This window comes from Micromonospora sp. NPDC000316, assembly GCF_042898885.1.
Classification (GTDB): domain Bacteria; phylum Actinomycetota; class Actinomycetes; order Mycobacteriales; family Micromonosporaceae; genus Micromonospora.
The window spans coordinates 236663-293184 of sequence record NZ_JBIAZG010000006.1 but is presented as its reverse complement, the minus strand read 5'-3'; the positions used below and the strand labels follow the sequence as shown (position 1 = coordinate 293184).

Genomic DNA, 56522 nt, shown 5'->3' with positions numbered 1-56522 from the left:
CCACATCCGGTGAGCCCGGCCCGGGGCCGTTCCGCGAGTGGATGTCACCGCATCGCACTCGCCACGTTGTCACCACGTGTCGGTCGTCCGACGCGACCCCTGTCTGGAGGACCACCCCATGGGCCGTTATCTGTTGAGGCGGCTGCTCCAACTCGTGCCCGTCTTCATCGGGACGACGTTCCTGATCTACTGGCTCGTCTGGGCCGTTCCGGGCGACCCGTTCGCCGGCAAGTGCGGTGAGCGCCGCTGCCCGGATCAGTACATCGCCTTCATGACCGAGAAGTACAACCTGGACCAGAACGTCTTCGTCCAGTACGGCAGCTACATGAAGAACCTGCTGCAGGGCGATTTCGGTCAGACCTTCTCGCAGCGCGAGATCAGCGACATCATCCTCACGTCGTACCCGAACACCCTCAAGCTGGCCCTTGTCGCGCTCGCCATCGAGGCCGTGATCGGCCTGGGCGCCGGCGTGCTGACCGGTCTGCGGCGTAACGGTTTCCTCGACAACCTCGTCCTCGTCTCGACCCTCTTCCTGATCGCGCTGCCGGTGTTCGTCGTCGGCTTCGTGCTGCAGTGGCTGCTGGGCGTGCAGTGGGGCATCGTCAAGCCGACCGTCTCCTCCGAGATGCGGCTCTCCGAACTGATCGTCCCGGGCTTCGTGCTCGGTAGTGCGTCCGTGGCGTACATCGCTCGGTTGGCTCGAACGAGCATCGCGGAGAACCGCCGTGCCGACTACGTGCGGACCGCCATCGCCAAGGGCCTGCCGATGCGTCGTGTGGTGGGTGTGCACCTGCTGCGCAACTCGCTCATCCCGGTGGTCACCCTGCTCGGCACCGACCTCGGTGCCCTGATGGGCGGTGCGATCGTCACCGAGGGAATCTTCGGCATCAACGGGATCGGCCGCGCGGTGTACCGCGCGATCGTGACCAAGGAGAGTGCCACCGTAGTGGGCATCGTGGTCGTCCTGGTGCTGGTCTATCTCGTGATGAACCTGCTGGTTGACCTGATCTACGCCGCCCTGGACCCGAGGATCCGTTATGAGTGACCCGAGTACCGCATCGATCGTCAGCACCCCTGCCGCTCAGCCGACCGACTCCGTCGACCCCGCGGGGCAGCCGCAGAGCAACGAGAAGCCGCGCGGCCTGCTCGGTGACGCCTGGCGCGACCTTCGGCGCAAGCCCCTGTTCTGGATTTCGGCCACGCTGATCGTGATCTTCCTGCTGATGGCGGTCTTCCCGGCGCTGTTCGCACCGGGCGAAGCGGTGAACGGATCGCTGTCCCGCAGCCTCGAGAAGGCGTCCGGTGATGCCTGGTTCGGTTACGACCTCCAGGGCCGGGACGTCTACGCGCGCGTCATCTACGGCGCGAGTGCCTCCATCCAGGTCGCCGTGCTCGCTGTCATCGGCACCCTGCTCGTCGGTGGGACCATGGGCGTCATCGCCGGCTACCGCGGTGGTTGGGTGGACGCGCTGCTGAGCCGGATCGCCGACGTCTTCTTCGGGCTTCCCTTCGTGCTCGGTGCGATCGTCATCCTCACCACGTTCAACGGCTCGGGCACCAGCAACACCAAGTTCGAGATCACTGGCCTGGTGACCATCTCCCTGATCGTGCTGAGCTGGCCGGTCGTGATGCGCCTGATGCGTTCCTCGGTGCTCGCCACCAAGGAGGCCGACTACATCGTCGCGGCCCGCGCCCTGGGTGCCGGCACCGGTCGGATCATCATCAAGCACCTGCTGCCGAACTGCCTGGCCCCGCTTCTGGTCTACGGCACGATCATGGTCGGCTCGTTCATCGGCGCCGAGGCAACCCTGTCGTTCCTGGGCGTCGGCCTGAAGTCGCCAGTGGTGTCCTGGGGCATCATGATCAGCGACGGGAAGGATTTCCTCCGGGTCGCGCCGGGGCTCGTGTTCTTCCCCGCCGCGTTCCTCGTCACCGCAGTTCTGAGCTTCGTGATGCTCGGTGAGGCGGTCCGCGAGGCCCTCGATCCGAAACTCCGCTAGGGGAGATCCAGTTGTCCGACATTCTCGTGTCCGAGCAGTCCGCGCCGGGATCCGGCGGGTCCGGACGTCCCTCCGGTCGGCTGCTCGAGGTCGACGACCTGCGGGTGGAGTTCCGTACCCGGGACGGCGTCGCAAAGGTCATCAACGGGGTCACGTACCACGTCAACGCGGGGGAGACCCTCGCCGTGTTGGGCGAGTCCGGCTCCGGTAAGAGCGTCACGGCGCAGACCATCATGGGCATCCTCGACACCCCGCCCGGCTTCGTCACAGGTGGACAGGTCCGCTTCCACGGCAAGGACATGCTCGCCATGTCCGCCGAGGAGCGCCGCCGCATCCGCGGCGAGGGCATCGCGATGATCTTCCAGGACGCGCTCTCCGCGCTGAACCCCGTCTTCACCGTCGGGTTCCAGATCGCCGAGCAGTTCCGGGTCCGGCGTGGCATGGGTCGCGCGGAGGCCAAGAAGCGCGCGATCGACATGCTCGACCAGGTCAAGATCCCGAACGCCAAGGGTCGGTTCAACAACTACCCGCACCAGTTCTCGGGCGGTATGCGGCAGCGCGCGATGATCGCAATGTCGCTGGCGCTCGACCCGGAGGTGCTGATCGCGGACGAGCCGACCACCGCGCTCGACGTGACAGTGCAGGCCCAGATCATGGACCTGCTCGCCGAACTGCAGCGTGAGCGGCAGATGGGCATGATCCTGATCACCCACGACCTCGGCGTGGTCGCCGACGTCGCGGACCGGATCGCGGTCATGTACGCGGGCCGGATCGTCGAGGAAGCCGACGTGTACGACCTGTACGCCAAGCCGGCGCACCCGTACACGATGGGTTTGATCGACTCGATCCCGCGCCTGGACGAGAAGGGGCAGCAGCTCCGGACGATCAAGGGTCTCCCGCCGAACCTGATGAACATCCCGCCGGGCTGCCCGTTCAACCCGCGCTGCCCCATGGCTCAGCCGGTGTGCCGGGAGAAGGTCCCGCCCCTGCTTCAGGTGGGCACCGCCCGGGCCAGCGCCTGCCACTTCGCCGAGGAGCTGGTGAACCGTGTCTGAGAACATCATCGAGGTCCGTGACCTGGTCAAGCACTACCCCGTCACGCGGGGTGTGGTGTTCAAGAAGACCATCGGTCAGGTCAAGGCGGTCGACGGAGTCTCGTTCGGTCTGCGCGCCGGTGAGACGCTCGGTGTGGTCGGCGAGTCCGGCTGCGGCAAGTCGACCCTTGCCCGGGTGCTGATGAACCTGGAGAAGCCGACGGCGGGCAGTGTCTCCTACAAGGGCCAGGACATCTCCAAGCTGTCCGGTGGGGCGCTGCGGCGTCTCCGTCGGCAGATCCAGCTGGTCATGCAGGACCCGTACACCTCGCTGAACCCGCGGATGACGGTCGGCGACCTGATCGGTGAGCCGTTCGAGATCCACCCGGAGGTGGCGCCGAAGGGCAGCCGTCGGGGCAAGGTCCGGGAACTGCTCGACCTGGTCGGCCTCAACCCGGAGCACATCAACAGGTACCCGCACCAGTTCTCCGGCGGTCAGCGTCAGCGCATCGGCATCGCCCGTGCGCTCGCGCTGCGCCCCGAGGTGATCGTCTGCGACGAGCCGGTGTCCGCGCTCGACGTCTCCATCCAGGCCCAGGTGATGAACCTGCTGGAGAAGTTGCAGGGCGAGTTCGGGCTGTCGTACGTCTTCATCGCGCACGACCTGTCGGTGGTCCGCCACCTGTCGGACCGCGTCGCGGTCATGTACCTCGGCAAGATCGTCGAGATCGGCACCGAGGACGAGATCTACGAGCGGCCGACCCACCCGTACACCCAGGCGCTGCTCTCGGCGGTGCCGGTGCCGGACCCGACGCAGCGGAACAACAAGACGATCATCCGACTCACGGGTGACGTTCCGTCGCCGGTCAGCCCGCCCTCGGGCTGCCGGTTCCGGACCCGCTGCTGGAAGGCGCAGGATGTCTGCGCCCAGCAGGTCCCGCTGCTGGAGGTCCGACCGAGCTCGGACCACCCGAGCGCCTGCCACTTCGCGGAGAAGCGCGAGATCGTCGCCACCCACGAGGCGTGAGTCACCGGAACCGCCTGCCGACGTCACCACGACGACGGCAGGCGGTTTCGTCTGTCCGGTGCCCTGAGCGGGCCGGTGCGACGCCGGACGCCCAACCGGGGCCCGGGGGACCACCGATGCCCGGCGGCCCTGCCGGGGTGGTTCAGAGCGGGCCGCGACCCGCACGCAGCAGCAGCAGTGCCAGTTGGGTGCCGTCGGCGCCGAGCGCCGTCCGGAAGCGCTCCAGGATCTCCCGCTCACGGGAGAGCACCAGGCGCGTCCCGCCGGAGGCCATCCGGGTGACCCCGACCTCCTGCGACAGCGCAGCCCGCTCCTGCCAGAGCGAGATCAACGCGTTGTCGATCTCGTCGATGCGTTCCCTGATCTGCACGATCCGCGCGGAGGCGGTCGGCTCCACGGTGCCGGTCTGTGCCTCGGCCGGGTCGCCGGTCTCGACCGGGGGCACCGCGATCGGCGTGCCCCCGTTCAACGAGGGCTGGTCCGGCTCGGGCCGGGTCGGGCCGCCGCTCTGCTCCACCACGTCTGTCATCATCGGGTACCTCTCGCGCTGTGGTGCCCGGTGCCCACAACCCGGGACAGAAAAGCCCCGGGCTCCAGGAGCCCGGGGCTTTTCGCAGGTCTGATCGATCAGGCGCGACCTACGGCAGCCGGACTCCCGGTGCCGTAGTAAAAGTAGTAGCGCGCAGTGATCACGCCGTCGAGTATGCCCACGTCGACGGCGGGTGCGCAAGGATTCCGCCCCAAATGGCGACCCCTGCCACGCCGGAGGCGTCGGCACGGGACCCCTTTCCCGCCGGACGGCGCGCTCGGGAAGTGTCTGGCTGCCGGCATAGACTTGTCGCGCGATGCATCCTCTCTTCGACATTCCCGCGTCCCCGCCCGCGCCGGAGTCCGCGCCGGCCCGTCCGCACCGTCCCGCGTCGGCCTCCGCCCGCCTCGATCCGCGCGAACTGCTCGCCGGTTTGAACGGGCCGCAGCGCGACGCGGTCAGTCACGCCGGCTCGCCGCTGTTGATCGTGGCCGGCGCCGGGTCCGGCAAGACCCGGGTGCTCACGCACCGGATCGCCTACCTGCTCGCCGAACGGGACGTGCATCCCGGGGAGATCATCGCCATCACCTTCACCAACAAGGCAGCCGGCGAGATGAAGGAGCGGGTCGCCGCCCTGGTCGGCCCGCGCGCTCGGCTGATGTGGGTGTCGACGTTCCACTCCGCGTGTGTCCGCATCCTGCGCGCCGAGCACGAGCACGCCGGCCTCAAGTCGACCTTCTCCATCTACGACGCCGACGACTCCCGCCGGCTGATGCAGATGGTCACCCGGGAGCTGGATCTCGACCCGAAGCGCTACCCGGCACGCGGGCTGGCCGCCCAGGTCTCCAACCTCAAGAACGAGCTTGTCGACCCGGAGCAGTTCGCCGCGCGGGCCAGCGGGCCCAACGAGCGGGCGCTCGCCGAGGCGTACACGCTCTATCAGCGTCGGCTGCGCGAGGCGCACGCGCTCGACTTCGACGACCTGATCATGACGACGGTGCACCTGCTCCAGTCCCACCCGCACGTCGCAGAGAGCTACCGGCGACGGTTCCGGCACGTGCTCGTCGACGAATACCAGGACACCAACCACGCCCAGTACACGCTGATCAAGGAGTTGGTGTCCGGCACCGACGGGCTGGCGCCGGCCGAGCTGTGCGTGGTCGGTGACGCCGACCAGTCGATCTACGCGTTCCGGGGCGCGACGATCCGCAACATCCTGGAGTTCGAGCGGGACTTCACCGACGCGCGGACGATCCTGCTGGAGCAGAACTACCGCTCCACCCAGACCATCCTCAACGCCGCCAACGCGGTGATCGACCGGAACACCTCCCGCAAGCCCAAGCGGCTGTGGAGCGAGGCCGGCGACGGCGAGCGGATCGTCGGCTACGTGGCCGACACCGAGCACGCCGAGGCGGACTGGGTGGGCCGGGAGATCGACCGTCTGGTCGACGCCGACGAGACCCGCCCCGGCGACGTCGCGGTGTTCTACCGCACCAACGCGCAGTCCCGCGTCTTCGAGGAGGTGTTCATCCGGGCCGGTCTGCCCTACAAGGTGGTCGGCGGGGTGCGCTTCTACGAGCGCAAGGAGGTTCGCGACGCGCTGGCGTACCTGCGTTCGGTGGTAAACGACGACGACACGGTGAGCCTGCGGCGGGTGCTGAACACCCCCCGCCGGGGCATCGGTGACCGCGCGGAGGCGTGCGTCGAGGCGCTGTCCGGCCGCGACCGGATCTCCTTCGGGGCGGCGCTGCGTAGGGCCCGCGAGGCGCCCGGCATCTCCACCCGGGCGGCCAACGGCATCGCCGACTTCGTGGCGCTGCTCGACGGTGCCCGTGAGCTGGCCGAGACCGGCACCCCGGAGGAGGTGCTGGAGGCGTTGCTGACCCGCTCGGGCTACCTCACCGAGCTGGAGGAGAGCCTGGACCCGCAGGACGCCGGTCGGGTCGACAACCTCCAGGAGCTGGTAAGCGTCGCCCGGGAATACACCGAGCGGATCGAGGCGCTGGGCGCCGACGGGGAGCGGGCCACCCTTGCCGGCTTCCTGGAGCAGGTCGCGCTTGTCGCCGACGCCGACCAGATCCCCTCCGACGACCCCGACCACCAGGGCGTGGTCACGCTGATGACGTTGCACACCGCAAAGGGCCTGGAGTTCCCGGTGGTGTTCCTCACCGGCATGGAGGACGGGGTCTTCCCGCACCTGCGGTCGCTTGGCGACACCCGCGAGCTGGAGGAGGAGCGCCGGCTGGCGTACGTCGGCATCACCCGCGCCCGGCAGCGGCTCTACCTCTCCCGGGCGGTGACCCGTTCGGCCTGGGGGCAGCCGTCCTACAACCCGCCGTCGCGGTTCCTGGAGGAGCTGCCACCGGAGTTGGTGCGCTGGGAGCGCACCGAGGGCTCGTACACCTCGTGGGCCGGCGGGGGCGGCGGCGTCGGTGGGCGCGCGGACCGCGCACCCGGCGGGCGCGGGACCTTCACCGGGGGGACCCCGAAGGCGGCGCAGTTGGCCCAGCGGCTCGGCGTGGACGGCAGTCGCCTCACCACGGCCAGCGAGTTGCCGCAGGGGCCGAAGGTGTCCGCCGGCGATCGGGTCAACCACCAGCGGTACGGGCTGGGGCGGGTGCTCGCCGTCGAGGGGCACGGCCCGGGCGCTCGCGCGCAGATCGACTTCGGTGACCAGACCATGTGGCTGGTGCTGCGGCACGCCCCCGTCGACAAGCTCTAGAGCCAGCGCGGATGAGTGGCCCCCCAGCGCGGGAGGCCACTCATCCGATCGATCGCCAGGCGCTCCGGGCTCAGCAGCCCAGGTCGACGCCGCGCGCCCGCATGAACGGCGCGGGGTCGATCTGGTTCCACATGCCCTGGTGCACCTCGAAGTGCAGGTGCGGGCCTGTGGAGTCGCCCGTGCTGCCCTCGTAGCCGATGACCTGGCCGGCCTTGACCTTCTGGCCGACGGTGACCGCGATCCGGCTCTGGTGGGCGTAGTGGGTCAGGTAGCCGTTGCCGTGGTCGATGAAGACGGAGTTGCCGTACCCGTCGGAGGCGTCGCCGGCCTGGGTGACGGTGCCGGCGGCTGCCGCGTGGATGGGCGTGCCGGAGGGCAGCGCCAGGTCGATGCCGGCGTGCAGGGTGCCCCAGCGCTGCCCGAAGCAGGAGGTGATCGACGCGCCCGGCATCGGGTTGACCCAGGCGGGCGTGGGCTTCGTGGTCTTCTTCGCCACCGGCTTCGGCTTGGTGGTGGCCGTCTTCGTCGGCGTCGGGCTGGCGGAGGCCGACGGGCTGACGGTAGGGCTCGCGCTGGGCGTGGCCGACGGGGAGTCCGGCGCTGTCGACTCGCGGGTGGAGCGGTCGGCCCGGCTGTCGGCCTCGGCCCGCGCCTGCGCGTCGAGCGAGACGGCGGTGGGCGCCGGGCGGTCACCGCCGGTGGTGGCGACGGCGACGCCGCCCAGGCCGAGGGCTACCAGGGCGGCCGCGCCGAGCACGATTGTGCGGTTTCGCCGGCGGGTGCGCCGCGGCTGCTCGGTGGTGGTGTCGGGGGTGTTCTCGTTCTGGACGGGGCTGTCTTCTTGCACGGCGGACCTTCACAGTCGAGGGGGCACTTGACCTCGAAATAGTGGTGTCGGGCCGAGCTGGACGGGGCATCGGGACCGGACGGCCGCGCAAGGGGTCGGGCGTCACCTGCCCGGGTATGAGCTGTTGTGATGCGCTCCGTCCGGAAAGGTGATCATGTGGAGTGGTGTCGTCGGTCACAGTCGGTGCTGTGATTCGGCAGACATCCGCAGCCGACCCACAACGAAAAACCGCCCGGATCGACAGATCCGGGCGGCTAACGATCGATACGCAGCGTCAGGACGCGGCTACCTCGCTGTAGATTGCCTCGACTTGCAGCTTGATGTCCACTCCGCGCTTCTGCAGGTAGGGCACCGGGTCGATGGGCTGGCCCTTGACATGCAGCTCAAGGTGCAGGTGGGTGCCGTAGGCGTGGCCGGTCTGACCCACCAGGCCGAGCTGGTCGCCCGCCTTGACCTGCTGCCCCTCCTTGACGCTGAGCGCGGAGGAGTGGCCGTAGATGGCCTCGCTGCCGTCGGCGTGCTGGACGATCACCGCGTAGCCGTAGCCGCCGAACCAGCCGGCCTTGCTGACGAGCCCGTCGTGGATCGCCACGTACGGCGTGCCCTCCGGGACGACCAGGTCGACGCCTGTGTGCAGCTTGCCCCAACGCATCCCGTACGGGGAGTTGAAGTCGTAGCCCTGCAGCGGCAGCATCCAGACCTCGGGCTCGGCCGCTTCCTTGCCGCGGCTGTCCCGGGAGGCGCGTTCGGCGTTGTCCGCACGCTCCGTCGCGTCCTGGCTGGTGACCGACGCCTGCTTGAGCTCGTCGAGCACCGACGGGCTGACGTCCTTGGCGTCGGGCAGGGCGCTCGCGCCGAGCGCGACGAGGCCGGCACCGACGAAGGCGGTGGTGACGACGGCCGCGTAACGGCTACGCGGGGGGGTGGGCACGCGGCGACGACCGCGATATCGATCGGGCTCAGACGACAGGCGCTGGCGCACGCACACCCTCCGTTGTCGGGGTTCCGAGGCGGCTGGTGGACGTCCGTGAAGCTCCGATGAACGTCTGCCAACCGCGTCGTCACCCGTCCATGGACCTGATGACAACCGTGGACACGTTAGCCAACCCCCAGGCGAGTCACAAGCCAGAGCGCGGAATTGGCGTGTCGATCTGTCCGTTTGCGTCCGTGATTGTCACGCATCGTGGCGTCAGACGGTGCCCCCGTAACTGCCCGTTCGTCGCCGAGCGTGACCGGACCGGCTGAGTCGTCCGACTTGACGCCGCAGCCCACCGAGCACTGCCCGGCCGGCACCTGTCGGGCCCGGAGGCGCCCGGATGTCGGGCGGTTTCCGGCCCGGATTTCCCGGCCCCGGTCGGGCGGGTTACCGTTCGTTCAGGTGAAGGCCGTGAAGCCGGTGAAAGGGTGCGCTGATGAGCTCTCGTATTCGGGTCGTCGTCGCCAAACCAGGGCTGGACGGCCACGACCGGGGCGCCAAGGTCGTGGCGCGCGCCCTGCGGGACGCCGGGATGGAGGTCGTCTACACCGGCCTGCACCAGACGCCCGAGCAGATCGTGGAGATCGCCATCCAGGAGGACGCCGACGCGGTCGGCCTCTCCGTACTCTCCGGCGCGCACATGACGCTCTTCCGGCGGGTGCTGGAACTACTTGGTGAGCGGGACGCCCGCGACATCGTCGTTTTCGGTGGCGGCATCATCCCGAACGGTGACATCCCCGAGTTGGAGAAGCTGGGCGTCGCCAAGATCTTCACGCCCGGCGCCACCACTCAGGCGATCGTCGAGTGGGTCCGGCAGAACGTCGCGCAGCCGGTCGGCTGACAAGCGCAGCGGGGCCACCGGGCGGGTCGAGCCGGATTTGGGCACGGGGGAGGGGCCGGACGCACCCCTCACACGTCCGGCCCCTCTATGCACGATGCCCCGCCGCCACCCCTCGACCGACAGGGCATCGGCCGTCTCCCGTCATCGCGCTGTTCAGCGCTCCGACACCTGACTCAACGACGCCCCCACGGCCGGGTTACGCACCCGTTCCAACATCGCCCGGACGATTGACGTCGGCTGCGCCACGGCCGGAACCACCACGTCAGGTGTCCGGTTGTGCATTACCGCACACCGTGCACCCGCTCGGTTGCCGGTGGTGCCCACATCGCTAGGCTGCGGCCAATGGCCTGTTTGAACTGATGACAGGCGTCAAACTGTTTTCGAACGCTGGTGGCGGCGCGACGGCGCGCCGCGGAGACGGGACGGGACGCGCAAACGTGGACCTGTACGAGTACCAGGGGCGGGACCTGTTCGAACGGCACGGCTTGCCCGTGCTGGCCGGCGGCGTCGCCACTACCCCGGAGGAGGCCCGCGCGATCGCCGAACGCCTCGGCGGTCGTGTGGTCGTCAAGGCACAGGTAAAGGTCGGCGGCCGAGGCAAGGCCGGTGGCGTCAAGCTCGCCGAGGGCCCGGATGAGGCGGTGGCCAGGGCCACCGACATCCTCGGCATGGACATCAAGGGCCACACCGTCCACAAGGTCATGATCACCGTGACCGCGGACGTGGCCGACGAGTACTACTTCTCGTACCTGCTCGACCGGGCGAACCGCACCTTCCTCTGCATCGCCAGCGTCGCCGGCGGCATGGACATCGAGCAGGTCGCGGCCGAGACCCCCGACAAGGTCGTGAAGGCCCCGATCGACGCCGTCAAGGGTGTGGACGAGGCCAAGGCTCGCGAGATCGTGACCGCTGCCGGCTTCCCGGCCGAGGTCGCCGACCAGGTCGTCGAGGTGGCCGTCGGGCTGTGGCAGGCGTTCGTCGCCGAGGACGCCACGCTTGTCGAGGTCAACCCCCTCGCGAAGAACGGCGACGGGCGGCTGCTGCTGCTCGACGCCAAGATCAGCCTGGACGAGAACGCGGCGTTCCGGCACCCGGACCACGAGGCCCTGGTCGACCAGGCCGCCGTGGACCCGCTGGAGCAGGCCGCCAAGGCCAAGGACCTCAACTACGTCAAGCTCGACGGCGAGGTCGGCATCATCGGCAACGGCGCGGGTCTGGTCATGTCGACCCTCGACGTGGTCGCGTACGCAGGTGAGCGGCACGGCAACGTCAAGCCGGCCAACTTCCTCGACATCGGCGGCGGCGCGAGCGCCGAGGTGATGGCGAACGGCCTGGAGATCGTGCTCTCCGACCCGTCGGTGAAGAGCGTCTTCGTCAACGTCTTCGGCGGCATCACCGCCTGCGACGCGGTCGCCAACGGCATCGTGCAGGCGCTGGCGCTGCTGGAGCAGCGGGGCGAGAAGGCCACCAAGCCGCTCGTCGTCCGCCTCGACGGCAACAACGCCGAGGCTGGTCGGGCGATTCTCGACGGCGCGAACAACCCGCTGATCCAGCGGGTCGACACCATGGACGGCGCGGCCGAGCGGGCCGCCGAGCTGGCAGCTGCGGGGGTCTGATCATGGCTATCTGGCTGACCAAGGACTCGAAGGTCATCGTTCAGGGGATGACCGGCTCCGAGGGCTCCAAGCACACCCGGCGGATGCTCGCCGCCGGCACCAACGTGGTGGGCGGCGTCAACCCGCGTAAGGCGGGCCAGAAGGTCGACTTCGACGGCACCGAGCTGCCGGTCTTCGCGTCCGTGGCGGACGCCATGGCCGAGACCGGGGCCGACGTCACTGTCATCTTCGTGCCGCCGCAGTTCACCAAGGCCGCAGTGGTCGAGGCGATCGACGCCGCGATCGGCCTGGCCGTGGTGATCACCGAGGGCGTGCCGGTGCACGACACCGCCTCGTTCTGGGCGTACAACGTGTCGAAGGGCGAGCAGACCCGGATCATCGGGCCGAACTGCCCCGGCATCACCTCGCCGGGCGCGTCCAACGCCGGCATCATCCCGGCCGACATCACCGGCTCCGGCCGGATCGGCCTGGTCAGCAAGAGCGGCACGCTGACCTACCAGATGATGTACGAGCTGCGTGACATCGGCTTCTCCACATGCGTCGGCATCGGCGGTGACCCGATCATCGGGACCACCCACATCGACGCCCTGGCGGCGTTCGAGGCCGACCCGGAGACCGACGCCATCGTGATGATCGGCGAGATCGGCGGCGACGCCGAGGAGCGGGCCGCCGAGTTCATCAAGGCCAACGTCACCAAGCCGGTGGTCGGCTACATCGCCGGCTTCACCGCGCCTCCCGGCAAGACCATGGGTCACGCCGGGGCGATCATCTCCGGCTCGGCCGGCACCGCCGAGGCGAAGCAGGCGGCGCTGGAGGCGGTCGGAGTCAAGGTCGGCAAGACGCCGACCGAGACCGCCAAGCTCATGCGGGAGATCATGTCCGGCAACTGAGCCGGCAGACAGCATCGCAGGGGCCGACCGGTTGAACCGGTCGGCCCCTGCGGCGTACCACCCGGGCGGGAGCGCCCCAGCTCAGTCGTTGTTCCAGAACGGGTAGTTGCCGGTCGACCGTAGAATCGCGCTGCCGATGATGTTGATCACGCCGAAGGCGATGGCGAGGTAACCGAGAATCGGCGACTGGCCGTAGCGCCGGGCGTCGCGGATCGACAGGTAGCCGAAGATGATGCCGAGAATGCCGCAACAGATCAGCCCCAGCACGATGCCCAGCACGCCCCAGAGCGTGGTGCGGTCCCGGCCCCTGGCCGGCGGCGGTGGGGGTGGCGGGTATGCGGTCGTCACGGCTTCCTCCGGCGCGGTCATCGGCGGCGGGCCGACCCGGGCGCGCCCGGCGGACCCGACCGGGGAGGCGGCTACGGCCACCCCCTCTGGCCCGAGGCTAGACCCGGCCGGACGCCCTCGGCCCCGGTTCGCTCAACTCGCCGCCGCCCGGGGCGGGCTAACGGACGGCCACGGCCCGTGCGACGTGCCAGAGTAGAGCGGATGTCCCCCGACACCCCTGACCGCCCCAGCCGTTCCGGCGGTGTGGGCGCCGACGACCGGTCGGTCGACCGCGCCACACCGCGTCGGCGGGTGCCCGCGCCCCGCGCCGGTGAGTCGCCGCGCGGGCGGGCACCGCTGCCCGTCGCCGCAGGGGTGGCCGCCGGCTGGGCAGCCCTCACCTCATACCTGCCGGTCGCCATCGTTCTCGGCCTGGTGCAGCTCGGCGCGGACTCCACCACCCTGAGCGGCACCCTGCGCACCGCACTTGCCGGCTGGCTGGTGGGGCACGGTGTGCCACTGCACACCGAGTCCGGCCCGTTCGGGCTCGCTCCGCTGGCGCTGACAGTGCTCGCGCTCTGGCGACTGACCCGGGCCGGCGTGCACGTCAGCCGCGCGATCGGTGCCCGCGACAGCCGCTCACCGCGTCGAGCGCTGATCGGTGCGGGCGCGGTCGGCCTGGCGTACGCGCTGCTCGGCGCGCTGGCCGCGATGCTGGTGAGCGCGGGCGGGCCGGATGTGCCACTGGTGCGGGCAGCAGCCACGTTCGCCGTGGTCGGCACGCTCGCCGCGCTTGTCGGCGCGACCCGGATCACCGCCGTGACCCGACTGCTCGTCGCCCGGATGCCCGGTCCGCTGCGGGATGCCGTGCGTGCCGGGCTAGTCGCCGCGCTCCTGCTGCTCGGGGCCGGTGCCGGCGCGGCAGGCCTGGCCGTGGCCACCGGCGGCGGTGACGCCGCGGACATGATCGGCGCGTACCAGACCGGAGTGGCCGGGCAGGCCGGGATCACCCTGGTCAGCATGGCGTACGCGCCGAACGCGGCGATCTGGTCGACCAGCTACCTGCTCGGGCCCGGTTTCGCCGTCGGCGTCGACACCGCCGTCCGCACAAGCGAGGTGTCGGTGGGTGCGCTGCCGGCCATCCCGCTGCTCGCCGGCCTGCCCCGCGGTCCCGTGGACGGCCTCGGTGCCCTGCTGCTCGCGGTGCCGGTGCTGGCCGGGATGGTCGTCGGCTGGCTGCTGGCCCGACGGGTGGGCCGTCTCGCCGGGCCGGAGCGGGCCCCGCGGCGCTGGGCCGGGCTGCTGGCGCCGGCAGCGCTTGCCGGGCCGGTGGCAGGCGTGCTGCTCGGCGTGGCCGCCGCGATCTCCGGCGGGCCGCTCGGTGCCGGCCGACTGGCGCAGGTCGGGCCGGTGGCCTGGCAGGTCGGGGTGGTGGCGGCAGGTGTCATCGCGGTCGGCGCGCTGCTCGGGGCCGCCGCCACCCGGGCGCTCGTTCGGAGCCCAGGTGGTGGCCATGCCCCACCGCGCGACCCGGAGCCCGACCGGGCTCGCCGCTGAAACTGACCGGTTCGCCGACCTGACAGTGCTGGTGGTGGGGACGGCGCGGGGCGCCCCGGACGAATCCGGAGCGCCCCGTCAGGGCCGGACCGCTCAGGGCTGAGCCGGCAGGTTGATGTTCGCGAAGATGCTCAGGATGATCAGCAGGATGCCCAACCCGGCACCGACCGCACCGCAGATCAGGCCGGCCTTGGCCTGGCCGCCGTTGTTGGCCTGGCCCTGGGCGACCTTCTGCTGCGCCAGGTAACCGGTCACCACGCCGGCGATGCCGACGGGGATGCCCAGGTAGAGGCAGCAGATCAGCGGGATCGACGCGATGCCGAGGATCATCGACACCAGGCCGAGGGTGTTGTTCTGGCCCTGCTGCTGCGGGTAGCCGGCGTTCGGGTACGAGGGCGCGCCACCGTACTGCGGCTGCTGCCCGTACTGCGGCTGCTGACCGTACGGGTCCTGCGGCGGCTGGCCGTACTGCGGCTGCTGGCCGTACGGGTCCTGCTGCGGCTGGCCGTACGGCTGGCCGGAGGTGGGCTGCTGGCCGTACGGCTGGCCCGAGGTGGGCTGCTGGCCGTACGGGGCGGCCGGCGGCGGGGCGTACGGGTCGTGCGGCGGCGGGGGTGAGGTCGGGTCGTTGGGCTGCTGGCCGTACGGGTCCTGACCGGGGTTGCCGGGCTGCATTCGAAGAGCTCCTTGGATTTGTTCCGTCAGTTACTGCTGCTGTTCCCACTCATGATCGCGCCCAGACCGCCCAACGCGCAGCACAGCAACACGATGACATACCACGTGATACCCACGATAAGGGCCCATTTGGACCACTTGCGTGATTCTGTGGCCGCGGCCTGCGCCCCGGCGTAGTCACCCTGCTGAAGCAGTGGGTTGACCTTCGACGCGTTGATGATCGCCGGGATGGCCAGCGGCCAGAAGAGGAAGACAGCGACGATCGACATCGTCATGTTGTTGTCGATCGGCGGTTGCTGCTGGGGGTGGTGACCGGGCTGCATGGGGGTGCTCCTCATTCCAACGACACGGTTGGCGTGCCGGAACGCTAACGGGGGTGCGGGCCGAGCGACCGGCAGCGTACCGGGTCGATGCCCGTCGGCACTGTCGGAGATCGGCACCGCCCAGCCGAAGGGCCTCCTGACCTGCCCGATAGGCTGGCCCGGTGACCGAGCCCGCGTCCGCCGCCCGCATCGTCGTCCTCATCTCCGGCTCCGGGAGCAACCTTCAGTCCCTGTTGGATGCCGCCGCTGATCCCGCGTACGGCGCGCAGGTGGTCGCGGTCGGCGCGGACCGCGACGGCATCGCGGGCCTGGACCGGGCCGAAGCGGCGGGGGTGCCGACCTTCGTCGAGCGGGTCCGCGACCACGACACCCGGGAGGACTGGGATCGGGCGCTCACCGCGCACGTCGCGAAGCACCAACCCGACCTGGTCATCTCCGCCGGCTTCCTCAAGCTGGTCGGCCCGCACTTCCTCGCCGCATTCGGCGACCGCTACCTGAACACCCACAACACCCTGCTGCCGGCGTTCCCCGGCATCCACGGCCCGCGTGACGCACTCGCCTACGGCGTCAAGCTCACCGGGGCCACGCTCTTCTTCGTCGACGCCGGCATGGACACCGGGCCCATCGTGGCGCAGGTCGCGGTGCCGGTGCTCGACGACGACGACGTGGACGCGCTCACCGAGCGCATCAAGGAAGCCGAGCGACGGCAGCTCGTCGAGCAGGTCGGTCGCCTGGTCCGCGAAGGCTGGACCATCACCGGAAGGAAGGTCACGGTTCCGTGAGTCCCACTCAGGACGGGCGTCGCCCGATCAGGCGGGCGCTGGTCAGCGTCTATGACAAGACCGGGCTGGTCGAGCTGGCGCAGGCCCTGCACGCCGCCGGTGTGGAGATCGTGTCCACCGGGAGCACGGCGGGCACCATCGCCGCCGCCGGCGTGCCGGTGACCCCCGTGGAGACGGTGACCGGGTTCCCCGAGGTGCTCGACGGTCGGGTGAAGACCCTGCACCCGAAGGTGCACGCGGGTCTGCTCGCCGACCTGCGCAAGGACACCCACGTCGCCCAGCTCGACGAGTTGGGGGTGGCCGCGTTCGACCTGCTCGTCTCCAACCTCTACCCGTTCCAGGCGACTGTCGCCTCCGGCGCGGGCGTCGAGGAGTGCGTGGAGCAGATCGACATCGGTGGCCCGGCCATGGTGCGGGCCGCCGCCAAGAACCACGCCTCGGTCGCCGTACTCACCGACCCGGCCGCTTACCCGGCGCTGCTCGGCGCGCTCGACGAGGGTGGATTCACCCTGGCCCAGCGCCGCGCGCTTGCCGCCCGGGCGTACGCCGACATCGCCGAGTACGACGTGGCTGTCGCCCAGTGGTGCGCCAAGGAGCTGGCCCCGGCCGACGACTCCTGGCCGACGTTCGCCGGGACGGCGCTGCGCAAGTCGACCGTGCTGCGGTACGGGGAGAACCCGCACCAGCCCGCCGCGCTCTACGTCGACCCGGACGCCCCGGCGGGGCTGGCCCAGGCCGAGCAGTTGCACGGCAAGGAGATGTCCTACAACAACTACGTCGACGCGGACGCCGCCTGGCGGGCCGCGAACGACTTCGCCGACCAGCCGGCCGTGGCGATCATCAAGCACGCCAACCCGTGCGGCATCGCGGTCGGCGCGGACGTGGCCGAGGCGCACCGCCTGGCGCACGCCTGTGACCCGGTGTCGGCGTTCGGCGGCGTCATCGCGGTCAACCGCCCGGTCTCGGTCGAGATGGCCCGGCAGGTGGCCGAGATCTTCACCGAGGTGGTGGTCGCCCCCGGCTTCGACGAGGGCGCCGTCGAGGTGTTGCAGGGCAAGAAGAACATCCGGCTGCTGCGCGCGCCGGCCTGGAGCCCGGCGATTGTCGAGTGGCGGCAGGTGGCAGGTGGCGTGCTGTCCCAGGTCGCCGACCGGGTGGACGCCCCCGGCGACGACCCGGCGAGCTGGCAGTTGGCGACCGGAGAGGCCGCCGACGAGGAGCTGCTGCGGGACCTCGCGTTCGCCTGGCGGGCGGTCCGCGCGGTGAAGAGCAACGCGATCCTGCTCGCCAAGGACGGCGCCACCGTCGGGGTCGGCATGGGTCAGGTCAACCGGGTCGACTCGGCGCAGCTCGCGGTCAACCGCGCCGGCGCCGAGCGGGCCCGGGGTTCGGTCGCCGCGTCGGACGCGTTCTTCCCGTTCGCCGACGGCCCGCAGATCCTCATCGACGCCGGCGTCCGCGCCATCGTGCAGCCCGGCGGCTCGATCCGCGACGAGGAAGTCATCGCCGCGGCCAAGAAGGCAAACGTAACGATGTACCTGACCGGCACCCGCCACTTCTTCCACTAACCCCAACCCCCGGGCCCGCACCCGCACCCGCACCCGCTCGGCCCCCCGTTGACCATGAAGTTATCGGCACGCTCACCGGCGTGTCGGAGCTATAACTTCATGGTCAACGGGGGAGGCCGGGCCGGGTGGGTTACTGGGCTGCGGGGCGGAGTTCGGCGAAGTGGCAGGCGGACGGGTGGGGGTCGGCTGCTCTCGGGACTGTCTTGGGGTCCTCGACGGCGCAGATGTCCTGGGCCTTCCAGCAGCGGGTCCGGAAGTGGCAGCCGCTCGGCGGGTCAGCCGGGCTGGGCACGTCGCCGACCAGCCGGATCATGTTGCGCTGGTCGCGTGCCTCCGGGTCCGGCACCGGCACGGCTGACAGCAACGCCTGGGTGTACGGGTGGGTCGCCCGCTCGTAGATCTCGTCCTCGGTGCCGATCTCGACGATCCGGCCGAGGTACATGACCGCGACCCGGTCGGCGATGTGCCGCACCACGGACAGGTCATGGGCGATGAAGATGTACGACAGTCCGAACTCGTCCTGGAGCTGCTCCAGCAGGTTGATCACCTGGGCCTGGATGGAGACGTCGAGCGCGGAGACCGGCTCGTCGCAGACGATCACCTCGGGGCGTAGCGCGAGCGCGCGGGCGATGCCGATGCGCTGGCGCTGACCGCCGGAGAACTGGTGCGGGTACCTGTTGATGTGCTCCGGGTTGAGCCCGACGACGTCCAGCAACTCCTGGACCCGCTTCTGCTTGCTGCCCTTCGGAGCCGCGTCCCGGTGGATCTCGAACGGCTCGCCGATGATGTCGCCGACTGTCATCCGCGGGTTCAGCGAGGTGTACGGGTCCTGCATGACCATCTGCATGTTGCGGCGCAGTCGACGCAGCTCGCCGCCGGAGGCCTTGAACAGGTCCTTGCCCTCCAGGGTGGCCCGCCCGGAGGTGGGTGTCTCCAGCCGCATCAGCAGCCGCGCGAGGGTGGACTTGCCGCAGCCGGACTCGCCGACGACGCCGAGCGTCTCGCCCCGGCGCAGTTCGAAGCTCACGCCGTCGACGGCCTTCACGGCGCCGATCTGCCGCTGGAACAGCACGCCCTGGCTGATCGGGAAGTGCTTCACCAGGTTGTCGACGGAGAGGATCGTCTCGCCCCGGACCTTGGCGGGGCTAGCGGGCGCTGTCATCACGGACCTCCTGCGCGAAGTGGCAAGCACTGGTCCGGCCGTCACCGAGGACCAGGTCATGCGGCACGACGTCCACGCAGACCTGCTGGACGTAGGGGCAGCGGGGGTGGAACGGGCAGCCGGAGGGGATGCGCATCAGGTTCGGCGGCAACCCCTTGATCGTCGACAGTTCCTGGCCGCGGACGTCCATCCGCGGGATCGATTCCAACAACCCCTTTGTGTACGGGTGGGCGGGCGCCTTGTAGAGCGAGCGGACATCGGCGTGCTCGACGATCCGGCCGGCGTACATGACCGCGATCCGGTCCGCGACGCCGGCGACCACACCCAGGTCGTGGGTGATCAGGATCATGGCCATGTTGAGGTCCCGGCGCAGGTCGGCCAGCAGGTCCATGATCTGGGCCTGCACTGTGACGTCGAGCGCCGTGGTGGGTTCGTCGGCGATGAGCACCTTCGGGTTGAGTGCCAGTGCCATAGCGATCATGACGCGTTGCCGCATGCCGCCGGAGAACTGGTGCGGATAGTCGCCGATCCGTTTGGCGGCACCGGGGATCTTGACCAGGTCCATCAGCTCGACCGCCCGGCGGCGGGCGTCGCCCCGGGACATGCCGGCGCGCTGGCGCAGCGTCTCGCCGATCTGCCAGCCGACCGGGAAGACCGGGTTCAGCGCGGAGAGCGCGTCCTGGAAGATCATCGCGATCTCCTTGCCGCGGACCTGCCGGCGCTGTTCCTCGGAGCTGGTGAGCAGGTCCTGACCCTGGTAGAGGATCTGACCGGAGCGGACGAACGCGGGCGGGGTGTCCAGGATGCCCATGATCGCCTGGGCGGTGACCGACTTGCCGGAGCCGGACTCGCCGAGCACCGCGAGGGTCTCCCCGGCGTCCAGGTGGTACGACACGCCGTTGATCACCTGGGCCACGCCCTCGTGGGTGCGGAACTCGATGTGCAGGTCCCGCAGCTCCAGCAGGTGGCCGCCGTCCGGGGTGGCGGAGGCGGGCGTGGGTTGAACGCTCATGATGGTGCCTGCCTTTCGCTCGCGACTGCGGGGCTCGCTTCGCTCGCTCGCATGGCCTGCCTTTCGCTCGCGACTGCGGGGCTCGCTTCGCTCACTCCTCGCGCTCGCATGGAGGCCCTCACCGCAGCTTCGGGTCGAAGGCGTCACGGATCGCGTCGCCGAGCATGATGAACGCCAGCACGGTCAGCGCGAGGAAGGCCGACGGGACGATCAGCGGGGTCGCCGCCTCCCGCATGTGGATCCGGCCGGTGTCGATGTCCTGGCCCCACGAGATGGTTGGGGCCTTCAGGCCGATGCCCAGGAACGAGAGCGTGGCCTCGGCGGCGATGAACGAGCCGAGCGCGATGGTCAGCACGACGATGGCCGGGGCCAGCGAGTTCGGCAGGATGTGCCGCCACATGATCCGGCCGTTGCCGGCACCGAGCATCCGGGCCGCCGCCACGTAGTCCTGCTCCTTGGCGGTGATCACCGAGGAGCGGACGACGCGTGCCGCCGTGGTCCAGCCGAGGATGGCCAGCACGAAGATCACCGCGGCGATCCGGGCGTTCACGCTGTCGCTGGAGACGCGCTTGAGCAGCACGATCGCGGCCAGCAGCAGCGGGATGCCGAGCACCACGTCGATCACCCGGGAGAGCACCGCGTCGATCCAACGGCCGAAGTACCCGGCGAGCATGCCGACCGTCAGCGCGATCACGCCGGTGCCGAGCGCGGCGAGCGCGCCGACAAGCAGCGAGGCCCGCGTGCCGTAGACCGCTCGGGAGTACGTGTCACAGCCCTGGAAGTCGTACCCGAAGATGGCCCCGCCGGACGGCCCGGCGTGCTGCCGGGACAGCAGGCAGTCGTTCGGGCTGTTGGCGGTGAACAGGCCGGGGGCGATGGCCATCAGGGTGAAGATGACGACAAGCGCCGACGAGATCCAGAAGATGGGGTTGCGGCGCAGGTCGCGCCAGGCGTCGCCGGCCAGGCTGCGCGGTTTGTGCGGCGCGTCGATCTGGTTGGGCGCGCCCGGCTCGCCGGAGGGGCCACGCCGTGCGGCCTGGTTCTCGGTGGCCGCAACAGTTTCGAAGTCACTCATGCCGGCACCTCGCTGCGCTCACTCATAGCGGATCCTCGGGTCGAGTACGGCGTAAAGGACGTCCACCACCAGGTTCGAGACCAGGTAGACCACGACGAGCACGCTGACGATGCCCACCACCAGGGGGCCGTCCTCGGTGCGGATGCCGCGGAAGAGGTTGAAGCCCACACCGGGGATGTTGAAGACGCCCTCGGTGATGATCGCGCCGCTCATCAGGTTGCCAAGCTCCACACCGAGGAAGGTGACCACCGGAATGAGGGAGTTGCGCAGCACGTGGACTGTGACGATGCGGCGTTTGACCAGGCCCTTGGATCGGGCGGTGCGGACGTAGTCGGCGCGGAGGTTCTCGGCCACCGACGTGCGGGTCAACCGCAACGCGGTGGCAAGCGACAGCGAGCCGAGCACGATGCCGGGCAGCAGCAGAGCGTAGAACGTCGGCTCGGAGCCGGCGGTGGGTGGGAAGACCTGCCATTTGACGCCCAGGAAGTACTGCGCGAGTGGCGCCAGCACGATTGTCGGGATGCCCAGCACCAGCAGCGTCAGCACCAGCGTCGAGTTGTCGAAGATGCTGGCCCGGCGGATGCCGGCGATCACACCGGCGCTCACCCCGAAGATGATCGCCACGGCGAGCGCGATGATCGCGAGCTTCACGGTGACCGGCCAGGCGGCCTGCAGGATGTCGCCGATCTGCCGGCCGGTCAGGGACTGGCCGAGATCACCCTGGAGCAGGTTCTTCACATAGTCGAAGTAGCGGTAGAAGAAGCCGCCGACGCCTGTCGCGTCCAGGTGGTACTTCTCCGTCAGGTAGGCCCGCTGGGCCTCGGTCACCGGTCGTTCGCCCGCGAGGGCCTGGATGGGGTCACCCTGGCCGGCGAACATCAGCGCGTAGACGATCAGGGTGGTCCCGAAGAACGCCAGGACCATCTGGAGGAGGCGCCGAAGGATGTAGCGGAACATGCTTAGCAGTCTCTCCGGAATTATGCGAAAGGGTCGCAGGACGGCATCTCTGGTCGTACCCGAAATATCTGAGATGTGCCGTCGGGCCGGGGGAGGTCTGCGCCGCTGATGTCGGACCCGCGTGAGCGGGGCCGGCGGGCACAGCGCGGTCCGGGCCACCCGGGCGTCGTCGCCCGGGTGGCCCGCACTTGGTCAGCTCAGCTGGCCGCTTCGATCTTCACGAGGTTGACCCGCTGGAACAGGTCCATCTCGACGTTCTTGACCTTGGACGAGTGGCCGAACACGTTCTCGCCGAAGCGGAGCGGGATCACCGGCATGTCCTTGGCCAGGATGTCCTCCGCCTGCTGGTACTTGGCGATCGCCTCGTCCTGCGTCTTGGCGGCGGAACCCTCCTTGACCAGCCTGTCGAACTCCGGGTTGCTGTAGCCGTAGTAGTTCGACGAGCCGTTGGTGCTGTACAGCGGGCCGAGGTAGTCCTCCATGGTCGGGTAGTCCATGACCCAACCCATCCGGAACGCACCCACAGGCGTCTTGTTCTCGACCTTTGTCAGCAGGTCGGCGAACTTCGGCTCGGCCGAGCCGACGGCGTCGACACCCAGGTTGGCCTTGAGCTGGTTGACCGTGGCGTCGACCCAGTCCTTGTGACCGCCGTCGCCGTTGTAGGAGATGACGATCTTCGAGGGACCACCGGCGGCCTGGTAGAGCTTCTTGGCCTCGGTCGGGTTGAACTCCCCGGCGCTGCCCGCGGTGTTCTCCCGGTAGCCCGGCAGCACCGGCGAGACGAACGAGCGGGCGGACTCCTGCGAGCCCTTGAAGACCGACTTGGTGATCTCGTCACGGTCGATCGCCATCGAGATGGCCTTACGCACGTCCGGGTTGCTGTAGTCCTTGTCGAACGTCGGGAACGCCAGGAACTGGAACGACGACATCGGGCTGGTCTTGTAGCGGTCGCCCAGGTCGGTCGGCGCGGTGCTCAGGCTCTCGGTCGGGATCGTGGGCAGCACGTCCAGGTTGTCCGCCAGGACGTCCGCGTAGGCCGCGGTGAGCTGCTGGTAGATCCGGAACTCGACGTTCTTGACCTTGGGCTTCTCGCCCGGGTACGCGTCGTACCGCTCGACCTCGATCTTGCTGTCGTGCTGCCAGGAGCCCTTCATCTTGAAGGGGCCCTGCCCGATCGGGGCCTGCTCGTACGAGTCCTTCACCACGCCCGGGGCCGAGAACGCGGCGTCCGGCAGTGGGAAGAACGCGGTGTAGCCAAGAGTCGTCTTGAAGTCGATGTACGGCTCGGACAACGTCACGGTGAAGGTGAGGTCGTCGACCTTCTTCAGCCCGGACATCTCCTTGGCCTTCGGCTCCTTGCCCTGCAGGTCGGCGTAGCCAGCGATCTTCTCGAAGAAGTAGTTGCTGTCCTGGCCGTTGGGGGCGTACGCGCCGTAGTTCCAGGCGTTGATGTAGTCCTCGGACGTGACCTTCTCACCGTTGTGGAAGGTGAAGCCGTCCTTGAGCTTGATCGTCCAGACCTTGTTGTCCGGAGAGGTCACCGACTCTGCCGCGACCTCGTAGGGCTTGTTCTGGGCGTCGTAGTCGACGAGCGGGCTGAACAGGCCGGCGAGCACCTGCGCTCCCGACGTCTCGGTGGTGTTTGTGGGAACCAGGTGCTTCGGTTCGGCGATCTGGATGCTTACCGCCGAACTGTCGCTGCCACCGGATCCGTTGTCTCCGCCGCTGCCGCAGGCCGCGAGGCCCAGCGTCACCGCGAGCGGGAGGGCGGTCCAGGCGGCGAGTCTACGAACTCGCATCGTGCCTCCTCATCTCCTCACGCTGCGCAGTCAAGCCCGACGCTGGGTTTACGCTGCGCAACAAGTGGTAACGGTAGGTCGGGCTACTGGCCTTCGACAACGGCCCGATGCCGGGTGCATAACGGTCGGAATACTTCGCCGTGTGACGCACGCGTCAGTTGGCGGGCCGGAACCGGACTCACCGGCACTGAGCTGGGCATTTTCCCGTCGATGTCCGGCACCTGCTGTGTTCGTCTGGCCCTGGATTCGCCCTTGCGCGGTTCGTCGTCCGAGCTCTGCCCGCCCGCTCGTTCTGACCGGTCCGCGCGTGACCAGTTCCACAAAATGTCACCGATAGTGACGAGATCTGGGTCACTATCGGTGACTGAATCGGGTGCCGGTGCCCCGTCGCGCGAGGTCCTCCGAAGGGCGGGTGTCGGGCGTGAGACGATCTGGTCGTGACGGCGACGGTTCTGGACGGCAAGGCGACCGCAGCGGAGATCAAGGAAGAGCTGCGGATACGCGTGAAGGCACTCGCGGAACGCGGCATCATCCCCGGACTGGGTACGGTCCTGGTCGGTGCCGACCCGGGCAGTCAGGCGTACGTCAACGGCAAACACCGCGACTGCGCCGAGGTCGGCATCGCCTCGATCCGCCGGGAACTGCCGGCCGACGCCACCCAGCAGCAGGTCGACGACGTCCTGGCCGAGCTGAACGCCGACCCGGCGTGCCACGGCTACATCGTCCAGCTGCCGCTGCCCGCCCACCTCGACACCCAGCGGGTGCTGGAGCTGATCGACCCGGCCAAGGACGCCGACGGCCTGCACCCGGTCAACCTGGGTCGGCTCGTCCTCGGCTACGACGGCCCGCTGCCCTGCACCCCGCGCGGCATCGTGGAGCTGCTCCGCCGGCACGACGTGGCGCTGCGCGGTGCCACAGTCGCCGTGGTCGGCCGGGGCAACACCGTCGGCCGCCCGCTCGGCCTGCTGCTCACCCGCCGCAGCGAGAACGCCACAGTGACCCTCTGCCACACCGGCACGCTCGACCTCGCCTCGCACACCCGGGCCGCCGACATCGTGATCGTCGCGGCCGGCGTACCCGGCCTGCTCACCGCCGACATGATCCGGCCCGGCGCGGTCGTCGTCGACGTGGGCATCACCCGGGTGATCGGCCCCGACGGCAAGGGCCGCTACACCGGCGACGTCGACCCGGAGGTGGCCGGGACGGCCGGTGGGCTGGTGCCGATGCCTGGTGGTGTCGGCCCGATGACCCGGGCCATGCTGCTCACCAACGTCGTGGAGCGCGCCGAGCGCGGCTGACCCCGTGCGCCCCGCCGGCACCCGGCGAGGTGCATCCGCCGCCACCTCAACCGGGCGTCGGTGACGTTCGCCCCATCCCGCCGTTGTCCGCCGCCCCTGGCCTGTTCGGTGCCAGGATGACTGATACGGTCCGGAAAACCGACTGGTAGCAGGGAGTGGGACGACCATGGGTAAGAAGGTCACTGTCGTCGGGGCTGGCTTCTACGGCTCCACCACCGCACAGCGCCTGGCCGAGTACGACGTCTTCGACACCGTCGTGATCACCGACATCGTGGAGGGCAAGCCCGCGGGTCTCGCTCTCGACCTCAACCAGTCGCGGGCCATCGAGGGCTTCGAGACCAAGGTGGTCGGTGTCACCACCGGCCCCAACGGTGAGGGCTACGAGAACATCGAGGGCTCCGACGTCGTCGTGATCACCGCCGGCCTGCCGCGCAAGCCCGGCATGAGCCGGATGGACCTGCTCGAGACCAACGCCAAGATCGTCCGGCAGGTGTCCGAGAACGTGGCCAAGTACGCCCCGAACGCCGTGGTCATCGTGGTCTCCAACCCGCTGGACGAGATGACCGCGCTGGCTCAGCTGGCCACCCAGTTTCCGAAGAACCGGGTGCTCGGCCAGGCCGGCATGCTGGACAGCGCGCGGTTCACCAACTTCGTCGCCGAGGCGCTGAGCGTGCCTGTCGCGTCGGTACGCACGCTCACCCTGGGCTCGCACGGCGACACGATGGTGCCGGTGCCCTCGAAGAGCACCGTCAACGGCAAGCCGCTGCGTGACGCGATGCCGGCCGCGCAGATCGAGGAGCTGGTCGTCAAGACCCGCAACGGTGGCGCCGAGGTCGTCGCGCTGCTCAAGACCGGTTCGGCCTACTACGCGCCGTCCGCCGCCGCCGCCCGGATGGCCAAGGCCGTCGCCGAGGACTCCGGCGCCGTCATGCCGGTCTGCGCGTGGGTCGACGGTGAGTACGGCATCTCCGGCGTCTACCTGGGCGTCGAGGCCGAGATCGGCGCCGAGGGCGTCAAGCGGGTCGTCGAGACCGACCTGGACGCCGACGAGCTGGCAAGCCTCAAGGAGGCCGCCGAGGCCGTCCGCGCCAAGCAGGGCGACGTCGCCAGCATGTGATCTCCGCACCAACAGCTGTGAAAGGGCCCGCCGGCACACTGCCTGCGGGCCCTTCGCTCGGTCGGTTGAGTTCAGTGCCGGGTGAAGGGGTCGCCCAGGTGCGGTGTGGCGAGGATGCCCGGGTCGCGCCGGTCGGCCTCCCGCCAGTGCGCCGCAGTGGCCCCCGGAAACGCGTCGGCCCGGGGCTGGAAGAAGGCACCCTCACCGTCGGTGAGTGCGGCGACCGTGATAGACCCAAGGGTGCGGCTCAGAGGCATCGGGTGATGGTGCCAGGGAACTCCTGCGCCGTGCAGCCCGGTTTTTCCCGGTCGGTCCAGGCCGGGTGGGGGCTGCCGGCCCAATTGCAGTACGCTCGTACTGCTTGAGCACGTGTCCCCCGAGAGGAGCGCCGGCCGATGGCGAAGATCAAGGTAAACAACCCGGTCGTGGAGCTCGACGGCGACGAGATGACCCGGATTATCTGGAAGCAGATCCGGGAGCAGCTGATCCTGCCCTACCTCGACGTCGACCTGCACTACTACGACCTGTCGATCCAGCACCGCGACGAGACCGACGACCAGGTCACCGTCGACGCCGCGAACGCCATCAAGGAGCACGGCGTCGGCGTCAAGTGCGCGACCATCACCCCGGACGAGGCCCGGGTGGAAGAGTTCGGCCTGAAGAAGATGTGGCGGTCGCCCAACGGCACCATCCGCAACATCCTCGGCGGCGTCGTCTTCCGCGAGCCGATCATCATGTCCAACGTGCCGCGGCTGGTTCCCGGCTGGACCAAGCCGATCATCATCGGCCGGCACGCCCACGGTGACCAGTACAAGGCCACCGACTTCGTCGTCCCCGGCCCGGGCACGGTGACCATCACCTACACCCCCGCCGACGGCGGCGCCCCCATGGAGATGGAGGTCGCCAACTTCCCCGGCGGCGGCATCGCCATGGGCATGTACAACTACGACGAGTCGATCCGGGACTTTGCCCGGGCCTCGTTCCGGTACGGCCTGGACCGCAACTACCCGGTCTACCTGTCGACCAAGAACACCATCCTCAAGGCGTACGACGGTCGCTTCAAGGACATCTTCGCCGAGGTGTTCGAGGCCGAGTTCAAGGCCGAGTTCGACGCCGCCGGCATCACCTACGAGCACCGGCTGATCGACGACATGGTCGCCGCCGCGCTCAAGTGGGAGGGCGGCTACGTCTGGGCCTGCAAGAACTACGACGGTGACGTGCAGTCCGACACCGTCGCGCAGGGCTTCGGCTCGCTGGGTCTGATGACCTCGGTCCTGCTCTCCCCGGACGGCCGTACCGTCGAGGCGGAGGCCGCGCACGGCACTGTCACCCGGCACTACCGGCAGTACCAGAAGGGCGAGAAGACCTCGACCAACCCGATCGCGTCGATCTACGCCTGGACCCGGGGCCTCGCGCACCGGGGCAAGCTGGACGGCACGCCGGCGGTGACCGAGTTCGCCAACACCCTGGAGCAGGTCATCGTCGACACCGTCGAGGGCGGCCAGATGACCAAGGACCTCGCGCTGCTCATCTCGCGCGACGCCCCGTGGCTGACCACCGACGAGTTCATGAACGCGCTCGACGAGAACCTGGCCCGCAAGATCGCTGGCTGATCCAGGCGTACCGCATCATCGAAGCCCGCCGGCACCCGCCGGCGGGCTTCGGCGTGCCTGGCGGCGGCGCGCCTTCGGTGTCGCCTGGCCCGTGGCGCGGCCTTCGGCGTGTCCCGCAGGTGACCCGAAACCGGCGTCACCGCCCCCGGCGCGCCTCGTTGACCAGGGTGGACGAGATGCCAGTCCCGTCCAAGGAAGGTTGACCGCGGTCGACCAGCGGCATGCGTGCCGATCAGGCAGCCTTCCCGGCTGTGGCGTGCACAGCCAGCCGTCCCTTCCCTGCGGGGGGCCCTGTCCCGGGCCCCCCGCGCCCTGTTCCCCGACCTTCTCGGGCGCCCTCTCAGGCGGCGCGCAGCAGGTCGGCGGCCCGCTCGGGGGCGATGTCGTTGATGAAGACACCCATCCCCGATTCGGAGCCGGCCAGATACTTCAGCTTGTCGGCGGCCCGCCGGATGCTGAACAGCTGCAGATGCAGGTGGCCCAGCTCGCGGTCGATACGGGTCGGCGCCTGGTGCCACGCCGCGATGTAGGGCATCGGCATGTCGAACAGCCCGTCGAAGCGGCGCAGCAGATCGAGGTAGAGCGGCCCGAAGGCGTCCCGCTCGCTGTCGTCAAGCGCCGGGATGTCCGGCACCACGCGGCGCGGCGCGACGTGCACCTCGAACGGCCAACGGGCCGCCGCTGGCACAAAAGCCGTCCAGTGGTCGTTCTCGACGACCACCCGGTCACCTGTGGCGCGCTCGGCGGCCAGCACGTCCGCGTACAGGTTGCCGCCGCCAGTCCGCTCCGCGTGCCGGCGCGCGGCGGCCAGCAGCGCCCGGGTGCGCGGCGTCACGAAGGGGTACGCGTAGATCTGCCCGTGCGGGTGGTGCAGGGTGACACCGATCTCGACGCCCCGGTTCTCGAAGCAGAACACCTGCACCACACCGGGCAGCTCACCGAGCACCTCGGTGCGGTCGGCGAGCGCGTCCAGAACCGTGCGGACCCGGCGCGGGGGGAGGCTGGCGAAGGACGCGTTGTGGTCCGACGTGAAGCAGACCACCTCGCACCGGCCCAGACCAGGCCGAACCGGTGTGAACGGTGTGATCTCTCCGGGCTCGCCGGCGACCCGCCCGCTCAGCGACGGGAACCGGTTCTCGAAGACCACCACGTCGTAGTCGGGTGCCGGGACCTCGGTCAGCCGGTCGCCCACCGACGGGTCGAGCGGGCACTCGTTCGCGGGCGGGAGAAAGGTGCGGGTCTGCCGGTGCACGGCGACGGCCACCCACTCGTCGGTAAGTGGGTCGTAGCGCAGCTGCGACGCGGGCGGCGGTGGCGGCAGGTCCCGGCGGTCCGGCTGGTCGCGGACGGCGTCGTCGTTCTCGTCGAAGTAGATCAGCTCCCGGCCGTCGGCCAGGTCGATCGCTGTGCGCTTCACCGCGCCGTCCCCTCACTCGTCGGCGTGCGCGTAGCGCGGCCCGCCCCCGTTGCCTTCACCATGATCAATTCGCCTACCTGTTCGCCGAGTACCCGTTGTGCCGGTGGAGGCAGCCGGTCGTCGCTGACCAGGACGTGCGCTGCTGCGAGTTCGACGATCGAGGAGATGCCCACGGTGCCCCACTTGGTGTGGTCGGCGAGCACCACAAGCCGGTCCGCCGCGGCCACCAACGCCCTGTCGGTCTCGGCCTCCATGAGGTTCGGGGTGGTGAAGCCGGCCCGCTCGGTGATGCCGTGCACGCCGAGGAAGAGCAGGTCCAGGTGCAGCGTCCGGACGGCGCCGACAGCAAGCGGGCCGACGAGGGCATCGGACGGCGTACGCACACCGCCGGTGAGCACCACCGTCTGGTCGGGCCGACCGCCGGCGTGCAGGATCTCGGCCACCGGCAGCGAGTTGGTCACCACTGTCAGGCCGCGGATGTCCACCAGCCTGCGGGCCAACTCGGCGGTGGTGGTGCCGGCGGAGAGGGCGATGGCCGCGCCCGGCCGGACCAACTGGGCCGCCCGGTCCGCGATGGCTGCCTTCTCCGGCAGTTGACGGACCGACTTGGCGTGGAAGCCCGGCTCGTCTGTCGAACTCGGGCCGGTGGTGGTGGCGCCGCCGTGCACCTTGGCCAGCAGGCCGCGCTCGTCCAGCGCGTCCAGGTCGCGCCGAATGGTCATGTCGGAGACGCCGAACTCGGTGGCCAGGTCGCTCACCCGGACACCGCCGGCCACGCGGACCCGCTCCAGGATGGCTGCCTGCCGCTGCTGAGCGAGCATCGTCGCGCCTCCCAAGGGTCCACGTATCTCACGTGCTCGAACGTGTTTCAACAAAGATGAACACTAGCGCGTGCGCGGAAGCGATGAAAGGAAAGGGGGCGACGCCTCAGGCAGACGGGATCTTGAGCTCCACCCACCCGGTCTCGGTGAGGTGGTGCAACACCGCCTGGACCGCGTCCGCCACGCTCAGATCTGTGGTGTCGAGCACCAGATCCGCGTCGGTGGGCACCTCGTACGGGTCGTCGATGCCTGTCATCCCGGTGAGTAGGCCGGCCCGCGCCCGCGCGTACAGGCCCTTGCGGTCCCGCTGCTCGCACACCTCAAGCGGCGTCGCGACGTGCACAAGCGTGAAGCCCGCCCCGGCGGCCAGTGCCATCTCCCGTGCGGTCGCCCGCGCCGCCGCGTACGGGGCGATCGGGCAGCAGATGCCCACCCCGCGGTGCCGGGCGATCTCGGCCGCCACCCAGCCGATCCGCCGGACGTTGAGATCCCGGTCGGCCTTGCTGAAGCCGAGCCCGGCGGACAGCTCCCGGCGCACCACGTCACCGTCGAGGAGGGTCACCGTGCGGTCGCCGCTCTCGCGCAGCGCGTCCGCCAGCCCTCGGGCGATTGTGGACTTGCCGGAGCCGGACAGGCCGGTCAGGAAGACCACCAGGCCCCGGTGCCGGCGCGGCGGCCGGGCGCGGGCCAGCTCCTTCGCCACCGCCGGAGGGGTATGCCACTCCGGCAGCGGGAAACCCCTGTCGAGCAGATCGTCGATCTCGTTCTGGGTGAGCGCGAGGCGGCGGTTACGCGGCGGGATGTCGTCCCGCCAGCGCCACTGCCCGTCGCGGTTGTCGTATGCCAACTCGCGCGGCACCAGCACCCGCAGCCCGGCGCCTGCGAGCATCTCCTCGGTGGAGAGCAGGTGGGTCACCCCGTACGCGGCGGAGACCCGGGCGCGCAGCAGCGCGTCGCTGATCTCCTCCCGCCGGTGCGACAGGGGCACGGCCACCAGTGTCGCCGGGGGCATCCGGTCCCGGGCGGCGAAGATCGCACGCACAAGCGCCTCCGGTGCGAGCCCACCGGCGCCGCCCTCACCGACCGGGATCATCACGAGCAGGTGTGCGGCAAGGGTGCGGGCGGCGTGCGCGATCTGCGCGAGCTGCGGCCGGTGCAGCGGCCGATCGGCGATGACCCCGAGCACCCGGCCCGGTGGCAGCAGCGCGCGGACCTCCTCCGGGCTGCGGCGCAACCGCTGGAACGGGCCGTGGCCGCCGTCGCCGAGGCGGTGCACCTGCCCGCCGACTCCCGCCACGCCCTCGCGGACCGACCAGACGTCCGCCACGTCCAGGGCGGCCGCCGGTGCGCCCTCCCCGTCGGTAAGCACAAGCGCCCGGCGGGCCGGGTCGCGCGGATCGAAGCCCTGCGCCAGCGCGCTCGGCACCTGCAGGGTCACCGGCACCTGCCACGGCGTGTCGTCGGCCAGTCGGCCACGACGGCTCACCGACACCAGATCGGCGCGGGTCATGAAGCCGGTCAGGGGGGCGTACGCGCCGGTCAGCAGCAGCTCCAGATCAGCGAGCTCACCGGGACGCGGCGTGTACGCCGGCGCGTCCCGGAGCATCTCGTCGGGCAGCACCCAGCCGTTGCTCATCCCACCCCCCACTCGGTGATCGGCACACAGTTTCGCAGCCGACCGCCGATCGGTCGAGGCCGCCACTCCACGAGCCGGGCGGGCCGGTCAGCGGCGGACCCGGCGACCCACCGCAGACCGCAGACGGTTCCAGACTTTCCGCTCGTCGCGGATGCGCGGGCGGGCACCGTCGGCCCGGCAGACGAAGATCAGCGGCAGCGGCGCGTCCTCCGTCCACCCGGCATTGGTGATCCGTGCCTTGACGAGCCAACTGCCCCGGGTCCGGCCGCCGTTGAGGGTGCGGAAGTCGATCGTGGTGGTGGCCCGGTGCACCAGGTGGACGGTCTCCCCGGCGGCCTGATCGCCGGCCCGCTCGGTCTGGAAGGTCACCGGGAGGAAGATCTCGTCGCCGGTCTCCCGACGGCGGGCGACCAGATCCAGCCGCGCCTTGCGGACCTGCTGGGTGGCGTCGAGGACCTCGGGGGCGATCTCGTCGACCGGGAGCACGAGCACGTCCCGCTCGTCGTCGGAGCGGAAGCCGATCGGCTGGCCCTCGGAGCGCAGTTCGGCGGCGACGGTCATCGTGATCGTGTGCTCGTCGGGCCGGAACTCGTCGATCCTGCTGTGCCCGGCGACGCCCGCCTCCCAGCGGGCCAGCCGGCGCAGGTCCGCGACCCGGCCCTGCCCGGCCAGGAAGGCCACGGCCCGTTGCAGCGGCGGCAGGCCGGCGGCGACACCTGGCGCGAACCGCTCCGTGATGATCTTCTGGACCTCCAGGGCGACCTGATCCACCCAGTCCTCGGGGGCCTCCAGCATCCGCTTGCCACGCAGCCGGTTGGTCATCTCGTTGCGCAACCACCGCCGGTGCAGCCGGTCCCGCAGCGGACCCGGCTCGGTGTGGGCGTCGACGATGTCCAGCGCGTCCCGCACACTCGCGAAGTAGCTCGACGGCTCCATAAGCGCCGCCGTGACGTTGCTGGCGTCGCCCCGCTGGGCGTGGTGGTAGCAGGTGTAGTCGGACAGCACGCATGTGCGGCGGGACTTGAAGTAGGCCCGCACGACAAGCGAGTGGTCCTCGAGCCGCCGCTTGCCGCCCTCCGGGAACCGCAGCCCGTGCTCGTCGAGGAACGAGCGACGGAACAGCTTGTGGCAGGTGAGGCTGTCGATAAGCGGGGCGTTCGCCAGGGTGGCGTCGAAGCGGTTCTTCCGGAACAACTCCCGGGGCACACCGCGCCTGTGCCCGGCCATCTTGCCGATCACCACGTCCGCGTCGTACGTCGTCGCGCAGGCGTAGAGCCGCTCCAGCGCCTGATCGGCGAACCAGTCGTCGTCGTCGGCGAAGAAGACGTACTCGCCGCGGGCGTGGTCGATGCCCAGGTTGCGCGGGCGCGACGGCCAGCCCGAGTTCTCGATGTGCAGCACCCGGATGTGCGGGTGCGCGTCGGCCAGCCGGTCCAACCGCTTGCCGGTGGTGTCGGTCGAACCGTCGTCGACGAAAATCACCTCGAACTCGCCGGCCGGCAGCGACTGGCGCAGCAGCGACGACACCAGCTTCTCGATGTTCCGGCCGCTGTTGTACGCCGGTACGACGACACTCACCTTGGGGACGCCAACCTCGACCATCACGATTCCTCCCGCGTCGGCGGCCGGATGTCCTGGGGAACACTGCCCGGTGAACGGAATGTGAATCGTGCCATCAGGGACCAGTCATTTCGGCGGCGGGGTCTGGCCGCCTGCCGGACCGGCGCAAACGTCGGCCGTACTCGATGTCGGACCTTAGGGGTCGACTGACGCGAGGATCAGGGGAGCACCCGGGGCGCGCCGGTGCCCACGGGGGCCCTCGACTCCATACGCTGACGTCGTGACACTGATCGCGACCCAGTCGCTCACCAAGACGTACGGAGGTCGGGTCACCGCGCTGGCCGACCTCACCGTCGCCGTCGAGCCCGGGATCATCGGTCTGGTGGGCGCCAACGGTGCCGGCAAATCCACCTTGATCAAGATCCTGCTCGGCCTGATTCCCCCGACCAGCGGTCAGGTCTCGGTGCTCGGCATCGACCCGACCGCCGATCCGGCGGCGGTCCGCGCCCGCGTCGGCTACATGCCCGAACACGACTGTCTCCCGCCGGACCTGTCCGCCGCCGAGCTGGTGACCCACCTCGGCCGGATGAGCGGCCTGCCCCGCACCGCCGCCCGCGAGCGCGCCTCCGAGGCGCTGCGGCACGTCGGGCTCTACGAGGAGCGCTACCGCCCGGTGGGCGGCTACTCCACAGGCATGAAGCAGCGGGTCAAGCTGGCGCAGGCGCTTGTGCACGACCCCGACCTGCTGCTCCTCGACGAGCCGACGAACGGGCTGGACCCAGCCGGCCGGGACGCCATGCTGGCGTTGGTGCACCGGATCGGCACCGAGTTCGGCATCTCCGTGCTGGTCTGCTCGCACCTGCTGGGCGAGGTCGAGCGCATCTGCGACACGCTTGTCGCCATCGACGGCGGCAGGCTGCTGCGCGCCGACCACATCTCCGCGATGACCTCGGCCACCGACGTGCTTGCCGTCGAGGTCAGCGAGGGCACCGAGGAGTTGGCCGCACGGCTCGCCGCGCTCGACCTGCCGGTGGCGCGGGACGGCCGGCTGCTGCTCGTGCCACTCGCCGACGACAGCACCTACGACCTGATCCTCGGTGCGGTCGCCGATTTGGACCTGCCGCTACACCGACTGGACCAGCGCCGGCACCGGGTGGCCGAACTCTTCGCCACGAGGGAGCTGTCCCATGCCTGAGCTGTCCTCCGCCGCCGCGCGGTCCACGCCGACAGGCGTCATCCACGACATCGGCTACCAGCGCTACGAGGGTCCACGCCTGGGTCGCCGGCAGGTCTTCGGCGCGCTCTACGTGCACGGCCTGCGGACCGCGTTCGGGTTCGGCCGCAGCGCCAAGGCCAAGATCTTCCCCTGGTTGGTGGTCGGCATCGTCGCTCTGGTCGCGGTGGCCCTGGCCGCCATACGCAGCCAGATCGGCGAGCCGGTCGCCACGTACGCCCAGTTCGCCGACGCGATGAGCTGGCTTGTCATCTTCTTCGTCGCGGTCGTCGCTCCGGAGCTGGTCTCCCGTGACCTGCGCAGCGGTGTGCTGCCGCTGTACTTCTCCCGGCCGCTGCCGCGCACCGACTACGCGCTGGCCAAGCTGCTGGCGCTGGTCACCGCCCTCTGGCTATTGCTCGGCGGGCCGCAGCTGCTGATGTTCCTGGGTGCCGCCTTCACCACCAAGCAGGGCATGCGCGGGGTGTGGAACGAGCTGCTCGACCTGCTGCCCGGGCTGCTCTATGCCGGGCTGTGGGCGGTGGTCTTCGCCTCGGTCGGGCTGCTTGTCGCCTCGCTGACCGGCAAGCGCGCCTTCGCCGCCGGTGGGGTGGTTGCGGTCTTCCTGATGACCACCCCGATCGTCGGGGTGCTGAGCATCCTGCCGTCGACGACGGCCAACGAACTGGCCGGCCTGGCCTCCCCCTCCACCCTCGTGCAGGGGGTGGGCATCTGGTCGCTGGGTGACCTGCTGGTCGAGGGTGATCCGGGCGAGATGATGATCGGCGGGTTCGGCCCGGTCTACGCCCTGGCCGCGGTGCTGTTGGTCGCCGGCGCGACCACCCTCCTGCTGGCTCGCTACCGGAAGGTCGCATCCTGATGAGCACGCTGAGCCTGACCGGGGTGTCCCGGTGGTACGGCAACGTGGTCGCGGTCAACGACATCAGCATGGATCTCGGGCCGGGCGTGACCGGTCTGCTCGGCCCGAACGGCGCCGGCAAGACCACGCTGCTGCACATGATGGCCGGTTTCCTCTCCCCGTCGCGCGGCACGGTGACCCTGGACGACGAGCCGACCTGGCGCAACCCCGACGTCTACCGGCGGCTGGGGCTGGTCAGCGAGCGGGAGGCGGTGCAGAGCTACCTCAGCGCGTACGAGTTCGTGCTGGCGAGCGCGAAACTGCACCGGCTGCCCGACCCGGCGGCGGCGGCCCGACGGGCCATCGACCTGGTGGAGCTGGCCTCGGCGCAGGACCGCCGGATCGGCACGTACTCCAAGGGCATGCGGCAGCGGGCACGGGTGGCCGCCGCGATGGTGCACGATCCGCAGGTGCTGCTGCTCGACGAGCCGTTCAACGGCATGGACCCGCGCCAACGGCTGCACATGATGGAGCTGCTGCACAACCTGGGCGACGCCGGCCGGACCATCCTGTTCAGCTCGCACATCCTGGAGGAGGTCGAGCAGGTCTCCGGCACGGTGCAGGTGATGGTGGCCGGCCGGCTGGCCGCCTCCGGTGACTTCCGGACCATCCGTCGGCTGATGACCAACCGCCCGCACGTCTTCGCGGTGCGCTCCACCGACGACCGGGCGCTGGCCGTGGCGCTGATCGCCGAGGAGTCGGTAAGTGGCGTCGAGCTGGACCGCACCGGCCTGACCGTGCGGGCCGGTGACTACGGCGCCTTCACCCGGGCGTTGCCCCGGATCGCACTGACCCGGGGCATCCGGGTGCGGCAACTGGTGCCGTCCGACGAGTCCCTGGAGAGCGTCTTCTCCTACCTCGTGGAGGCCTGACCCGTGAGTGCGAGGAGTGAACGAGCGCAGCGAGTGAGCCCCGCAGTCACGAACGAAAGAAGCTGACATGTCGACAGTTACCTGGATCACCGCGCGCGGGCTGTTCGGCCGCCGTCGGTTCCTGCTGCTGCTCCCGCTGCCGTTGGTGCTGCTCGGGCTGGCCGTGCTCTGCCGGTCGCTGGGGGTGGACCCGCGCCAGTGGGCGCCCGCGGTGCTCGTCGGCCTCGGGTTGGCGGTGGTGCTGCCGGTCGTCGCGCTGATCATCGGCACCGGCGTGCTGGGTGCCGAGATCGACGACGGCACTGTGGTGCACATCCTTACCAAGCCGCTGCCGCGCTGGCAGATCGTGCTGCCGAAGCTCGCGGTGTCCGCCGGGGTCACCGCGGCCACCGTCGCGGTGCCGCTCTACGTCGCGGGCGTGCTCGCCGATTCGGTACGCCTCGGCCTGGCGCTCGCCTTCGCGGGCGCGCTCGGCGCGCTGGCGTACTCGGCGTTCTTCCTCGCGCTCAGCCTGGTCACCCGGCGGCCGGTGCTGCTCGGCCTGGTCTACGTGCTGATCTGGGAGGGGCTGCTGGGTAACTTCGTCAGCGGCACGAAGGTGCTCTCCATCCAGCAGTACGTGATCGCGCTTGCCGACCGGATCGCCCCCACCGGGCTGCTGGAGACGACGGTGTCGGTGCCCGTGGCATCGGTGATGACCGCGCTTGTGAGCATCGGGTTCACCGTGCTGGCCATCGACCGCCTGCGCTCCTTCAGCGTGGCCGGCGAGACGAGCTGAGGTCGGTGCGAGACGGTGTTCCGGCCAGCCCCCGCAGGGCGGTAGGGCTGGCCGGATGGACCGGTCGGGCCACTGCCGGCCAGGCTGGTGGGCGTGAGCGTCGAAGCGGAGCAGACGTCGTTGGCTGAATACTCCCGGAGGAGCCGGCCCTGGCTTACCAGCCTGGCGGTCGCCGGGGTGGCCTGCGCCACTGTCGCCACTGCCGCTCAGGGCACCGGCCAGTTCCACTGGTGGGCCGTGTTCATCGTGATCCCGGCCGCGTTGATCGCGGCGAGCGGCGGGCCGTTGCTGGTTCGGGGCGGCGGCCGGGCCTTCGCCGGGTACGTGCTGGCCTGCGTCGGTGGCCTGGTGTTCACGGCGGGCGCGCTGCTGATGTTCGGCGTGATGGGGCGGGGGTGGCCGCTGATGGTGGTGCTGCCCTGCCTGGCGGTCGCCGGCACCTACGGTTGGCGGGCGGACGACAGGCTGGCCCGTGGCCTGCACCGGGCGGTGGCCCTGCTCGCGCTTACCGCAGCCCTGCTCGGCGTGACCCTGCAACTGATCCGACTGGACCTGATCCGGCTGGAGACCGGTTGGTGGGGTGCGTTCCTGATGCTGGCCGGGGCCATCGTGCTGGGCAACGCCGTCGAGTTGGCCCGGCACCGGATGCCGTACCGCCTCCAGGCGATCACCCTGCTGGTGGGCCCCGCCGTGATCGCGTTCCTGCTCGGGCTGCGTTTCCTACGCGGCTGGTGAGGTGAAAGGATCAGAAGGCGCAGGCGATGACGAGATTTGGAGTGCGGTCGGGGAGCAGGTCGAGCTTGCCGATCCGGCCGGCCGCGCGCAGGTCGTCGGCGACAAGCGTGAGCTGTTCCAGCAGCTCGGCCGGGCCGAGCGCCTCGGCAAGCGGCACGTCCGCCTTCATCGACAGCTTCCGCTCGGACTTGGCCCGCCGCACCTGGCTCAACGCGTCACCGGCAAGCCGCAGCAGCGCCGGCTCACCCGTTCCCTCGATCGTCGAGGCCACCTCGTACGTGGTGGGCCACGTCGCGCGGTGCACCGAGCCGTACCGCCACCACGACCAGACCTCCTCGGTGACGTACGGCAGCACCGGCGCGAACAGTCGTAGCTGCACCGACAGCGCCGAGGCGAGCGCCGCCCGCGCCGATTCGGCACCCGCTCCGGTGCCGTAGGCGCGTTCCTTGACCAACTCGATGTAGTCGTCGCAGAGCCGCCAGAAGAACGCCTCGGTCGCCTGCAACGCGGCCGTGTGGTCGTACGCGTCGAAGGCGGTGCCCGCGGCGGTGACGACGGTGGACAGTTCGGCGAGCATGGCCCGGTCCAGTGGGGCGGTCGCAGGGGTGCGCAGCGCGTCGGCGGCACCCAGCCCGAGGGCGAACTTCGACGCGTTGAGCAGTTTGGTGGCCAACCGTCGGCCGACCTTGATCTGCGCGGGGTCGAAGGCCAGGTCCATGCCGGGCTTGCCGCTTGCCGCCCAGTAGCGCACCGCGTCGGAGCCGTGCTGCTCCAGCAGCGCCAGCGGGGTGACGACGTTGCCCTTGGATTTCGCCATCTTCTTGCGGTCCGGGTCGAGGATCCAGCCGGAGAGCACCGTGTCCCGCCAGGGCAGCACCCCGTGCTCGAAGTGTGAGCGGACCACGCTGGAGAAGAGCCAGGTCCGGATGATCTCCTGCCCCTGCGGGCGGAGGTCCATCGGGAAGACCTGCGCGAACAACTCCGGGTCGGTCTCCCAACCACCGACGATCTGCGGGGTAAGCGACGACGTGGCCCAGGTGTCCAGCACGTCCGGGTCGCCGACGAAACCACCGGGCTGGCCGCGCTGCGACTCGTCGTAGCCGGGTGCCGGATCACTTGACGGGTCGACCGGCAGCGCCGACTCGTCAGGCGTGAGAGGGTGGGACCAGTCCGGCTCGCCAGCGTTGTCGAGCCGGTACCACACAGGCACGGGCACGCCGAAGAACCGCTGGCGGCTGACCAGCCAGTCTCCGGTGAGGCCACCCACCCAGTGGTCGTAGCGGTGCTTCATGTGCGCCGGCACCCAGTGCAGCTCCTCGCCCCGAGCCAGCAGCGTCGCCCGCAGTTCGGCATCCCGGCCGCCGTTGCGCAGATACCACTGCCGCGTCGAGACGATCTCCAGTGGCCGGTCGCCGCGCTCGTAGAACTTGACCGGGTGGGTGATCGGGCGGGGTTCGCCGATCAGGTCACCCGCGTCGGCGAGCATCCCGACGATCTCCCGGCGGGCGCCGTTGACTGTCTGCCCGGCCAGTGCCGCGTACGGCTGCGCCGGCACACCGGCCGGCGGCTCGGGAAGCAGCCTGCCGTCCCGGCCGATCACCACTCGGGTGTCCAACCGCAGCTCACGCCACCAGGTCACGTCGCTCAGGTCCCCGAACGTGCAGACCATGGCGACGCCGGTGCCCTTCGCGGGGTCGGCGAGCGGGTGCGCGTGCACCGGCACCTCGACGTCGAACAGCGGGCTGCGCACCGTGCCGCCCACCAGGTCGGCGTACCGCTCGTCGTCGGGGTGGCAGACCAACGCCACGCAGGCCGGCAGCAACTCGGGCCGGGTGGTGTCGATGAGCACCTCACGCCCGGCCGGGCCGGTGAACCGCAGCCGGTGGTAGGCGCCGGGGCGCTCCCGGTCCTCCAACTCAGCCTGGGCGACAGCGGTGGCGAAGCCGACGTCCCACAGCGTCGGCGCCTCCGCCTGGTACGCCTCACCCCGCAGCACGTTGCGCACGAACGCCCGCTGGCTTGTCGCGCGGGCCACCCGGCCGATCGTCGTGTACGTCAGCGACCAGTCCACCGAGAGCCCCAGCCGCCGCCAGAGCGCCTCGAAGACCTGCTCGTCGGCGACCGTCAACCGCTCGCACAGCTCGATGAAGTTGCGCCGGGAGATCGGGGTGGGGTCGCGGCGTGCCGCCTCGTCGACAGGCGTCGCCGGTGGCCGCCACACCGGGTCGTACGGCAGTGCCGGATCGCAGCGCACCCCGTACACGTTCTGCACCCGACGCTCGGTGGGCAGACCGTTGTCGTCCCAGCCCATCGGGTAGAAGACCACCTTGCCGCGCATCCGCTGGTATCGAGCGACGGTGTCGGTGTGCGTGTACGAGAAGACGTGACCCATGTGCAGCTCGCCCGACACGGTGGGCGGCGGGGTGTCGATGGCGTACACGTCCGTCCGGCGACCACTCCGACCCGGCGCGTCCGACGCCGCGCCACGATCCGGAACGGCAGGCTTCGATCGGTCGAACGCGTACGTGCCGTCCTCCTGCCAGCGGCGCGCCCAGCTCTCCTCGAGCCCGTCCAGGGTCGGGCGCTCGGGGACACCGGTGCGGGCGGTCCTCGCCGAATCGGTCATCCTGCGATCGTAGGCACCACCAGGGTGCGTGGCCACGCAGTTGCGGCCGGGACACGACGGCAAGTGTTGGGCCGGTTACCAGTCGGCGGCTCCGGATGCAGTTGGTGGGCGATCGCGGTCAACTGCCGGACCATGTCGCTGCGGCTGTCCGCGGCCCAGGCAACGCAGACCCGGTACGGTGCTCACCGTCGACGGCGGGTCGGTGCTCGCCCAGACCAGCGAGTCCGCCCAGCGAGTCAGACCAGCGAGTCCGCCCAGCGAGTCAGACCAGCGAGTCGCGCCACTGCCGGTGCAGTGCCGCGTACCGGCCGTCGGCCTCGGCCAGCACGGTGGGTGGGCCGTCCTCGACGACCCGTCCACCGTCGAGGACGAGCACCCGGTCGGCGGTCTCCACTGTGGAGAGCCGGTGTGCGATCACCAGGGCGGTCCGATCCCGCAGGATGGTGCCGAGGGCGCGCTGCACAAGCCGTTCGGTCGGCACGTCAAGCGACGATGTCGCCTCGTCGAGGATCAGCACTGTCGGGTCGGCAAGGAACGCCCTGGCGAACGCGACGAGTTGCCGCTGCCCGGCGGAGAGCCGGCCGCCGCGCCGGTGCACCTCTGTGGCGTACCCGTCGGGCAGTGCGGCGATGAAGTCGTGCGCGCCGATGGCCCGCGCGGCGGCCTCGATCTCGGCGTCGTCGGCGCCCGGGCGGCCGAACCGGATGTTCTCGGCGACAGTGCCGCTGAACAGATGGTTCTCCTGGGTCACAAGCACCACCGCGCGGCGCAGGTCGGCGTCGACCACGTCGCGCAGGTCGATCCCGTCGAGGCGTACCGTGCCGGTGTCCGGGTCGTGGAACCGGGCGACAAGCTTGGCGATCGTGGACTTGCCCGCGCCGGTCGGTCCGACCAGCGCCACGGTCTGCCCGGCTGGCACGGTCAGGTCCAGCCCGGCGAGGATCGGGGTGCCGGGGCGGTAGCCGAACGAGACCGCCCGGAAGGTCAGCTCTCCGCGGCCGGGGCCGGTCGGCAGCGGAACAGGTCGCGTCGGCTCGGCGACGGCGGGCCGTTCGTCGAGCACCCCGGCCAGCTTCTCCAGTGCGGCGGTGGCCGACTGCAAGGAGTTGTAGAACTGGCTCAGCTCCTGCATCGGCTCGAAGAAGCGGCGCAGATAGAGCAGGAACGCGGCGAGCACGCCGACCTCGGTGTGCCCGCCAAGCACCCGCCAGCCGCCGTAGCAGAGCACCACCGCGATCGTGACGTTGCCGATCAGCTTGATCGCGGGGGAGTACGTGGCGATCAGGCGGAAGGCGTGCAGGCTGGAACGTCGGTAGTCGTCCCCGAGCGCCACGAAGATCCGCTGGTTGCGCGGCTCCCGGCGGAACGTCTGCACAGCCCGGATGCCCCGCATCGACTCGACGAAGTGCACGATGACCAGTGCGACGGCCTCCCGGGTCCGCCGGTACGCGCCTGCCGACGCCCGCGCGAACCAGCGGGACAGCAGGAACAGGAACGGGAACGCGAGCAGCGTCACCGCCGCCAGCGGCAGGTCCATCCAGAGCAGGATGGCGGCCACCGACAGGATCGACAGCGCGGCCAGCACGAGGCTGTCGATCCCGCCGTCGACCAGTTCGGCGATCGAGTCCAGGTCACTTGTGAGCCGGGAGACCATCCGGCCCGAGGTGTAGCGCTCGTGGAAGCCCACCGACAGGCGCAGGAAGTGCCCGAACACCCGCTGCCGCAGGTCCAGAAGGACTGCCTGGCCGATCCGGGCGGACAGGGCCAGGAACCCGCGGCGAGCCACGTACTCGGTCACCGCGGCGACGGCGAACGCCCCGGCCACGGCGGCGAGCGGGCCGGCGTTCCCGGCCCGCAGCGGCGCGATGCCCCTGTCGATGCCGACCATGACCAGGTACGGCCCGGCCATCGCGGCGGCGTTCTGGGCCAGCAACAGGCCGACCGCGCCCGCGAGCCGTCGCCGATGCGGCCGGAGCAGGTCGGCCAGGAGGATCCGGCTGTGCCGGCGCAGGCGGGCCACCGCCTCGGGGCTGCTCTCCTCGGCCCGGCTCCGGTCGGCCTCCGGGTCGGTGGCCGTGCCGCGCCAGCGGGTCAGCTCAGGCTCCTGCTCCTCTGGCGGTGGGCCTGCCTGCTGCGGCACTGTCACGAGCGCACCAGGCCCCAGCCGTCGGAGGTGGGTGAGCTGGACTCGTCGCCGCCGCTCGGCGGCGGTTCGGCGGCGAGCAGCGCCCGGTACGCGGGCACTGTAGCCAGCAGTTCGGAATGCTTGCCGATCGCGGTGATCCGCCCGCCGTCGAGCAGGGCGACCCGGTCGGCCAGCGAGATCGTCGAGGGTCGGTGCACCACAAGCAGCGCGGTGCTGTTGCGCAGGACCTGCCGCAGCGCCGCCTCGACCAGGGCTTCGGTGTGAACGTCCAGGGCGGACAGCGGATCGTCGAGCACCAGCAGCGCCGGTCGGCCGAGCACCGCCCGCGCCAGCGCCAGCCGCTGGCGCTGACCCCCGGAGAGCGACAGCCCCTGCTCGCCCACACGTGTGGACAGGCCCCACGGCAGGTCGTACGCGAAATCGGCCTGGGCGAGCGCGAGGGCTGCGCGAACCTCGTCGTCGTCGGCGTCCGGGCGGCCCAGGGTGAGGTTCTCGCGCACCGACATGGAAAAGAGCGTGGGTTCCTCGAACGCCATCCCGACCAGTCGACGCAGCGAGCCCAGCCGAAGGTCGCGCAGATCGTGCCCGTCCACTGTGATCCGGCCGCCGGTCACCTCGTGCAGTCGGGGCACGAGGGAGAGCAACGTGCTCTTGCCGCAGCCGGTGGCGCCGACCAGGGCCAGCGTCTCGCCCGGCTCGATGGTCAGGTCGATCTCGTGCAGCACCGGCGCGGCGGTGCCCGGGTAGCGGAAGGCGACGCGTTCGAAGCGGAGCCGTCCGTGCACCGCGTCCCGCGCCAACGCGAGCGCCCCGGGCTTGTCCACGATCTGCGGCGGGGTGTCCAGCACCTCCTGGACCCGGTCGGCGGCGGTCGCCGCCTCCTGACCGTTGGCGATGATCCAGCCCAGCGACTGCACCGGCCAGATGAGCATCAGTTGGAGGCTGGCGAACGCGACCAACTCGCCGATGGTGAGCGCACCCCGCGCGGCGGCTGCCGCCCCGGCCACCAGCACCACGCCAAGCGTCACGTTGGGCACCAGGTCGAGCAGCGCCGCGGTGTTGGCAAGCAGCCGGCCCTTGCCGACGCCGGTGTCGTGCAGTGCCCGGGCGCCACCGGCGAAGCGGGCGGCCATTTCGGGCCCCCGGCCGTACGCCTTCATGGTGCGCAGGCCCTGCGCGGTCTCCTCGACCATCGTCGCCACGTCGCCCTGCTGGTCCTGCATTCGGCGGGACGCCGTGTGGTAGTGCCTACCGAACCGTCGGGTGATCAGCAGCAGCGGCACCGCGCTTGCCGCGACCAGCAGCCCGAGCGCCGCGTGCAGCCGGATCAGCAGCACCACCACGACCACGTAGGTGACCAGGTTGAGCACCAGGAAGAAGACGCCGAACGAGAGGAACCGGCGGATCACCGACAGGTCACTTGTGATCCGCGAGAGCAGTTGGCCGGACTGCCAGCGGTCGTGGAAGCTGGCCGGCAGCCGTTGCAGGTGGGCGTAGACGTCGGCGCGCAGGGTCGCCTCCATGCCCACCGCCGAGGACGACTGCACCCAGCGGCGGATGAAGATGAGCACCGCCTCGACGACGCCGAGCAGCAGCGCCAGGCCGCCGAGTTGGAGCAGACCGCCGGGCTCGTGCCGGGCCACCGGCCCGTCCACCACCCGCTGCACCACAAGGGGTACGGCGATGCTGGCGGCCGTGCCGGCGAGCCCTGCGACAAGCAGCCAGGCGAATTCGGCGGCGTACGGGCGCAGGTAGCGGCGCAGCCGCCAGAGGTTGTGCACGGGGTGGGGGCCCGCGGCGGCCCGGGCGGCTGGGTCGCCGTCGCTCTCCACAGGCACTACCCGACGGTAGCGTCAATGACTGTCGATGTAGCTGTCAGCTTGTTGTCAACCGCCGCTCATGACCGAGAAGCCATTTCTTCACGTCCAGCCCCCAGCGGTAACCACCGAGCGTGCCGTCGGTCCGCAGGACCCGGTGGCAGGGGACGAACAGCGCCGCGGCGTTGCGGGCGCAGGCAGCCGCGGCGGCCCGGATCGCAGGTGGTCGACCGGCCAGCGCCGCGTACCCGGTGTACGTGACAGGTATGCCGGCCGGAACCTCGCGCAGCACCCGCCAGGCGTGCGCCATGAACTCGCCCCGGGTGTGCTGTCGCACCGGAACCGCGTCGATGGCGGCGAGGTCACCATCCAGGTAGGACCGGACGGCGGCGGTGACGGGCCCGAGGTCGGTGCGCTGCCGCAACGGTGCGCGCAGCGTCGGGTGGATCAGGGGCAGCAGGGCCATTGGGTCCGGGGTGAAGCCGGCAGCCAGGACGTCGCCGTCCGGGCCGGCGAGGATGCTCAGCGGGCCGGTCGGAGTGGTCAGGGTTGTGCTGTCGATGCTCATGCCGCTGCTGTCGATGCTCATGCCGCTCTCCAGAGTCTGATCGTGGCGTAGGACCGCCAGGGCCGCCAGCGTTCGGCGTGCGCCTGGAGGGTGGTGTCGGGTAGGCCGAGCGCTGTCGCGCCGCGCCGGACAGCGAGGTCGGTGTCGAGCAGGACGTCCGGGTCCCCGAGGGCGCGCAGGGCGAGGTACTTGGCGGTCCACGGGCCGATGCCGGGCAGGGCGAGCAGCCGCCGCACGGCTTCCTCCCGGTCACCGCCCGGTGCCAGGTCCACCGCCCCGTCGGCAACGGCCCGGGCCAACCCCCGCAAGGTCTCCCGCCGCCGAACCGGCATCCCAAACGCCAAGTCCGGCAGCTCCAGCACCTCCTCAGCGCTCAAAAACCCCCGCAACCCACCCGGCCCCCCATACCACCCCCCGTCGCCCCGTTGATCATGAAGTTGTTGTCCCGACGCGCCGGTGTCGGTGGCGATAACTTCATGATCAACGGGGTTCTGGGCGGTCAGGAGGCGAGTCAGGGTTTTCTGGGCCGCAGTGACCGAGATCTGTTGGCCGATGACGGCGCGTACGGCCATCTCGAAGCCGTCCACCGCTCGGGGGAGCCGGATGCCTGGCTCCGCCGCCACCGCCGGGGCCAGCGCCGGGTCCGCCGCCAGTGTGGCGTCGACCGCTGTCGGGTCCGCGTCCAGGTCGAGCAGGCGGCGGCAGCGGGCCACCGCCGGCGCCAGGTCACGCAGGTCGGTCAGGCGCAGCGTCGCCGCCACGTACCCGTCCGCCGGGGTCAGGGCCACCTGGCCGGTGCCGTGCGGCAACCGCAGACCCCTGCGGTACGTCCCGTCGCGGACCTCGTCGACACCGGGCAGAGCCCGCACCGCGAGGAAGTCCAGCAGCGCCTGGGCGTGCAACGGCGGCCGGTACGCCAGCCGGAGCGTGATCGTCCCCGCCCCGGCCGCCGCCTCGGGTCGGCTCCGGGCCGTACGCAGTTCCGTCGGTGCGCTCGCGTACACCTCACGAACTGTGTCGTTGAACTGCCGCACGCTGCCGAAGCCCGCGGCGAACGCGACCTCGGCCATCCCCAGGTCGGTCGTCTCGATGAGGATCCGGGCGGTCTGCGCCCGCTGGGCCCGGGCCAGCGCGAGCGGCCCGGCACCCATCTCGGTGTGCAGCATCCGGTGCAGGTGCCGCTCGGTGTAGCCGAGGCGGGCAGCCAACCCGGGTACGCCGTCCCGGTCGACAACCCCGTCGGCGATCAGCCGCATCGCCCGGCCGACTAGGTCGGCGCGTACGTCCCACTCGGGGGAGCCGGGCGCGGCGTCCGGCCGGCAGCGGCGGCAGGCGCGCAGCCCCGCGCCCTGCGCGGCGGCTGCGGACGGGAAGAACCGGACGTTCTGCCGCTTGGGTGTGGTCGCCGGGCAGGACGGCCGGCAGTAGATCCCGGTGGACGTCACGCCCGTGTAGAACCAGCCGTCGAACCGCTGGTCACGGCTGTCCACGGCCCGGTAGCACCGCTCGAAGTCCATCTCCACGTCACCGATGATGCCCCGCCCGGATGGCCGCCGGCTGGCGGGAATCGGACCTGGGTGTGCGCGCACGGCCCGCCCGTCCGATGCCGGCGGGGGCGCGTGCTGGCGGCGGCTGTCTCGGCGGCGTCGGAGGTCCCACCGGGCGAACGACGGACTGTTTTCCACCCGAAAGTGTCGGTCGTGCCGGGTAGCGTCCGGCCACCAACTCAAGAAGGGTGCGGCGATGGTGAGCGTGGCGGGTCGGGCGGCGGCATCGACACCTGGCGCGTTCCCGCCGCTGCCCCGGGCGGTCGTGCAGTCCTTCTATCGCCGCATGCGCGCCGTCGCGCCGGCCGCCGTCGGCGCCATCGAGCGGGACCGGGCGGCCGACCCCGAGCAGGCGTTCTCCGATACCGCCTGCGGCCGGCTGGTTCGCTCCCTCGACGACGCGGGGCTGCGGGCGCTCGGCATGTGGACGCACCACTGGTGCATGCGGTTCTACGACGACGACACCCGGCCCGGCCGGCGGCTTGTCCGCGAGATCGCCGCCCGACCTGGGCTGGGCTGGACGGCCGACGAGGTGCGCTGGATGCTGCGTGAGTCGGTGTGGGCCGGGCCGGGCGCGGCCGAACGGTTCACGTTGCCCGGTGCCGCCGCCGCGCAACTGCCCCCGGCCGATCGGCCCCTCGACGAGCTGCCGCCGGGGCACCGGCCCGAGGCCCGGGTGCCCCGCCAGCGGCAGCCCGACTGACTGCCGCCGCGCTGGCCCACCGCAACCGCGCAGCGGGCCGGCCGCCCGGGTGCGCGCCCGGCAACCGGCTGGCTGCGGCAGGATGGACGCCGCACCGCCCAAACGAAAGGGATGCCCGATGCCCGCCAGCGAACCGACCATCCTCGCCACAAGCATGGGTTTCCGCCGGGGCGACCGGGGTCCGATGGATCTGCGTCCCGGCCCGGTCTTCGAGCTGGCGGCCGAGCTGGCCGAGGCCGGCCCGCAGCCGCGGATCTGCTACCTCGGGCAGGCCGTCGGGGACCAGCCCACCTCGCTGACCGCCGTCTACGGCGCGTTCGCCGACACCCGGTTCCGCATGTCGCACCTGGCGCTGTTCCCGATGCCGAACGTCGACGATGTCCGCGCCCACCTGCTCGCCCAGGATGTGATCTGGGTTGGTGGTGGCAGCGTCGCCAACCTGGTCGCGGTCTGGCGGGTGCACGGGCTCGGCGAGATCCTGCACGAGTGCTGGCAGGCCGGCGTGGTGCTGGGCGGTGTCTCCGCCGGCTCGATCTGCTGGCACGTGGGCGGGGCCACCGACAGCTTCGGCCTTCGGCTGCGCGGCTTCACCGAGGGGCTGGGCTGGCTGCCGTACGGCAACGGGGTGCACTACGACAGCGAAGGCCAGCGGCGACCGCTGATGCACCAGTTGGTCGGCGACGGGACACTGCCGACCAGCCACTGCACCGACGACGGGGTGGGCCTCGTCTACCGGGGGACCCGGCTCGTCGAGGCGGTCGCCGACCGCGAGGGCGTCTCGGCGTACGAGGTGAGCCGCACAGCGGACGGCAGCGTTCAGGAGACGATAATCGCCCCACGCCGGATCGGCTGACAGCCCGTCGATCATGATCGTTGGACCGTCCTGACGGTCGAATCGGAGCCGGCTGGACCCGCCCGGTCGGCACCGGCGTAAGCTGGCCCGTCGTGAGTCTCACCATCGGCATCGTCGGCCTGCCCAACGTCGGCAAGAGCACGCTTTTCAACGCGTTGACCAAGAACGACGTGCTGGCGGCGAACTACCCGTTCGCCACCATCGAGCCCAACGTCGGCGTGGTCGGGCTTCCCGACGAGCGGCTCGGCAAGCTTGCCGAGATCTTCTCCTCGCAGAAGGTGCTGCCCGCGCCGGTGTCGTTCGTCGACATCGCCGGCCTGGTGCGCGGCGCGTCGAAGGGGCAGGGCCGGGGCAACGCCTTCCTGGCCAACATCCGGGACGCCTCGGCGATCTGCCAGGTCGTCCGGGCCTTCTCCGACCCGAACGTGGTGCACGTCGACGGCAAGGTCTCCCCGGCCGACGACATCGAGACGATCAACACCGAGCTGATCCTCGCCGACCTGCAGACCCTCGACAAGGCGCTGCCACGGTTGGAGAAGGAGGCCAAGCTCCGCAAGGACCGCCTGGCCGCGGTCGCCGCCGCGAAGGCGGCCATCGAGGTGCTCGACGGCGGCACCACCCTCTACTCCGGGGCCGCCGCCGCCAAGATCGAGCTGGAGCACCTGCGCGAACTGCACCTGCTCACCACCAAGCCCTTCCTGTACGTCTTCAACGTCGACGAGGCCGAGCTGGCCAACGAGACGTTCCTCGACGAGCTGCGCGCCCTGGTCGCCCCCGCCGAAGCCGTCTTCATGGACGCCAAGATCGAATCTGAGCTGGTGGACCTGCCCGAGGACGAGGCCCGCGAGCTGCTGGAGTCGATCGGTCAGAACGAGCCCGGCCTCAACCAGCTCGTCCGGGTCGGCTTCCGCACCCTCGGCCTCCAGACGTACCTCACCGCCGGCCCCAAGGAAGCACGCGCCTGGACCGTCCCGGTAGGCGCCACCGCGCCGGAGGCCGCGGGTGTCATCCACAGCGACTTCCAGCGCGGCTTCATCAAGGCCGAGGTGGTTTCCTACAACGACCTGGTCGCGGCCGGTTCGATGGCGGCGGCCAAGGCGGCGGGCAAGGTCCGCATCGAGGGCAAGGAGTACGTCATGCAGGACGGCGACGTGGTGGAGTTCCGCTTCAACGTCTGAGTCCGGCCTGTTGCGCAGGTCAGGCAGTTGGAACGTCGCTCTGGGGCGCCTCGGGGGCACAACCTTAGGCATCGTCGACCGCCCGGCGGGTGCCTTCCTCCGAGTGGTGCCCTTGGGTAGTCCGGCCGGATGGTGCGCAGCCCGCCGAGTAGCGCCGCCAGGTCGTCGACGATGAGCCAAGGCAGTGCATCTCGGCGGACACGACCGGTCCGGTCCGTTACGCCGGTTCGACGGGTAGCCACAGCTCGCAGGTCGCGGTGCTGAAGTCGTCCGCGCGATCGAGGATGGCGACGATCGACGGTCCCGGCCGCAGGCGCCACGGGTTGGACGGGAACCACTCGGTCGCGGTCGCGGCCCAGGTGTCCTGGAGGGCCTGCGGATGCGGCCCGGAGGTGCGGAAGACGGCCCACCTGCCGGCCGGTACCTCGATGGCGTCGAGGTCGTCGGGGATGGGCGTGTCGCGGGATACGGCGACCCCGTGCAGGTACGTCAGTTCGCTGCCCTCGGCGGCGTCGGGCTCGACGTTGTCGCTCACCTGGAGCAGCCCCGCCGGGTCGGTGTCGCTGAGGGCCTTCAACCGGAGATGCGCCTCCATCGGCAGGCCGGAGATGTGCTGTTGGATGTGTGGGTTGATGCCCTGGTGGATGAACGGGACGCGGGCCGCGTGGCCGGCGAGCCGGAACGCGGGGCGGTCCACGATGCGAGTGTCCATGGGGATGCTCCCTTCGACGGTCAGGCGGAACTTCACCTGCGGTTGACTGCGAAGGGGACCTCCGTCGCGGCGTACGTCACCGGGGCTGGCACCGTGGACAGCCCGGAACGCCCGTCCGAACGCCTCGGTCGAGCCGTACCCGTGCCGGACGGCGATGCTCAGCAGATCGCCCTCCCCCCGGACGACGTCGGCAGCGGCCACGGTCATGCGACGCCGGCGTACGTACTCCGACAGCGACATGCCGGCCAACGACGAGAACATCCGGCGCAGGTGGTATTCGGTGGTGCCGAGCGACCTGGCCAGCCCGTTGACGTCGAGTTCCTCGGTGAGGTGCTCCTCGACCAGGTCGACAAGCCTGTTGAGTGCCGCGATCACGAGGCCTCCCTTCGCTGCCAAGCCTGACCGAACAACCCCTGGCCGTGCCCGACCGTAGAGGTCCGATCCGATCAGGTGCGGGGAACGCCGCGCAGCGGTGCCGAAGATCAGTTGGCGCAGGAAACCGGACTGCGGCCGTGTCCGGGCTGCCGGCGCACGTCGTGCGCTTCGTCTGCCGTAAGTGCTGGGGGACGCCCTCACCGGATCGCCACCGCGAGCTTCGCTCAGGAAGGTGTGCGGCGGATGGCCAGCATGGCGATGTCGTCGTTCGGGTTCTCGGTGTCGAGAGTGGCCATGACGGCGGCGCAGACGGCGTCGGCAGAGGCGAGCGGAACGGCAGCCGTCAGACGGGCGATGCCGACGTCGATCGTTTCGCCGCGGCGTTCGACGAGCCCGTCGGTGTAGCAGACAAGCACCGCGCCCGGCGGGAACTCCACCGCCGTACTGTGCCGCTGCGGAACCCGGAAGCCAATGCCGAGCGGTGGGTCGACCTTGGCGGAGAGCAGGACGGCGGGCTGCGCGGGCACGACCATCACGGGACGCAGATGACCCGCCAGGGAGACCTTGATGGTGGCGCCGTCAGGGGAGATCATCGCGTAGAGGGCGGTGCTGAGGCTTCCGGTCTCGAAGTGGTTGACCTTCCGATCGAGGAGGGTCAGCGCCTCCGCCGGGTCGTCCGAGACCAGGGCGTACGCGCGAAGGGCACTCCGGATCCGTCCCATCACCACCGCTGACTGCAACCCGTGCCCTGACACGTCACCGATGACCACTCCCAGCCATCCGGAGGGCAGGGGAAAGACGTCATACCAGTCCCCGCCGACGCCGGAGGCGTGACCGGGGACGTACCGGGCGGCCATCTCCAGATTCGGCACCTTGGGCAACTCGGTGGGAAGCAAACTTCGTTGCAGGGCAAGCGCGGCGTTCTGGTCCAGGCTGTGAACACGGGCCTGGTTGGCCACGCCGATGCGGTCGGCGACGAGTTCGAGCAGCCGGACGTCGTCCGGGACGAATCGGCGTGGGGTGAGGGTCCCCACGTGCAGGACGCCGATGAGCTCACCGCGGGCGAAGATCGGCACACCGAGCAGGGATTTCACGCCGGTCTGTAACAGGACCGGGTTGACCACCTGCTGGGCGGTGACATGCTCGATGATCACTGGTTGGCGGGTCAGGGCGATCCGGCCGGCGAAGCCTCGGCCGATGGAGACCCGGAAGGCTTGCCGGACCTCCTCTTCCAGCCCTTTGGCGGCGGTGGCCACGAGTTGCCGGGCGTGCACGTCGAGCAGCAGGATGGCGGCGGTGTCGACGCCCAGCAGTTCGCGGACCCGATCGAGCAGCTCGTCGAAGAGGTCGGCGGCGTCGAGTCGGGACAGCGTGGCATCGGTTACGGCCTCAATGCGGCGTAACCGTTCCGCGTCCGTGACACCGCTGGGGGCAACCACCCAGTGATCGTAGCGGTGTCGTCGGCGGTTGCCGGTCGCGCGTTGGTCAAGCGATGCCGCCTGCGGCGGATCTTGATGCTGTGGCGGCCCGCCAGTTGCCGCGGCGCCGCGGCACGCGAGGACGTCGCCCAGCCGGTAGCTGCCGGCGATGATCGACTCGGGTTCCAGGAAACCGGGGTGTCGAGGTGTCCCTGACCCCCCGCTTTCAAGGAACCCGAGTCGATCAGTCGCTACGCCGCCCGGTAGACGGAGATGTGCGCCGGACTGTCGGCGGTGAACGGCCGCCGGTGCCAGTCGGCGTACCGCTCGGTGAGCCGGAGCCCCGCCTGCTGCGCCATCTCGTCGATCTGGTGCGGCCAGGCGTACCGCATGGCGAACGGCGACAGGTGCACACCGTCCCCGTCGAACGTGATGGTCTGCCGGATGAATCGCTGCGCGGGCCGGTCGTACTGGTGCAGCCGGATCGTCGCCGAGTCCTCGGTCACGGCACGGACCTCCACCTGCTCGTCGGCGTCGAAGTCGCGCGGGTCCGGCACGAACGCCTCGATGACGAACGCGCCGCCGGGCGACATCACCCGGGCGACGTTGCGGAAGAGGTCCGCCTGCCGCTCGGCGTCGACCAGGTTGAACAGCGTGTTGAAGACCAGGTACGCGAGCCGGAACTCACCCTGCACCGGTACGTCGGCCATGTCGGCGACCACCACCGGAATCTGGTCGCCTCCGGGCTTGGCCCGCATCTGTGCAAGCATCTCCTCGGACGCCTCGACGCCGTGCACGGTGAGGCCGCGCTCGGCCAGCGGCAGTGCGACCCGGCCGGTGCCGATCGCCAGTTCGAGGGCCGGGCCGCCATCGGCCAGGTCGGCCAGGAAGTCCACGGCGGGCATCGGGTCGGGGTTGGTGTCGCCGCTGTCGTAGTCGGCGGCCCACAGCCGGCCGAAGAGGCCGGGATCGTCGAAGACCGACATCAGCGGCCTCCAGGGTTGGTGTCAGTGGCGCGCGGCGGCGCCGCGGTCAGGACAGCAGATCTGCTCACGAAGTCTCGATTCCTCAGCGTGGGGGACGTCAGGTCGGAGGAACGTCGTCGTGTTGGGCATGGCACTGCTCCCTTCGCGTGGCCGTCGACCGAGGACACCAGACACGCCGAGGGCCCGGCAAGGCAATAACGCCGGCCGGGCCCACAGCGGACCGTGCGGTCAGGAGATGTGGTGCAGGATCACGTTGTGCACGTGGTGGCTCTTCTGCGCACCACGGAACTCCACCTCGTAGGTGTGCGTGCCGACGTGGATGGCGATCGACCCGGTGGAGAAGAACGAGCCGCCCCAGGACTTGTTGCTGACCACGCTCACGCTGGTGATCTTCGAGTACGGGATGCTGGTGATCGCGAACCGCTTCCCGACGAAGGAGCGGTCCTGGATGATCACCCGCCGGTCGGTCAGCCCGATGAACCCGGTGCCGGTGCCCACGGCGTCGTAGACGGCGATGATCTGCTCGCCGTCGAGGAGTCCGCTCTCGATCTGCTGGACCTGCTCTTTGCGGTCGTACGCGATGTTCGCCATGCGTCCCAGGCTAGAAACCCGGTGCCAACGAGGCAGCGCGGGCGAGGACGACGAACTCGCCCTCACCGTGGCCCACCGGCTCGCGGTGCCAACCGCCGTAAATGTGGTCCACGGTGAAGCCCGCCCTGGTCAGGGACTCGCGCAGCTCGCCCTCGGTGCGGAAGCGGAGCGTCGCCGAGCTGAGCAGATCCTCGCCGTCGGCAAAGTGGTAGTGGTGGGTGAAGTCCACCACTCCGTCGCGTACACCTGTGACCTCGGTCCACGCGCGGACCTCGCCGCCGTCGCGCAGCGTGACCCGCCGTTGCGAATCCCTCGGGTTCCACCGCTCCCAGCGGCGGTCCGCCGGATCGCGGGCATCGAAGACCAGCCGACCGCCGGGCACGAGCGCCCGCCGTAGGTCGGCGAGGGTACGCGCCCACTCCGCGTCCGCTACGAAGAACTGCGAGACGTGGCTGGTCAGGACTGCGACGTCGAACGCTCGACTCGGCAGCAGCGCCGAGGTGCCCTCGATCCAGGTCACCTGCTGAGCGCCCGGTCGGGCACGGGCGGCGGTGAGGGAGGCGCCGGCCGGGTCGATTCCGGTGACGGTGTGGCCGGCGGCGGCGAGAGCGACAGTCAGACGACCGGTGCCGCAGCCGAGGTCGAGGACCCGCGCGGTCGGGGTCTCGTCGACGACCGCGAGAAAGAAGTCGTCGTCGGGGCCCCACTGGCATTCCGCGTCGTAGACCTGGACCAACCTGTGGTGGCGGAACTCGCCCTGTTTCATCTGAGCTGGGGATGTCAGGATTCGGTTACGGCGCGGTACGCGTCCTCGATGCGGGCAGCCAGCAGGACCTCACCCTCGGTCAGCGGGCCGCCGTTGCCGTGCCCGACCCGGATCTGGGTGCTGTCGGACCGGCGGCTGATCTCGGGGCGCAGATGCAGCGCGTCGGCGACAACCTTCACCCGTTCTGTCAGCGCCGCATGTTGGGTATCGTCGATCACGAGCGTGCGCCGGATCTGTTCGCCCTCCCGCGTCCAACCAGATAACAAGGTCAGCGCGTCGGTCAGATAATCGTGCTTTGCTCGGCTGTTGAACAACACGCGCATGACCGCACCCCCCAAGCGCCGTTGTCGGCTTGTGGCCAAATCGTCGCCATCCCGTGTCTTGTCGGTGTGCTCTAGTTTGTCGCCGCTCGCTGGAGGTGTCCACGCCCACACTTCCGTGTTCTATTGGCCTAGCGGACGGCGACGGCACCCAAACCGCCGATTGATCTGGCACCCTGGACGCCCGTGCAGACCGAACGGGCTAGTGATGGCGGGCAGACCGAACGACGGGACCTGAAAGTGATCGTCGGTGCGGCGATCATCCGGGACGGGCGGGTGCTCGCGTGCGCGCGTGCCGCCCCGCCGGAAGTCGCCGGCATGTGGGAGTTCCCTGGTGGGAAGGTCGAGCCGGGGGAGGCCGAGGTCGACGCGCTGATCCGGGAGTGCGTCGAGGAGTTGGCCGTACGCGTGGAGATCGGCGACCGGGTCGGCCGCGACGTGCGGATGGCCCACGGCCGTTCGGTGCTCAAGGTGTACGCCGCGCGGCTGGTCGGCGCCGACGAGCCGCAGGCCTTGGAGCACGAGGCGCTGCGCTGGCTCGCCGCCGACGAGCTGGACTCGGTCACCTGGCTCCCCGCCGACGCCCCGATCGTGGCAGCCCTCCGCCCCCTCCTAACCACCCCGACCCCCTGACCACCCCACCCCGCCCGTGACAGGCGTTGATCATGAAGTTGTTGCCGCGACACGCCGACCGGCACGGCAACAATTTCATGGTCAACGGAGGAGCAGCGGGTGGCAGGGGGAGGGGCCGGGCAGGGCAGGGGGTATGGGAACGGGGGGCTACCGGCGCAGCCGGTAGCCCCCCGTTCTGGTGGTCTCTTAGTGCTTGTCCTGGTCTGGGTGGGCGAAGTTGAGCTCTTCCGGAGGCAGCGGGAAGGTCACGTCGTCGCCGAACGGCGACGGCGCGGCAGCCCGGTCGAAGGTGAGCTCCGTCAGCGGCAGTTTGCCCCGCTCGTCCACCGCTGGGGCGGTCGGGTGGGGCACCTCCCGGTGCCAGTTGACGCCGCTCTGCGCCTGCGCCTCGGCCTGCGGGTCGTGTGAGCCGCCCGCGTGCGAGTGCACGCCGCGCCGGCTCGTGCCCGCGGGCGTCGCCGAGCCCTGACGGGCGGTGGACACGCTGGTCTGGGGCGTCTCGCCCCGACGGAAGATCTTGCTACCAAGCCACACAAGGGGATCGTACCTGCGGTCGACGACCCGTTCCTTCATGGGGATGATCCCATTGTCAGTGATCTTGATGTGCTCGGGGCAAACCTCCGTGCAGCACTTGGTGATGTTGCAGAAGCCGAGGCCCTGTTCGGCCTGTGCGTACTCCTTGCGGTCGGTTCGGGCGTCCAGCGGGTGCATGTCCAGTTCGGCGGCCCGGATGAAGTACCGGGGACCGGAGAACGCCTGCTTGTTCTCGTCGTGATCGCGGATCACGTGGCAGACGGTCTGGCACAGGAAGCACTCGATGCACTTGCGGAACTCCTGCGAGCGCTCGACGTCGACCTGCTGCATCCGGTAGTCGCCGGGGGCGACGTCCGCAGGCGGAGCGAAGGCGGGTGTCTCCCGCGCCTTCTCGTAGTTGAACGAGACGTCGGTGACCAGGTCCCGGATCACCGGGAACGTCCGCAGCGGCGTCACAGTGACGGTCTCGTCGTCACCGAACGTCGACATCCGGGTCATGCAGCCCAGCCGCGGCTTGCCGTTGATCTCCATGGAGCAGGAGCCGCACTTGCCGGCCTTGCAGTTCCACCGGCACGCCAGGTCGGGCGCGTCGGTGGCCTGCAGGCGGTGGATGACGTCGAGAACGACTTCGCCCTCGTTCACCTCGACCATGTAGTCCTGCAGGTCACCGCCGGACTCGTCGCCCCGCCAGATCCGGAACTGACGCTTCGCGCTCATCGGTTGTCCGCCTCTCCAGCGTCGGCGACGAGAGCGTCGAAGTCGGCGAGCTCCTCGTCGGTGAGGTACTTGGACAGCTCGGCCCGATCGAAGAGGCCGATCAGCTCCGGCCGCATCTTCGGCAGCGGCTTACGGGTCAACCGCACGGTGTCGCCGTCCAGCGAGCAGACCAGGTTGACCTGCCGCCACTTCGGCTCCATCGCCGGGTAGTCCTCCCGGGTGTGCCCGCCGCGCGACTCCTGCCGCTCCAGCGCCGCCTTCGCGGTGCACTCCGAGACCACGAGCATGTTGCGCAGGTCCAGGGCGAGGTGCCAGCCCGGGTTGTAGCGCCGGC

General features: G+C 70.3%; 52 protein-coding genes (1 of these 52 cut by a window edge). 23 read left to right on the top strand and 29 right to left on the bottom strand.

The features are described from left to right. Positions 1-118: 118 nt before the first annotated feature. From ACFY2Q_RS16200 to ACFY2Q_RS16185, 4 genes are read left to right on the top strand one after another with little or no spacing between them, the layout of a single operon-like run. A complete protein-coding gene (locus tag ACFY2Q_RS16200) occupies positions 119-1045 on the top strand; it encodes an ABC transporter permease (RefSeq protein WP_357007106.1) in 927 nt (308 codons plus the stop codon). Beyond that, on the top strand, positions 1038-2000 hold the full coding sequence (locus ACFY2Q_RS16195; RefSeq protein WP_387130837.1) for an ABC transporter permease: 963 nt from the start codon (positions 1038-1040) through the stop codon (positions 1998-2000). Before ACFY2Q_RS16200 ends, ACFY2Q_RS16195 begins: the two co-directional genes overlap by 8 nt. Before the next feature lie 26 nt (positions 2001-2026). Continuing rightward, positions 2027-3055: an ABC transporter ATP-binding protein gene (locus tag ACFY2Q_RS16190; RefSeq protein WP_387130948.1), complete on the top strand. Its 1029-nt coding sequence runs from the start codon at positions 2027-2029 to the stop codon at positions 3053-3055. Further along, positions 3048-4061 (top strand): ABC transporter ATP-binding protein, encoded by a 1014-nt coding sequence (locus ACFY2Q_RS16185; protein WP_387130835.1) that lies wholly within the window; start codon positions 3048-3050, stop codon positions 4059-4061. Before ACFY2Q_RS16190 ends, ACFY2Q_RS16185 begins: the two co-directional genes overlap by 8 nt. Positions 4062-4203: 142 nt before the next feature. Here ACFY2Q_RS16185 and ACFY2Q_RS16180 read toward each other — a convergent pair whose 3' ends face one another. Beyond that, the gene (locus ACFY2Q_RS16180) at positions 4204-4593 is read right to left on the bottom strand and encodes a chorismate mutase (RefSeq protein ID WP_387130833.1); all 390 of its coding nucleotides are present in this window, start codon (positions 4591-4593) and stop codon (positions 4204-4206) included. A 313-nt stretch (positions 4594-4906) separates the two neighbouring features. On the opposite strand from ACFY2Q_RS16180, the gene pcrA reads away from it, so the two are divergent. After that, positions 4907-7312, top strand: a complete 2406-nt coding sequence (gene pcrA, locus ACFY2Q_RS16175) for a DNA helicase PcrA (protein ID WP_387130831.1) — start codon at positions 4907-4909, stop codon at positions 7310-7312. Positions 7313-7382: 70 nt separating this feature from the next. On the opposite strand, the gene ACFY2Q_RS16170 is transcribed toward pcrA, so the two are convergent. Continuing rightward, complete coding sequence (locus tag ACFY2Q_RS16170; RefSeq protein WP_387130829.1) at positions 7383-8159, bottom strand: M23 family metallopeptidase; 777 nt, start codon at positions 8157-8159, stop codon at positions 7383-7385. A 274-nt stretch (positions 8160-8433) separates the two neighbouring features. Continuing rightward, on the bottom strand, positions 8434-9141 hold the full coding sequence (locus ACFY2Q_RS16165) for a M23 family metallopeptidase (RefSeq protein WP_387130827.1): 708 nt from the start codon (positions 9139-9141) through the stop codon (positions 8434-8436). A 430-nt stretch (positions 9142-9571) separates the two neighbouring features. Between ACFY2Q_RS16165 and ACFY2Q_RS16160 the strand changes: the two genes are divergently transcribed. From ACFY2Q_RS16160 to sucD, 3 genes are all read left to right on the top strand, one after another. Then, complete coding sequence (locus ACFY2Q_RS16160) at positions 9572-9976, top strand: cobalamin B12-binding domain-containing protein (RefSeq protein WP_387130825.1); 405 nt, start codon at positions 9572-9574, stop codon at positions 9974-9976. A 437-nt stretch (positions 9977-10413) separates the two neighbouring features. Beyond that, the gene (sucC, locus tag ACFY2Q_RS16155; protein WP_387130823.1) at positions 10414-11592 is read left to right on the top strand and encodes an ADP-forming succinate--CoA ligase subunit beta; all 1179 of its coding nucleotides are present in this window, start codon (positions 10414-10416) and stop codon (positions 11590-11592) included. A gap of 2 nt (positions 11593-11594) precedes the next feature. Then, on the top strand, positions 11595-12482 hold the full coding sequence (gene sucD, locus ACFY2Q_RS16150; protein WP_387130821.1) for a succinate--CoA ligase subunit alpha: 888 nt from the start codon (positions 11595-11597) through the stop codon (positions 12480-12482). Positions 12483-12563: 81 nt separating this feature from the next. On the opposite strand, the gene ACFY2Q_RS16145 is transcribed toward sucD, so the two are convergent. Next, positions 12564-12830 carry a DUF4190 domain-containing protein gene (locus ACFY2Q_RS16145; RefSeq protein ID WP_387130819.1) on the bottom strand — a complete coding sequence of 89 codons (267 nt, stop codon included), beginning with the start codon at positions 12828-12830 and terminating at the stop codon, positions 12564-12566. Between the two features lie 201 nt (positions 12831-13031). Between ACFY2Q_RS16145 and ACFY2Q_RS16140 the strand changes: the two genes are divergently transcribed. Next, a complete protein-coding gene (locus tag ACFY2Q_RS16140) occupies positions 13032-14366 on the top strand; it encodes a DUF6350 family protein (RefSeq protein WP_387130817.1) in 1335 nt (444 codons plus the stop codon). A 93-nt stretch (positions 14367-14459) separates the two neighbouring features. On the opposite strand, the gene ACFY2Q_RS16135 is transcribed toward ACFY2Q_RS16140, so the two are convergent. Together ACFY2Q_RS16135 and ACFY2Q_RS16130 are read right to left on the bottom strand one after the other, a co-directional pair. Next, on the bottom strand, positions 14460-15041 hold the full coding sequence (locus tag ACFY2Q_RS16135; RefSeq protein ID WP_387130815.1) for a DUF4190 domain-containing protein: 582 nt from the start codon (positions 15039-15041) through the stop codon (positions 14460-14462). Positions 15042-15067: 26 nt separating this feature from the next. After that, entirely contained in the window at positions 15068-15364 is a 297-nt protein-coding gene (locus ACFY2Q_RS16130) for a CD225/dispanin family protein (protein ID WP_387130813.1), read from the bottom strand. Positions 15365-15525: 161 nt separating this feature from the next. Between ACFY2Q_RS16130 and purN the strand changes: the two genes are divergently transcribed. Continuing rightward, on the top strand, positions 15526-16146 hold the full coding sequence (gene purN, locus ACFY2Q_RS16125) for a phosphoribosylglycinamide formyltransferase (RefSeq protein WP_357007141.1): 621 nt from the start codon (positions 15526-15528) through the stop codon (positions 16144-16146). Continuing rightward, the gene (purH, locus tag ACFY2Q_RS16120) at positions 16143-17714 is read left to right on the top strand and encodes a bifunctional phosphoribosylaminoimidazolecarboxamide formyltransferase/IMP cyclohydrolase (protein WP_387130811.1); all 1572 of its coding nucleotides are present in this window, start codon (positions 16143-16145) and stop codon (positions 17712-17714) included. The genes purN and purH overlap by 4 nt, the downstream gene beginning before the upstream one ends. A gap of 130 nt (positions 17715-17844) precedes the next feature. Here purH and ACFY2Q_RS16115 read toward each other — a convergent pair whose 3' ends face one another. The 5 genes from ACFY2Q_RS16115 to ACFY2Q_RS16095 all read right to left on the bottom strand — a co-directional run bounded on the left by ACFY2Q_RS16115 (position 17845) and on the right by ACFY2Q_RS16095 (position 23719). Further along, a complete protein-coding gene (locus tag ACFY2Q_RS16115) occupies positions 17845-18876 on the bottom strand; it encodes an ABC transporter ATP-binding protein (protein ID WP_387130809.1) in 1032 nt (343 codons plus the stop codon). Beyond that, entirely contained in the window at positions 18860-19888 is a 1029-nt protein-coding gene (locus ACFY2Q_RS16110; RefSeq protein WP_387130807.1) for an ABC transporter ATP-binding protein, read from the bottom strand. Before ACFY2Q_RS16110 ends, ACFY2Q_RS16115 begins: the two co-directional genes overlap by 17 nt. Positions 19889-20006: 118 nt before the next feature. Further along, positions 20007-20963 (bottom strand): ABC transporter permease, encoded by a 957-nt coding sequence (locus ACFY2Q_RS16105; RefSeq protein ID WP_387130805.1) that lies wholly within the window; start codon positions 20961-20963, stop codon positions 20007-20009. 18 nt (positions 20964-20981) lie between these two features. After that, positions 20982-21920: an ABC transporter permease gene (locus ACFY2Q_RS16100; protein WP_387130803.1), complete on the bottom strand. Its 939-nt coding sequence runs from the start codon at positions 21918-21920 to the stop codon at positions 20982-20984. Between the two features lie 197 nt (positions 21921-22117). Further along, a complete protein-coding gene (locus ACFY2Q_RS16095; protein WP_387130802.1) occupies positions 22118-23719 on the bottom strand; it encodes an ABC transporter substrate-binding protein in 1602 nt (533 codons plus the stop codon). Positions 23720-24156: 437 nt separating this feature from the next. Here ACFY2Q_RS16095 and ACFY2Q_RS16090 point away from each other — a divergent pair, with 437 nt between their 5' ends. Beyond that, complete coding sequence (locus ACFY2Q_RS16090; RefSeq protein WP_387130800.1) at positions 24157-25017, top strand: bifunctional methylenetetrahydrofolate dehydrogenase/methenyltetrahydrofolate cyclohydrolase; 861 nt, start codon at positions 24157-24159, stop codon at positions 25015-25017. A 166-nt stretch (positions 25018-25183) separates the two neighbouring features. Then, positions 25184-26134, top strand: a complete 951-nt coding sequence (locus tag ACFY2Q_RS16085; RefSeq protein ID WP_387130798.1) for a malate dehydrogenase — start codon at positions 25184-25186, stop codon at positions 26132-26134. A 71-nt stretch (positions 26135-26205) separates the two neighbouring features. Here the strand turns inward: ACFY2Q_RS16085 and ACFY2Q_RS16080 are convergent, their stop codons facing one another. Next, positions 26206-26391 (bottom strand): hypothetical protein, encoded by a 186-nt coding sequence (locus tag ACFY2Q_RS16080; protein ID WP_387130796.1) that lies wholly within the window; start codon positions 26389-26391, stop codon positions 26206-26208. 138 nt (positions 26392-26529) lie between these two features. Between ACFY2Q_RS16080 and ACFY2Q_RS16075 the strand changes: the two genes are divergently transcribed. Then, positions 26530-27747, top strand: coding sequence for an NADP-dependent isocitrate dehydrogenase (locus ACFY2Q_RS16075; RefSeq protein ID WP_357007170.1), 1218 nt, complete (start codon positions 26530-26532; stop codon positions 27745-27747). Between the two features lie 340 nt (positions 27748-28087). On the opposite strand, the gene galT is transcribed toward ACFY2Q_RS16075, so the two are convergent. The 4 genes from galT to ACFY2Q_RS16055 all read right to left on the bottom strand — a co-directional run bounded on the left by galT (position 28088) and on the right by ACFY2Q_RS16055 (position 33223). Beyond that, the gene (gene galT / locus ACFY2Q_RS16070; RefSeq protein ID WP_387130794.1) at positions 28088-29164 is read right to left on the bottom strand and encodes a galactose-1-phosphate uridylyltransferase; all 1077 of its coding nucleotides are present in this window, start codon (positions 29162-29164) and stop codon (positions 28088-28090) included. Beyond that, positions 29161-29985 (bottom strand): DeoR/GlpR family DNA-binding transcription regulator, encoded by an 825-nt coding sequence (locus ACFY2Q_RS16065; RefSeq protein ID WP_387130792.1) that lies wholly within the window; start codon positions 29983-29985, stop codon positions 29161-29163. Before ACFY2Q_RS16065 ends, galT begins: the two co-directional genes overlap by 4 nt. 106 nt (positions 29986-30091) lie before the next feature. Next, complete coding sequence (cysC, locus tag ACFY2Q_RS16060) at positions 30092-31621, bottom strand: adenylyl-sulfate kinase (protein ID WP_387130790.1); 1530 nt, start codon at positions 31619-31621, stop codon at positions 30092-30094. An 87-nt stretch (positions 31622-31708) separates the two neighbouring features. Further along, the gene (locus tag ACFY2Q_RS16055; RefSeq protein WP_387130788.1) at positions 31709-33223 is read right to left on the bottom strand and encodes a glycosyltransferase family 2 protein; all 1515 of its coding nucleotides are present in this window, start codon (positions 33221-33223) and stop codon (positions 31709-31711) included. Positions 33224-33461: 238 nt separating this feature from the next. Between ACFY2Q_RS16055 and ACFY2Q_RS16050 the strand changes: the two genes are divergently transcribed. The 5 genes from ACFY2Q_RS16050 to ACFY2Q_RS16030 all read left to right on the top strand — a co-directional run bounded on the left by ACFY2Q_RS16050 (position 33462) and on the right by ACFY2Q_RS16030 (position 37698). After that, complete coding sequence (locus tag ACFY2Q_RS16050) at positions 33462-34376, top strand: ABC transporter ATP-binding protein (RefSeq protein WP_387130787.1); 915 nt, start codon at positions 33462-33464, stop codon at positions 34374-34376. Further along, positions 34369-35274, top strand: a complete 906-nt coding sequence (locus ACFY2Q_RS16045; protein WP_387130785.1) for an ABC transporter permease — start codon at positions 34369-34371, stop codon at positions 35272-35274. The genes ACFY2Q_RS16050 and ACFY2Q_RS16045 overlap by 8 nt, the downstream gene beginning before the upstream one ends. Then, entirely contained in the window at positions 35274-36185 is a 912-nt protein-coding gene (locus tag ACFY2Q_RS16040; RefSeq protein ID WP_387130784.1) for an ABC transporter ATP-binding protein, read from the top strand. Before ACFY2Q_RS16045 ends, ACFY2Q_RS16040 begins: the two co-directional genes overlap by 1 nt. A gap of 67 nt (positions 36186-36252) precedes the next feature. Beyond that, positions 36253-36963 (top strand): ABC transporter permease subunit, encoded by a 711-nt coding sequence (locus ACFY2Q_RS16035; RefSeq protein ID WP_387130782.1) that lies wholly within the window; start codon positions 36253-36255, stop codon positions 36961-36963. A gap of 93 nt (positions 36964-37056) precedes the next feature. Then, entirely contained in the window at positions 37057-37698 is a 642-nt protein-coding gene (locus tag ACFY2Q_RS16030) for a hypothetical protein (RefSeq protein WP_387130780.1), read from the top strand. Between the two features lie 10 nt (positions 37699-37708). On the opposite strand, the gene valS is transcribed toward ACFY2Q_RS16030, so the two are convergent. The 5 genes from valS to ACFY2Q_RS16005 all read right to left on the bottom strand — a co-directional run bounded on the left by valS (position 37709) and on the right by ACFY2Q_RS16005 (position 46378). Further along, positions 37709-40324, bottom strand: a complete 2616-nt coding sequence (valS, locus tag ACFY2Q_RS16025; RefSeq protein ID WP_387130779.1) for a valine--tRNA ligase — start codon at positions 40322-40324, stop codon at positions 37709-37711. Positions 40325-40586: 262 nt separating this feature from the next. Further along, positions 40587-42470, bottom strand: a complete 1884-nt coding sequence (locus ACFY2Q_RS16020; protein ID WP_387130777.1) for an ABC transporter ATP-binding protein — start codon at positions 42468-42470, stop codon at positions 40587-40589. Then, positions 42467-44308, bottom strand: a complete 1842-nt coding sequence (locus ACFY2Q_RS16015) for an ABC transporter ATP-binding protein (RefSeq protein WP_387130775.1) — start codon at positions 44306-44308, stop codon at positions 42467-42469. Before ACFY2Q_RS16015 ends, ACFY2Q_RS16020 begins: the two co-directional genes overlap by 4 nt. A 37-nt stretch (positions 44309-44345) precedes the next feature. Next, on the bottom strand, positions 44346-44855 hold the full coding sequence (locus tag ACFY2Q_RS16010) for a methylated-DNA--[protein]-cysteine S-methyltransferase (RefSeq protein WP_387130947.1): 510 nt from the start codon (positions 44853-44855) through the stop codon (positions 44346-44348). Positions 44856-44872: 17 nt separating this feature from the next. After that, a complete protein-coding gene (locus ACFY2Q_RS16005) occupies positions 44873-46378 on the bottom strand; it encodes a DNA-3-methyladenine glycosylase 2 family protein (RefSeq protein ID WP_387130774.1) in 1506 nt (501 codons plus the stop codon). A 220-nt stretch (positions 46379-46598) separates the two neighbouring features. Between ACFY2Q_RS16005 and ACFY2Q_RS16000 the strand changes: the two genes are divergently transcribed. The 3 genes from ACFY2Q_RS16000 to ychF all read left to right on the top strand — a co-directional run bounded on the left by ACFY2Q_RS16000 (position 46599) and on the right by ychF (position 49136). After that, a complete protein-coding gene (locus ACFY2Q_RS16000; RefSeq protein WP_387130772.1) occupies positions 46599-47105 on the top strand; it encodes a hypothetical protein in 507 nt (168 codons plus the stop codon). Between the two features lie 118 nt (positions 47106-47223). Then, positions 47224-47958: a Type 1 glutamine amidotransferase-like domain-containing protein gene (locus ACFY2Q_RS15995; RefSeq protein WP_387130770.1), complete on the top strand. Its 735-nt coding sequence runs from the start codon at positions 47224-47226 to the stop codon at positions 47956-47958. 92 nt (positions 47959-48050) lie between these two features. Beyond that, positions 48051-49136: a redox-regulated ATPase YchF gene (ychF, locus tag ACFY2Q_RS15990; RefSeq protein ID WP_387130768.1), complete on the top strand. Its 1086-nt coding sequence runs from the start codon at positions 48051-48053 to the stop codon at positions 49134-49136. A 217-nt stretch (positions 49137-49353) separates the two neighbouring features. Here the strand turns inward: ychF and ACFY2Q_RS15985 are convergent, their stop codons facing one another. The 6 genes from ACFY2Q_RS15985 to ACFY2Q_RS15960 all read right to left on the bottom strand — a co-directional run bounded on the left by ACFY2Q_RS15985 (position 49354) and on the right by ACFY2Q_RS15960 (position 54307). Continuing rightward, on the bottom strand, positions 49354-50223 hold the full coding sequence (locus tag ACFY2Q_RS15985; protein ID WP_387130766.1) for a GyrI-like domain-containing protein: 870 nt from the start codon (positions 50221-50223) through the stop codon (positions 49354-49356). A 224-nt stretch (positions 50224-50447) separates the two neighbouring features. Then, complete coding sequence (locus ACFY2Q_RS15980) at positions 50448-51662, bottom strand: PP2C family protein-serine/threonine phosphatase (protein WP_387130765.1); 1215 nt, start codon at positions 51660-51662, stop codon at positions 50448-50450. Positions 51663-51892: 230 nt separating this feature from the next. Beyond that, positions 51893-52627 (bottom strand): class I SAM-dependent methyltransferase, encoded by a 735-nt coding sequence (locus tag ACFY2Q_RS15975; protein WP_387130763.1) that lies wholly within the window; start codon positions 52625-52627, stop codon positions 51893-51895. Between the two features lie 228 nt (positions 52628-52855). Further along, positions 52856-53218: a PH domain-containing protein gene (locus tag ACFY2Q_RS15970; protein WP_282256748.1), complete on the bottom strand. Its 363-nt coding sequence runs from the start codon at positions 53216-53218 to the stop codon at positions 52856-52858. 10 nt (positions 53219-53228) lie between these two features. Next, entirely contained in the window at positions 53229-53984 is a 756-nt protein-coding gene (locus ACFY2Q_RS15965; RefSeq protein WP_387130761.1) for a class I SAM-dependent methyltransferase, read from the bottom strand. 14 nt (positions 53985-53998) lie between these two features. Then, positions 53999-54307: a 4a-hydroxytetrahydrobiopterin dehydratase gene (locus tag ACFY2Q_RS15960; protein WP_387130759.1), complete on the bottom strand. Its 309-nt coding sequence runs from the start codon at positions 54305-54307 to the stop codon at positions 53999-54001. A gap of 183 nt (positions 54308-54490) precedes the next feature. Between ACFY2Q_RS15960 and ACFY2Q_RS15955 the strand changes: the two genes are divergently transcribed. Then, entirely contained in the window at positions 54491-54937 is a 447-nt protein-coding gene (locus ACFY2Q_RS15955; RefSeq protein ID WP_387130758.1) for a (deoxy)nucleoside triphosphate pyrophosphohydrolase, read from the top strand. Positions 54938-55123: 186 nt separating this feature from the next. Here ACFY2Q_RS15955 and ACFY2Q_RS15950 read toward each other — a convergent pair whose 3' ends face one another. Together ACFY2Q_RS15950 and ACFY2Q_RS15945 are read right to left on the bottom strand one after the other, a co-directional pair. Then, positions 55124-56188: a succinate dehydrogenase/fumarate reductase iron-sulfur subunit gene (locus tag ACFY2Q_RS15950; RefSeq protein WP_387130756.1), complete on the bottom strand. Its 1065-nt coding sequence runs from the start codon at positions 56186-56188 to the stop codon at positions 55124-55126. Then, positions 56185-56522: the end of a fumarate reductase/succinate dehydrogenase flavoprotein subunit gene (locus ACFY2Q_RS15945; RefSeq protein ID WP_387130754.1), read on the bottom strand. Its footprint extends 1591 nt past the window's final position; 338 of the gene's 1929 nt are visible here — the last part of the coding sequence; the start codon falls outside the window, past its right edge; the stop codon is at positions 56185-56187. The genes ACFY2Q_RS15950 and ACFY2Q_RS15945 overlap by 4 nt, the downstream gene beginning before the upstream one ends.

Bases quoted from the DNA above. Each gene is read 5' to 3' on its own strand.
- ACFY2Q_RS16200 (WP_357007106.1), top strand. From the start codon at position 119: ATGGGCCGTTATCTGTTGAGGCGGCTGCTCCAACTCGTGCCCGTCTTC.
- ACFY2Q_RS16195 (WP_387130837.1), top strand. From the start codon at position 1,038: ATGAGTGACCCGAGTACCGCATCGATCGTCAGCACCCCTGCCGCTCAG.
- ACFY2Q_RS16180 (WP_387130833.1), bottom strand. From the start codon at position 4,593: ATGATGACAGACGTGGTGGAGCAGAGCGGCGGCCCGACCCGGCCCGAG.
- pcrA (WP_387130831.1), top strand. From the start codon at position 4,907: ATGCATCCTCTCTTCGACATTCCCGCGTCCCCGCCCGCGCCGGAGTCC.
- ACFY2Q_RS16160 (WP_387130825.1), top strand. From the start codon at position 9,572: ATGAGCTCTCGTATTCGGGTCGTCGTCGCCAAACCAGGGCTGGACGGC.
- sucD (WP_387130821.1), top strand. From the start codon at position 11,595: ATGGCTATCTGGCTGACCAAGGACTCGAAGGTCATCGTTCAGGGGATG.
- ACFY2Q_RS16140 (WP_387130817.1), top strand. From the start codon at position 13,032: ATGTCCCCCGACACCCCTGACCGCCCCAGCCGTTCCGGCGGTGTGGGC.
- ACFY2Q_RS16135 (WP_387130815.1), bottom strand. From the start codon at position 15,041: ATGCAGCCCGGCAACCCCGGTCAGGACCCGTACGGCCAGCAGCCCAAC.
- ACFY2Q_RS16130 (WP_387130813.1), bottom strand. From the start codon at position 15,364: ATGCAGCCCGGTCACCACCCCCAGCAGCAACCGCCGATCGACAACAAC.
- ACFY2Q_RS16115 (WP_387130809.1), bottom strand. From the start codon at position 18,876: ATGACAGCGCCCGCTAGCCCCGCCAAGGTCCGGGGCGAGACGATCCTC.
- ACFY2Q_RS16110 (WP_387130807.1), bottom strand. From the start codon at position 19,888: ATGAGCGTTCAACCCACGCCCGCCTCCGCCACCCCGGACGGCGGCCAC.
- ACFY2Q_RS16105 (WP_387130805.1), bottom strand. From the start codon at position 20,963: ATGAGTGACTTCGAAACTGTTGCGGCCACCGAGAACCAGGCCGCACGG.
- ACFY2Q_RS16100 (WP_387130803.1), bottom strand. From the start codon at position 21,920: ATGTTCCGCTACATCCTTCGGCGCCTCCTCCAGATGGTCCTGGCGTTC.
- ACFY2Q_RS16095 (WP_387130802.1), bottom strand. From the start codon at position 23,719: ATGCGAGTTCGTAGACTCGCCGCCTGGACCGCCCTCCCGCTCGCGGTG.
- ACFY2Q_RS16085 (WP_387130798.1), top strand. From the start codon at position 25,184: ATGGGTAAGAAGGTCACTGTCGTCGGGGCTGGCTTCTACGGCTCCACC.
- ACFY2Q_RS16080 (WP_387130796.1), bottom strand. From the start codon at position 26,391: ATGCCTCTGAGCCGCACCCTTGGGTCTATCACGGTCGCCGCACTCACC.
- ACFY2Q_RS16075 (WP_357007170.1), top strand. From the start codon at position 26,530: ATGGCGAAGATCAAGGTAAACAACCCGGTCGTGGAGCTCGACGGCGAC.
- ACFY2Q_RS16065 (WP_387130792.1), bottom strand. From the start codon at position 29,985: ATGCTCGCTCAGCAGCGGCAGGCAGCCATCCTGGAGCGGGTCCGCGTG.
- cysC (WP_387130790.1), bottom strand. From the start codon at position 31,621: ATGAGCAACGGCTGGGTGCTGCCCGACGAGATGCTCCGGGACGCGCCG.
- ACFY2Q_RS16055 (WP_387130788.1), bottom strand. From the start codon at position 33,223: ATGGTCGAGGTTGGCGTCCCCAAGGTGAGTGTCGTCGTACCGGCGTAC.
- ACFY2Q_RS16045 (WP_387130785.1), top strand. From the start codon at position 34,369: ATGCCTGAGCTGTCCTCCGCCGCCGCGCGGTCCACGCCGACAGGCGTC.
- ACFY2Q_RS16040 (WP_387130784.1), top strand. From the start codon at position 35,274: ATGAGCACGCTGAGCCTGACCGGGGTGTCCCGGTGGTACGGCAACGTG.
- ACFY2Q_RS16035 (WP_387130782.1), top strand. From the start codon at position 36,253: ATGTCGACAGTTACCTGGATCACCGCGCGCGGGCTGTTCGGCCGCCGT.
- valS (WP_387130779.1), bottom strand. From the start codon at position 40,324: ATGACCGATTCGGCGAGGACCGCCCGCACCGGTGTCCCCGAGCGCCCG.
- ACFY2Q_RS16010 (WP_387130947.1), bottom strand. From the start codon at position 44,855: ATGAGCATCGACAGCACAACCCTGACCACTCCGACCGGCCCGCTGAGC.
- ACFY2Q_RS16000 (WP_387130772.1), top strand. From the start codon at position 46,599: ATGGTGAGCGTGGCGGGTCGGGCGGCGGCATCGACACCTGGCGCGTTC.
- ACFY2Q_RS15995 (WP_387130770.1), top strand. From the start codon at position 47,224: ATGCCCGCCAGCGAACCGACCATCCTCGCCACAAGCATGGGTTTCCGC.
- ACFY2Q_RS15975 (WP_387130763.1), bottom strand. From the start codon at position 52,627: ATGTCGGTCTTCGACGATCCCGGCCTCTTCGGCCGGCTGTGGGCCGCC.
- ACFY2Q_RS15970 (WP_282256748.1), bottom strand. From the start codon at position 53,218: ATGGCGAACATCGCGTACGACCGCAAAGAGCAGGTCCAGCAGATCGAG.
- ACFY2Q_RS15965 (WP_387130761.1), bottom strand. From the start codon at position 53,984: ATGAAACAGGGCGAGTTCCGCCACCACAGGTTGGTCCAGGTCTACGAC.
- ACFY2Q_RS15960 (WP_387130759.1), bottom strand. From the start codon at position 54,307: ATGCGCGTGTTGTTCAACAGCCGAGCAAAGCACGATTATCTGACCGAC.
- ACFY2Q_RS15950 (WP_387130756.1), bottom strand. From the start codon at position 56,188: ATGAGCGCGAAGCGTCAGTTCCGGATCTGGCGGGGCGACGAGTCCGGC.